Origin of the sequence: Pseudomonas sp. KK4 (genome assembly GCF_001984065.1) — a bacterium.
In the GTDB taxonomy this organism is placed as follows: Bacteria; Pseudomonadota; Gammaproteobacteria; order Pseudomonadales; family Pseudomonadaceae; genus Aquipseudomonas.
In genome coordinates this window covers 1-42,864 of sequence record NZ_LYVP01000047.1, presented here as the reverse complement: position 1 = coordinate 42,864, position 42,864 = coordinate 1, and the positions used below count along the sequence as shown (strand labels likewise).

At 60.4% G+C, this 42,864-nt stretch carries 43 protein-coding genes, 4 tRNA genes and 1 pseudogene; 31 read left to right on the top strand and 17 right to left on the bottom strand.

What is annotated here, in order from left to right; translation table 11 throughout:
- Positions 1 to 51: 51 nt before the first annotated feature.
- Together B0W55_RS16970 and B0W55_RS16965 are read right to left on the bottom strand one after the other, a co-directional pair.
- Positions 52 to 393, bottom strand: a complete 342-nt coding sequence (locus B0W55_RS16970) for a zinc ribbon domain-containing protein YjdM (RefSeq protein ID WP_077047083.1) — start codon at positions 391 to 393, stop codon at positions 52 to 54.
- Between the two features lie 187 nt (positions 394 to 580).
- Positions 581 to 1,549 carry a polyprenyl synthetase family protein gene (locus B0W55_RS16965; protein WP_077047082.1) on the bottom strand — a complete coding sequence of 323 codons (969 nt, stop codon included), beginning with the start codon at positions 1,547 to 1,549 and terminating at the stop codon, positions 581 to 583.
- A gap of 240 nt (positions 1,550 to 1,789) precedes the next feature.
- Between B0W55_RS16965 and rplU the strand changes: the two genes are divergently transcribed.
- The 5 genes from rplU to B0W55_RS16940 all read left to right on the top strand — a co-directional run bounded on the left by rplU (position 1,790) and on the right by B0W55_RS16940 (position 5,546).
- Positions 1,790 to 2,104 carry a 50S ribosomal protein L21 gene (rplU, locus tag B0W55_RS16960; RefSeq protein WP_007950961.1) on the top strand — a complete coding sequence of 105 codons (315 nt, stop codon included), beginning with the start codon at positions 1,790 to 1,792 and terminating at the stop codon, positions 2,102 to 2,104.
- A 35-nt stretch (positions 2,105 to 2,139) separates the two neighbouring features.
- On the top strand, positions 2,140 to 2,397 hold the full coding sequence (gene rpmA / locus B0W55_RS16955; RefSeq protein ID WP_003281574.1) for a 50S ribosomal protein L27: 258 nt from the start codon (positions 2,140 to 2,142) through the stop codon (positions 2,395 to 2,397).
- Between the two features lie 194 nt (positions 2,398 to 2,591).
- Positions 2,592 to 3,815, top strand: coding sequence for an Obg family GTPase CgtA (gene cgtA, locus B0W55_RS16950; RefSeq protein WP_077047081.1), 1,224 nt, complete (start codon positions 2,592 to 2,594; stop codon positions 3,813 to 3,815).
- Positions 3,816 to 3,953: 138 nt separating this feature from the next.
- Complete coding sequence (proB, locus tag B0W55_RS16945; protein WP_077047080.1) at positions 3,954 to 5,072, top strand: glutamate 5-kinase; 1,119 nt, start codon at positions 3,954 to 3,956, stop codon at positions 5,070 to 5,072.
- 12 nt (positions 5,073 to 5,084) lie between these two features.
- Positions 5,085 to 5,546: a CreA family protein gene (locus B0W55_RS16940; protein ID WP_077047079.1), complete on the top strand. Its 462-nt coding sequence runs from the start codon at positions 5,085 to 5,087 to the stop codon at positions 5,544 to 5,546.
- A 151-nt stretch (positions 5,547 to 5,697) separates the two neighbouring features.
- Here the strand turns inward: B0W55_RS16940 and rpsT are convergent, their stop codons facing one another.
- Complete coding sequence (gene rpsT, locus B0W55_RS16935) at positions 5,698 to 5,976, bottom strand: 30S ribosomal protein S20 (protein WP_007970922.1); 279 nt, start codon at positions 5,974 to 5,976, stop codon at positions 5,698 to 5,700.
- 252 nt (positions 5,977 to 6,228) lie between these two features.
- Between rpsT and murJ the strand changes: the two genes are divergently transcribed.
- From murJ to ispH, 6 genes are all read left to right on the top strand, one after another.
- Positions 6,229 to 7,767 (top strand): murein biosynthesis integral membrane protein MurJ, encoded by a 1,539-nt coding sequence (murJ, locus tag B0W55_RS16925; RefSeq protein ID WP_077047078.1) that lies wholly within the window; start codon positions 6,229 to 6,231, stop codon positions 7,765 to 7,767.
- 129 nt (positions 7,768 to 7,896) lie between these two features.
- Entirely contained in the window at positions 7,897 to 8,835 is a 939-nt protein-coding gene (gene ribF, locus B0W55_RS16920; RefSeq protein WP_077047077.1) for a bifunctional riboflavin kinase/FAD synthetase, read from the top strand.
- A 13-nt stretch (positions 8,836 to 8,848) separates the two neighbouring features.
- Positions 8,849 to 11,680, top strand: coding sequence for an isoleucine--tRNA ligase (gene ileS / locus B0W55_RS16915; RefSeq protein ID WP_077047076.1), 2,832 nt, complete (start codon positions 8,849 to 8,851; stop codon positions 11,678 to 11,680).
- Positions 11,673 to 12,185, top strand: a complete 513-nt coding sequence (gene lspA, locus B0W55_RS16910) for a signal peptidase II (protein WP_007996424.1) — start codon at positions 11,673 to 11,675, stop codon at positions 12,183 to 12,185. Before ileS ends, lspA begins: the two co-directional genes overlap by 8 nt.
- 7 nt (positions 12,186 to 12,192) lie before the next feature.
- Positions 12,193 to 12,630, top strand: coding sequence for an FKBP-type peptidyl-prolyl cis-trans isomerase (gene fkpB, locus B0W55_RS16905; protein WP_175645516.1), 438 nt, complete (start codon positions 12,193 to 12,195; stop codon positions 12,628 to 12,630).
- Between the two features lie 136 nt (positions 12,631 to 12,766).
- On the top strand, positions 12,767 to 13,714 hold the full coding sequence (gene ispH, locus B0W55_RS16900) for a 4-hydroxy-3-methylbut-2-enyl diphosphate reductase (protein WP_077047074.1): 948 nt from the start codon (positions 12,767 to 12,769) through the stop codon (positions 13,712 to 13,714).
- Here the strand turns inward: ispH and B0W55_RS16895 are convergent.
- On the bottom strand, positions 13,691 to 14,239 hold the full coding sequence (locus B0W55_RS16895; protein ID WP_139340929.1) for a GspH/FimT family protein: 549 nt from the start codon (positions 14,237 to 14,239) through the stop codon (positions 13,691 to 13,693). The two genes, ispH and B0W55_RS16895, sit on opposite strands and share 24 nt — an antisense overlap.
- Before the next feature lie 130 nt (positions 14,240 to 14,369).
- Between B0W55_RS16895 and B0W55_RS16890 the strand changes: the two genes are divergently transcribed.
- From B0W55_RS16890 to thiO, 7 genes are read left to right on the top strand one after another with little or no spacing between them, the layout of a single operon-like run.
- Positions 14,370 to 14,840, top strand: coding sequence for a GspH/FimT family pseudopilin (locus tag B0W55_RS16890; protein WP_077047073.1), 471 nt, complete (start codon positions 14,370 to 14,372; stop codon positions 14,838 to 14,840).
- The gene (pilV, locus tag B0W55_RS16885) at positions 14,837 to 15,286 is read left to right on the top strand and encodes a type IV pilus modification protein PilV (RefSeq protein WP_077047072.1); all 450 of its coding nucleotides are present in this window, start codon (positions 14,837 to 14,839) and stop codon (positions 15,284 to 15,286) included. Before B0W55_RS16890 ends, pilV begins: the two co-directional genes overlap by 4 nt.
- Entirely contained in the window at positions 15,283 to 15,996 is a 714-nt protein-coding gene (locus B0W55_RS16880; protein WP_077047071.1) for a PilW family protein, read from the top strand. The genes pilV and B0W55_RS16880 overlap by 4 nt, the downstream gene beginning before the upstream one ends.
- A gap of 11 nt (positions 15,997 to 16,007) precedes the next feature.
- Positions 16,008 to 16,487: a PilX N-terminal domain-containing pilus assembly protein gene (locus B0W55_RS16875; protein ID WP_077047070.1), complete on the top strand. Its 480-nt coding sequence runs from the start codon at positions 16,008 to 16,010 to the stop codon at positions 16,485 to 16,487.
- The gene (locus B0W55_RS16870; RefSeq protein ID WP_077047069.1) at positions 16,474 to 19,548 is read left to right on the top strand and encodes a pilus assembly protein; all 3,075 of its coding nucleotides are present in this window, start codon (positions 16,474 to 16,476) and stop codon (positions 19,546 to 19,548) included. Before B0W55_RS16875 ends, B0W55_RS16870 begins: the two co-directional genes overlap by 14 nt.
- A 14-nt stretch (positions 19,549 to 19,562) precedes the next feature.
- Complete coding sequence (locus B0W55_RS16865) at positions 19,563 to 19,964, top strand: type IV pilin protein (RefSeq protein ID WP_077047068.1); 402 nt, start codon at positions 19,563 to 19,565, stop codon at positions 19,962 to 19,964.
- Positions 19,965 to 20,019: 55 nt separating this feature from the next.
- Entirely contained in the window at positions 20,020 to 21,120 is a 1,101-nt protein-coding gene (gene thiO / locus B0W55_RS16860; protein WP_077047067.1) for a glycine oxidase ThiO, read from the top strand.
- Between the two features lie 129 nt (positions 21,121 to 21,249).
- Here thiO and B0W55_RS16855 read toward each other — a convergent pair whose 3' ends face one another.
- The 4 genes from B0W55_RS16855 to B0W55_RS16840 form a co-directional block, all read right to left on the bottom strand.
- Entirely contained in the window at positions 21,250 to 22,587 is a 1,338-nt protein-coding gene (locus B0W55_RS16855; protein ID WP_077047066.1) for a sigma-54 dependent transcriptional regulator, read from the bottom strand.
- Positions 22,584 to 24,173, bottom strand: a complete 1,590-nt coding sequence (locus B0W55_RS16850; protein ID WP_077047065.1) for a PAS domain-containing sensor histidine kinase — start codon at positions 24,171 to 24,173, stop codon at positions 22,584 to 22,586. The genes B0W55_RS16855 and B0W55_RS16850 overlap by 4 nt, the downstream gene beginning before the upstream one ends.
- Positions 24,163 to 24,396 carry a PP0621 family protein gene (locus B0W55_RS16845; RefSeq protein ID WP_077047064.1) on the bottom strand — a complete coding sequence of 78 codons (234 nt, stop codon included), beginning with the start codon at positions 24,394 to 24,396 and terminating at the stop codon, positions 24,163 to 24,165. The genes B0W55_RS16850 and B0W55_RS16845 overlap by 11 nt, the downstream gene beginning before the upstream one ends.
- A gap of 137 nt (positions 24,397 to 24,533) precedes the next feature.
- A complete protein-coding gene (locus tag B0W55_RS16840) occupies positions 24,534 to 25,556 on the bottom strand; it encodes an outer membrane protein assembly factor BamD (RefSeq protein WP_077047063.1) in 1,023 nt (340 codons plus the stop codon).
- A gap of 151 nt (positions 25,557 to 25,707) precedes the next feature.
- Here B0W55_RS16840 and rluD point away from each other — a divergent pair, with 151 nt between their 5' ends.
- The 9 genes and pseudogenes from rluD to B0W55_RS31610 all read left to right on the top strand — a co-directional run bounded on the left by rluD (position 25,708) and on the right by B0W55_RS31610 (position 32,581).
- Positions 25,708 to 26,670, top strand: coding sequence for a 23S rRNA pseudouridine(1911/1915/1917) synthase RluD (gene rluD / locus B0W55_RS16835; RefSeq protein WP_077047062.1), 963 nt, complete (start codon positions 25,708 to 25,710; stop codon positions 26,668 to 26,670).
- Positions 26,667 to 27,392: a peptidoglycan editing factor PgeF gene (gene pgeF / locus B0W55_RS16830; protein WP_077047061.1), complete on the top strand. Its 726-nt coding sequence runs from the start codon at positions 26,667 to 26,669 to the stop codon at positions 27,390 to 27,392. Before rluD ends, pgeF begins: the two co-directional genes overlap by 4 nt.
- Positions 27,393 to 27,522: 130 nt before the next feature.
- Positions 27,523 to 30,087, top strand: a complete 2,565-nt coding sequence (gene clpB, locus B0W55_RS16825; protein ID WP_077047060.1) for an ATP-dependent chaperone ClpB — start codon at positions 27,523 to 27,525, stop codon at positions 30,085 to 30,087.
- 309 nt (positions 30,088 to 30,396) lie between these two features.
- A tRNA-Asn gene (locus B0W55_RS16820) sits at positions 30,397 to 30,472 on the top strand.
- Positions 30,473 to 30,481: 9 nt separating this feature from the next.
- A tRNA-Pro gene (locus tag B0W55_RS16815) sits at positions 30,482 to 30,558 on the top strand.
- Positions 30,559 to 30,563: 5 nt separating this feature from the next.
- Positions 30,564 to 30,639, top strand: a tRNA-Lys gene (locus B0W55_RS16810).
- Between the two features lie 95 nt (positions 30,640 to 30,734).
- A tRNA-Pro gene (locus B0W55_RS16805) sits at positions 30,735 to 30,811 on the top strand.
- A 144-nt stretch (positions 30,812 to 30,955) separates the two neighbouring features.
- A pseudogene (locus tag B0W55_RS31615) lies at positions 30,956 to 31,726 on the top strand (MCP four helix bundle domain-containing protein); the annotation flags it as partial.
- Entirely contained in the window at positions 31,718 to 32,581 is an 864-nt protein-coding gene (locus tag B0W55_RS31610; protein ID WP_371807275.1) for a methyl-accepting chemotaxis protein, read from the top strand. The pseudogene B0W55_RS31615 and the gene B0W55_RS31610, both read left to right, overlap by 9 nt.
- 133 nt (positions 32,582 to 32,714) lie before the next feature.
- Here the strand turns inward: B0W55_RS31610 and B0W55_RS16795 are convergent, their stop codons facing one another.
- Genes B0W55_RS16795 through B0W55_RS16780 form a run of 4 tightly spaced genes read right to left on the bottom strand, consistent with a single transcriptional unit; the run spans position 32,715 to position 35,449 of the window.
- Positions 32,715 to 34,013, bottom strand: a complete 1,299-nt coding sequence (locus B0W55_RS16795) for an NAD(P)/FAD-dependent oxidoreductase (RefSeq protein ID WP_077047058.1) — start codon at positions 34,011 to 34,013, stop codon at positions 32,715 to 32,717.
- 60 nt (positions 34,014 to 34,073) lie between these two features.
- On the bottom strand, positions 34,074 to 34,247 hold the full coding sequence (locus tag B0W55_RS16790) for a DUF3094 family protein (RefSeq protein WP_007996394.1): 174 nt from the start codon (positions 34,245 to 34,247) through the stop codon (positions 34,074 to 34,076).
- Between the two features lie 51 nt (positions 34,248 to 34,298).
- On the bottom strand, positions 34,299 to 34,826 hold the full coding sequence (locus B0W55_RS16785; RefSeq protein ID WP_077047057.1) for an MOSC domain-containing protein: 528 nt from the start codon (positions 34,824 to 34,826) through the stop codon (positions 34,299 to 34,301).
- A complete protein-coding gene (locus B0W55_RS16780; protein WP_077047056.1) occupies positions 34,823 to 35,449 on the bottom strand; it encodes a DUF1780 domain-containing protein in 627 nt (208 codons plus the stop codon). Before B0W55_RS16780 ends, B0W55_RS16785 begins: the two co-directional genes overlap by 4 nt.
- Positions 35,450 to 35,576: 127 nt before the next feature.
- On the opposite strand from B0W55_RS16780, the gene B0W55_RS16775 reads away from it, so the two are divergent.
- Together B0W55_RS16775 and B0W55_RS16770 are read left to right on the top strand one after the other, a co-directional pair.
- A complete protein-coding gene (locus tag B0W55_RS16775; RefSeq protein ID WP_077047055.1) occupies positions 35,577 to 36,044 on the top strand; it encodes an FAD/FMN-containing dehydrogenase in 468 nt (155 codons plus the stop codon).
- Positions 36,041 to 36,730: an energy-coupling factor ABC transporter permease gene (locus tag B0W55_RS16770; protein WP_077047054.1), complete on the top strand. Its 690-nt coding sequence runs from the start codon at positions 36,041 to 36,043 to the stop codon at positions 36,728 to 36,730. The genes B0W55_RS16775 and B0W55_RS16770 overlap by 4 nt, the downstream gene beginning before the upstream one ends.
- 24 nt (positions 36,731 to 36,754) lie before the next feature.
- Here the strand turns inward: B0W55_RS16770 and yacG are convergent, their stop codons facing one another.
- The 5 genes from yacG to pilB are packed head-to-tail and all read right to left on the bottom strand — an operon-like array spanning position 36,755 to position 41,363.
- Positions 36,755 to 36,955, bottom strand: a complete 201-nt coding sequence (gene yacG, locus B0W55_RS16765) for a DNA gyrase inhibitor YacG (protein ID WP_077047053.1) — start codon at positions 36,953 to 36,955, stop codon at positions 36,755 to 36,757.
- Positions 36,952 to 37,575 carry a dephospho-CoA kinase gene (coaE, locus tag B0W55_RS16760; protein ID WP_077047052.1) on the bottom strand — a complete coding sequence of 208 codons (624 nt, stop codon included), beginning with the start codon at positions 37,573 to 37,575 and terminating at the stop codon, positions 36,952 to 36,954. The genes yacG and coaE overlap by 4 nt, the downstream gene beginning before the upstream one ends.
- On the bottom strand, positions 37,572 to 38,444 hold the full coding sequence (locus tag B0W55_RS16755) for an A24 family peptidase (RefSeq protein ID WP_077047051.1): 873 nt from the start codon (positions 38,442 to 38,444) through the stop codon (positions 37,572 to 37,574). The genes coaE and B0W55_RS16755 overlap by 4 nt, the downstream gene beginning before the upstream one ends.
- Position 38,445: 1 nt before the next feature.
- Positions 38,446 to 39,663 (bottom strand): type II secretion system F family protein, encoded by a 1,218-nt coding sequence (locus B0W55_RS16750; protein ID WP_077047050.1) that lies wholly within the window; start codon positions 39,661 to 39,663, stop codon positions 38,446 to 38,448.
- Between the two features lie 2 nt (positions 39,664 to 39,665).
- A complete protein-coding gene (gene pilB, locus B0W55_RS16745; protein WP_077047049.1) occupies positions 39,666 to 41,363 on the bottom strand; it encodes a type IV-A pilus assembly ATPase PilB in 1,698 nt (565 codons plus the stop codon).
- A gap of 227 nt (positions 41,364 to 41,590) precedes the next feature.
- Between pilB and B0W55_RS16740 the strand changes: the two genes are divergently transcribed.
- Together B0W55_RS16740 and B0W55_RS16735 are read left to right on the top strand one after the other, a co-directional pair.
- Positions 41,591 to 41,992, top strand: coding sequence for a pilin (locus B0W55_RS16740; protein WP_077047048.1), 402 nt, complete (start codon positions 41,591 to 41,593; stop codon positions 41,990 to 41,992).
- A gap of 311 nt (positions 41,993 to 42,303) precedes the next feature.
- The gene (locus B0W55_RS16735; protein WP_077047047.1) at positions 42,304 to 42,657 is read left to right on the top strand and encodes a BON domain-containing protein; all 354 of its coding nucleotides are present in this window, start codon (positions 42,304 to 42,306) and stop codon (positions 42,655 to 42,657) included.
- Positions 42,658 to 42,864 lie beyond the last annotated feature (207 nt).

The following is a 42,864-nucleotide window of genomic DNA, read 5'->3' as shown; positions in this document are numbered from 1 at the left end:
CGGGGAGGGGGAGCCATCCCGCGCCGAGGCGTGGGATGGAATACGGCAGGTTCAGACTTTTCTGACGAACTCGGACTTGAGCTTCATCGGGCCGATGCCGTCAATCTTGCAGTCGATGTCATGGTCGCCATCGCACAGGCGGATGTTCTTGACCTTGGTGCCGACCTTGACCACCAGGGAGGTGCCCTTGACCTTGAGATCCTTGATCACGGTGATGGTGTCGCCGTCCTGCAGCACATTGCCGACCGAATCCTTTTTCACCGCGTCATCGGACGCCGTTTCGGCTTCGCCGTTGGCGGACCATTCGTGGGCGCACTCGGGGCAGATCAGCTGGGCGCCGTCTTCATAGGTGTATTCGCAATTGCATTTCGGGCAGGGTGGCAACGTGCTCACTAAGGCTCCTTGGATTCAGGATCGCTAAAAAGCGCACATTGTATAGGGTTTTACGAAGGAGGGGGCGGGAGGCGCAACGCTGATGTGGGAGCGGGCTTGCTCGCGAAAGCGTCAGATCAGCCAACATCTTGTCGACGGTCAGTCCGCATTCGCGAGCAAGCCCGCTCCCAGAGGGGATTTTTCGATATCAGTGCGTGCGGGCGACCGCAAACTCGCTCAGTTCCACCAGGGCATCGCGGTATTCGCTGGCCGGCAGCGCTTCGAGGCACTGGATCGCGCGGGCTACGTAATCGCGGGCCAGTTGCGCGGTGTACTCCAGCGAGCCGGAGGCTTCCACGGCTTCGCGGATGCTTTCCAGGTCTTCGATGCCACCTTTCTGGATCGCCTTGCGCACCAGGGCAGCCTGCTCGGGCGTGCCTTCGCGCATGGTGTAGATCAGCGGCAGGGTCGGCTTGCCTTCGGCCAGATCGTCGCCGACGTTCTTGCCCAGGGTTTCGGCATCGCCCTTGTAATCCAGCAGGTCGTCGACCAGTTGGAACGCCACGCCCAGGTGGTCGCCGAAGGTGCGCAGGGCCTCGGCCTGTTCAGGCGTGGCTTCGCACAGGGCCGCGGCGCTGTGGGTGGAGGCTTCGAAGAGCATCGCGGTCTTGCCGCGGATGACTTCCATGTAGGTTTCTTCGGTGGTGCTGGCGTCGCGGACCTTCGACAGCTGCAGCACTTCGCCTTCGGCGATGATGCGCGTGGCCTGGGAGAGGATCTTCATCACCGGCATGGAGCCCAGTTCGACCATCATTTCGAAGGAGCGCGAGTACAGGAAGTCGCCCACCAGCACGCTGGGCGCATTGCCCCACATGGCGTTGGCGGTCGAGCGGCCACGACGCATGCCCGACATGTCGACCACGTCGTCGTGCAGCAGGGTCGCGGTGTGCAGAAATTCGATGGTTGCAGCCAGCAGGCGCAGGTCGTCGCCTTCGCGACCCAGTGCCTTGCCACACAGCAGTACCAATAAAGGACGAAGGCGTTTGCCGCCGGCCGAGGTGATGTAGTCGCCGATTTTCGATACCAGCGGCACTCGGGAAGTCAGCTGCTTCTTGATGATGCCGTCGACGGCGCTAAAATCGTCCGCGACCGCGCGGTAGAAAGCTTGGGGTTGCATCAGCGACAGTCGCTCCAGAAGGGTTGCGCGGCATGCTAGGACCCACGTCCGGGCCTGTCAAGGCGCGATGGACGGCCTATTGCAAGGCGCCCGTGCCTTGCGTACAATCGCGCACCCTGAACTTCCTGGGCAGCACCTGCCTTACGCAATTGCAAGCGGGCCTTCCAGCCCCATGCAGCCATGCCAGCCAATACCTCTTCTTATAAAGAGCTGGGTGAGCAGGATTATCGGAGAAATACCATGTCTTATGCAGTAATCGTTACTGGCGGCAAGCAGTACAAAGTCGCCCCGGGTGAATACCTGAAGATCGAAAAACTGGAAGTCGCTACCGGCGAATCCGTTACCTTTGATCGCGTTCTGTTGGTTGCCAATGGCGACGACGTGAATATCGGTGCTCCAGTTGTTGCCGGCGCTACCGTTGTGGCTGAAGTGATCTCCCAAGGTCGTCACGATAAAGTCCGCATCATCAAGTTCCGTCGCCGTAAGCACCACATGAAGCGTATGGGCCACCGCCAGTGGTACACCGAGATCAAAATCACCGGTATTCAGGCTTAATTTCAGCCTAATTCCTCACTAGGAGAATTGAACTCATGGCACACAAAAAAGCTGGTGGTAGTACCCGTAACGGTCGCGACTCAGAAGCCAAACGCCTTGGCGTGAAGATGTATGGCGGCCAGGCTATCAAAGCGGGCAACATCATCGTGCGTCAGCGCGGCACCCAATTCCACGCTGGCTACGGCGTTGGCATGGGTAAAGATCACACCCTCTTCGCTAAAGTCGAAGGCGTGATCAAGTTCGAAGTAAAAGGCGCCTTCGGTCGTCGTTACGTGAGCGTAGTCGCAGCTTAATTGCGCGATCGCTGGAAAAGCCCTGTCTCGCGACGGGGCTTTTTCGTTTGTGGGGTGAGTCTCTTGCAAAACTGTTTGTATGGGCTGTCGGCGCGCTGTATTGCGGTCGTTGATTGAGGTCGCTGCGCTCATTTTTGCAAGAGTCTTATGTCTAGGTTTTTTCGGCTCGTCCGTATGGCGAGAGGCGTTTTGTTATGAAGTTTGTTGATGAAGTATCGATCCGAGTAAAGGCTGGCGACGGCGGTAACGGATGCATGAGTTTCCGTCGCGAAAAATTCATCGAAAACGGTGGTCCGAACGGTGGTGACGGCGGTGATGGCGGCTCGGTCTACATGATCGCCGACGAAAACCTCAACACCCTGGTGGACTACCGTTACACCCGGCACTTCGATGCCGAGCGTGGCTCCAACGGCGGCAGCACCGACTGCACCGGCAAGAAAGGTGAGGATCTGGTGCTGCGCGTACCGGTCGGCACCACCGTGATCGACTCCGCAACCCAGGAAGTGATCGGCGACCTGACCAAGGCCGGGCAGAAACTGCTGGTGGCTCATGGCGGCTGGCACGGTCTGGGCAACACCCGTTTCAAATCCAGTACCAATCGTGCGCCACGCCAGACCACGCCGGGCAAGCCGGGCGAGCAGCGTGACCTCAAGCTGGAAATGAAAGTGCTGGCGGACGTCGGTCTGCTGGGTTTGCCGAACGCAGGCAAGAGCACCTTCATCCGTTCGGTGTCGGCCGCCAAGCCGAAAGTCGCCGATTACCCGTTCACCACCCTGGTGCCAAACCTGGGTGTGGTCAGCGTCGACCGCTGGAAAAGCTTCGTGGTCGCGGACATCCCGGGTCTGATCGAAGGGGCTTCCGATGGCGCAGGCCTAGGGATTCGCTTCCTCAAGCACTTGTCGCGTACCCGTCTGCTGCTGCACCTCGTCGACATGGCGCCACTGGATGACACCAGTGCTCCGGACGCTGCCGAAGTCATCGTCAATGAGCTGACCAAGTTCAGTCCGTCCCTGGCTGAGCGCGATCGCTGGTTGATCCTGAACAAGTGCGACCAGATCCTCGAAGAAGAGCACGATGCTCGCGTCAAGGAAATCGTCGATCGCCTGGAATGGACCGGCCCGGTGTACGTGATCTCGGCCATCGCCAAGCAGAACACCGAGCGTCTGTGCCACGACATCATGCGTTACCTGGAAGATCGCGCCGATCGCCTGGCCAACGACCCTGCCTACAAGGAAGAGCTGGCCGATCTCGATCAGCGCATCGAAGACGAAGCCCGTGCACAACTGCAGGCGCTGGACGATCAGCGTGCCCTGCGTCGCAGCGGCGTGAAGTCGGTCCACGACATCGGTGACGATGATTGGGACGAAGAAGATGTGGATGACGAGGACGGTCCGGAAATCATTTACGTGCGTGACTGATTCGTTGCGATAAACTTAAGCGCCGCTCAATCGAGCGGCGTTTTGGTATCTGGAAATCGATCGTTGGTCACGAATAACCACGAATAATGTCATGGGCAGCGCTGGGTCGCGCTGTTCCTCAAGCTAAGGTTGAAGATGATGCGGAGCAAGGTGACAGGTGCGCAGCGTTGGGTCGTGAAAATCGGCAGCGCTTTGCTGACGGCGGACGGCAAGGGTCTGGATCGCGCGGCAATGGGTGTCTGGGTTGAACAGATGGTGGCCTTGCATGAGGCAGGCGTCGAACTGGTGCTGGTGTCCTCCGGTGCGGTGGCGGCCGGTATGAGTCGTCTGGGCTGGACCTCGCGACCCAGTGCGATGCACGAGCTCCAGGCGGCCGCTGCAATTGGTCAGATGGGGTTGGTGCAGGCTTGGGAATCGAGCTTTGCCGAGCATGGCCGGCACACGGCGCAGATTCTGCTCACCCACGATGACCTGTCCGATCGCAAGCGCTACCTGAACGCCCGCAGCACTTTGCGCGCCTTGGTCGAATTGAAAGTGATTCCGGTGATCAACGAAAACGACACGGTGGTCACCGACGAAATCCGTTTCGGCGACAACGACACTCTGGCGGCGCTGGTGGCCAACCTGGTCGAGGCGGATTTGCTGGTGATCCTGACGGATCGCGACGGCATGTTCGACGCTGACCCGCGCAACAATCCCGATGCTCAGCTGATTTACGAAGCGCGGGCCGATGATCCGGCGCTGGATGCAGTGGCGGGTGGCACCGGTGGCGCATTGGGGCGCGGCGGCATGCAGACCAAGCTGCGCGCGGCACGGCTGGCGGCGCGGTCTGGGGCGCATACGATCATTGTCGGCGGGCGCCTGGAGCGAGTGCTGGATCGTCTGAAGGCGGGCGAGCGTATCGGTACGCTGCTGTCGCCTGAGCGCGGCATGCTGGCGGCGCGCAAGCAGTGGCTGGCGGGGCATCTGCAAACCCGCGGCACCCTGGTGCTGGATGCGGGGGCTGTGACGGCGTTGTCTCAGGGCAACAAGAGTTTGCTGCCGGTGGGTGTGAAGCTGGTCCAGGGCAGTTTCCGCCGTGGCGAGATGGTGGTGTGCGTAGCGCCGGACGGTCGGGAAATTGCCCGTGGCCTGGCTAACTACAGTGCACTGGAGGCGCAAAAAATCATCGGTCAGTCCTCTGATGCGATTGTCGGTCTATTGGGTTACATGGCTGAGCCGGAACTGGTTCACCGCGATAACCTGATCCTGGTCTGAAGGAATACCTGAATGCGTGTGGCAAAAGGATTGTTGGGCCTGCTGATGGCGCTGCCACTGCTGGCTTCGGCCGAGGAGATCGGTCAGGTGTCGACGGTGTTCAAGTTTGTCGGGCCGAACGACCGGATCGTGGTCGAGGCGTTCGATGATCCGAAAGTCGACGGAGTGACCTGCTACCTGTCGCGCGCCAAGACTGGTGGTGTAAAGGGTGGGTTGGGCCTGGCCGAAGATCGTGCCGAGGCTTCCATTGCCTGTCGCCAGGTCGGGCCGATCAACTTCAAGGGCGAGTTGAAAGATGGCGATGAGGTGTTCAAGGAGCGCACCTCGCTGGTGTTCAAAACCATGCAGGTGGTGCGTTTTCTCGACAAGAAGCGCAATACCCTGGTGTATCTGGTGTACAGCGATCGCCTGATCGAGGGCAGCCCGCAGAATGCGGTGACAGCGATCCCGATTTTGCCGTGGGCTCAGCATTAATCCGGAGATTGTCTTCGCGGGCAAGCCTCGCTCCTGCAGGGTATGAAATCGTAGGAACAAGGCTTGCCCGCGAAGGCGTCGGATCTGGTGCGCACAAATCACAGGCAATAAAAAACCGACCCTGAGGTCGGTTTTTTAATGAACGAGTCGCTTAGGCAGCAGCGGCAACGTTCAGGGCCTTTACGTGGCCATTCAGGCGGCTCTTATGGCGAGCAGCCTTGTTCTTGTGGATGATGCCTTTATCGGCCATACGGTCGATAACTGGCACAGCCAGAACGTAAGCAGCTTGTGCTTTGGCAGCGTCTTTTGCGTCGATGGCCTTAACTACGTTTTTGATGTAGGTACGGACCATGGAACGCAGGCTGGCGTTGTGGCTGCGACGCTTCTCAGCCTGTTTTGCACGTTTTTTGGCGGAAGGTGAGTTGGCCACCGTCGAGCTCCTCGAAAGACTTTTTAGGAAATAGCAAACAAAATAGGCCGCGAATCATGCCGATGAGTTGAAGTCTTGTCAAGGGCGCTTGAAACGTTCCGCTAAGTGGTAGGCGTGGTGCGACGGGATATTTCTTTCCGGCGTGTGACCTGTAAACTCGCGAGCTTTGGCTCTGTGCTGTTGCGGCGCGGAGTATCGCACAAGTAGGCGCTCAGTTCGCCTGCTGTTTATCGACAGGCACAAACTCTTTCAATGAATCTGCTCAAATCGTTGGCCGCCGTCAGCTCTATCACGATGCTTTCCCGGATTCTCGGGTTTGTTCGTGACACCCTCATTGCGCGCACTTTCGGCGCGGGAATGGCGACCGACGCCTTCTTCATCGCCTTCAAATTGCCCAATCTGCTGCGACGAATCTTCGCCGAGGGCGCTTTTTCCCAAGCGTTCGTGCCGATTCTTGCTGAATACAAAAGCCAGAAGGGCGAGGAGGCGACGCGCACCTTCATTGCCTATGTTTCGGGCCTGTTGACCCTGGTTCTGGCGCTGGTCACCGCGCTGGGCATGCTCGCCGCACCGTGGGTCATCTGGGTAACGGCACCGGGTTTCACTGATACCCCGGAAAAATTCGAGCTGACCTCCAGCCTGTTGCGGGTGACCTTTCCCTACATCCTGTTGATCTCCCTGTCTTCATTGGCTGGCGCAATCCTCAATACGTACAACCGTTTTTCCGTGCCGGCCTTCGTGCCGACCCTGTTGAACGTCAGCATGATTGTCTTCGCATTGTTCCTGACCCCGTACTTCGATCCGCCCGTGATGGCCCTGGGTTGGGCGGTACTGGCCGGTGGCCTGGCGCAGTTGCTCTATCAGCTGCCGCACTTGAAAAAGATCGGCATGCTGGTGCTGCCGCGGCTCAATCTGCGCGATTCCGGCGTCTGGCGAGTGATGAGGCAGATGCTGCCGGCGATTCTCGGGGTGTCGGTCAGCCAGATTTCGCTGATCATCAACACCATTTTCGCTTCGTTCCTGGTGGCCGGGTCGGTGTCCTGGATGTACTACGCCGATCGCTTGATGGAGCTGCCCTCCGGCGTGCTGGGCGTGGCGTTGGGCACGATTCTGCTGCCGACCCTGGCCAAGACTTACGCTAGCAAGGATCGCCAGGAGTATTCACGGATTCTCGACTGGGGCCTGCGCCTGTGCTTCGTGCTGGTGCTGCCGTGCTCGCTGGCATTGGGGATCCTGGCCGAGCCGCTGACCGTTTCGCTGTTCCAGTACGGTCAGTTCGACGCGCATGACGCGGCCATGACCCAGCGGGCGTTGATCGCCTATTCCGTCGGTTTGCTGGGCATTATTGTGATCAAGGTGCTGGCGCCGGGCTTTTATGCGCAACAAAACATCCGTACTCCGGTGAAAATCGCCATTTTCACGCTGGTGGTCACGCAGTTGTTCAACCTGTTGTTGATCGGCCCGCTGGCCCATGCCGGCCTGGCGCTCGCCATCAGTGCCGGCGCCTGCCTCAATGCGGGGTTGCTCTTCTATCAATTGCGCAAGCAGCAGATGTACCAGCCGCAGCCAGGTTGGGCCAAGTTCGGCTTCAAACTGGTGGTCGCGGTGGCGATCATGTCGGCGGTGCTGCTGGCCGGGATGCATTTCATGCCGGCCTGGGGCGAAGGGCAGATGCTCGAGCGCTTTCTGCGCCTGGGGGTGCTGGTGGTTGCGGGTGTGGTGGCCTATTTCGGCATGTTAATGTTGATGGGCTTTCGCTTGCGCGACTTCAATCGCAAGGCGCTGGGTTGAGGATAAATCCTTGATAAGCAGGGGCGGGCCGGCATTTTTGTCGGCTCGTTTACTTTGGGTAGCGGTGTTGCCTGTCGTCGGCCGCCGGGTGTGGTTATAATCGACCACTTTATGAGCAAGAAGCGCGTTATGCAGCTGGTTCGAGGCCTCCACAATCTGCGCCCCCAGCATCGGGGCTGCGTCGCCACTATTGGCAACTTTGACGGTGTACACCGTGGCCACCAGGCTATCCTGGCGCGGCTGCGTGAGCGTGCGATCGAGTTGGGCGTACCCAGCTGCGTGGTGATTTTCGAGCCGCAGCCGCGGGAATTCTTCGCCCCCGATACGGCGCCGGCGCGCCTGGCCCGTCTGCGGGACAAACTGCAGCTGCTGGCCGCCGAAGGTGTCGACCGGGTCCTGTGCCTGGCGTTCAACCAGCGCCTGAGCAAGCTCAGCGCCAGCGAATTCGTCGATACCATCCTGGTGGACGGTCTCGGCGTACAGCACCTGGAAGTCGGTGATGACTTCCGCTTCGGCTGTGACCGGGTAGGGGATTTCGATTTCCTGCAACAGGCCGGTGCCATGCAGGGCTTCACCGTCGAGGCCGCTCAGACTGTCGAACTGGACGGCATCCGGGTCAGCAGCACCCAGGTGCGCAATGCGCTGGCCGCCGCTGATTTTGCCCTCGCCGAACGCTTGCTTGGCCGCCCGTACCGCATCGCCGGTCGCGTGTTGCACGGCCAGAAACTGGCGCGGCAACTGGGTACGCCCACCGCCAACATTCAACTCAAGCGACGTCGCGTACCGTTCACCGGGGTTTACCTGGTCAACGTCGAGATCGACGGCAAGATCTGGCCCGGCGTCGCCAATATCGGCGTACGGCCCACGGTCCAGGGGGATGGCAAGGCCCACCTCGAAGTACATCTTTTGGATTTTGCCGGCGATCTGTACGACCGGCGTTTAACGGTGGTTTTCCACCACAAGCTGCGTGAAGAGCAGCGTTTCGCCTCTCTGGAGGCGCTGAAAACGGCGATCAACGCGGATGTCGCCGCCGCCCGTGCACTAGCCGCACCTAGCGCCCATCGCTAATGAAGAGCCTTAAATGACCGACTATAAAGCCACGCTAAACCTTCCGGACACCGCCTTCCCAATGAAGGCCGGCCTGCCACAGCGCGAACCGCAGATTCTGCAGCGCTGGGACAGTATTGGCCTGTACGGAAAGTTGCGCGAGATTGGCAAGGATCGTCCGAAGTTCGTCCTGCACGACGGCCCTCCGTACGCCAACGGCACGATCCACATCGGTCACGCACTGAACAAGATTCTCAAGGACATGATCATCCGCTCGAAGACCCTGTCGGGCTTCGACGCGCCTTATGTTCCGGGCTGGGACTGCCATGGCCTGCCGATCGAACACAAGGTCGAAGTGACCCACGGCAAGAACCTGGGCGCGGACAAGACCCGCGAACTGTGCCGTGCCTACGCCACCGAGCAGATCGAAGGGCAGAAATCCGAATTCATCCGTCTGGGCGTGTTGGGCGATTTTGCCAACCCCTACAAGACCATGGACTTCAAGAACGAGGCCGGTGAAATCCGTGCCCTGGCCGAAATCGTCAAGGGCGGTTTCGTGTTCAAGGGCTTGAAGCCGGTGAACTGGTGCTTCGACTGCGGTTCGGCCCTGGCTGAAGCGGAAGTCGAGTACGAGAACAAGAAGTCCTCGACCATCGACGTCGCTTTCCCGATTGCCGATGAAGCCAAACTGGCTGCCGCCTTCGGTCTGCCGTCGCTGGCCAAGCCTGCTTCGATCGTGATCTGGACCACCACACCGTGGACCATCCCGGCCAACCAGGCGCTCAACGTTCACCCGGAATTCAACTACGCCCTGGTCGATGTCGGCGACAAGCTGCTGGTGCTGGCCGAAGAGCTGGTCGAGGCGTGCCTGGCCCGTTACAGCCTGCAAGGTTCGGTCATTGCGACCACCGCCGGTAAAGAACTGGAACTGATCAACTTCCGTCACCCGTTCTACGACCGCCTGTCGCCGGTGTACCTGGCCGATTACGTCGAACTGGGCGCCGGCACCGGCGTGGTTCACTCCGCCCCGGCCTACGGCGTGGACGACTTCGTGACCTGCAAGAAGTACGGCATGGTCAACGACGACATCCTCAACCCGGTGCAAAGCAACGGCGTGTACGTGCCATCGCTGGAATTCTTCGGCGGCCAGTTCATCTGGAAAGCCAACCCGGCCATCGTCGACAAACTGACCGAAGTCGGTGCGCTGCTGCACACCACCGTCATCGAACACAGCTACATGCACTGCTGGCGCCACAAGACTCCGCTGATCTACCGCGCCACCGCGCAGTGGTTCATCGGCATGGACAAGCAGCCGACCACCGGCGACACCCTGCGCCAGCGTTCGCTCAAAGCCATTGAAGAAACCAAGTTCGTCCCGGCCTGGGGCCAGGCGCGCCTGCATTCGATGATCGCCAACCGTCCGGACTGGTGCATCTCCCGCCAGCGCAACTGGGGCGTGCCGATCCCGTTCTTCCTGAACAAGGAAAGCGGCGAGTTGCACCCACGCACCGTCGAGCTGTTGGAAGAAGTCGCCAAACGCGTCGAAGGCGAGGGCATCGAAGCCTGGTTCAAGCTGGACGCCGCCGAACTGCTGGGCGATGAAGCGCCGCAGTACGACAAGATCAGCGACACCCTGGACGTCTGGTTCGACTCCGGTACCACCCACTGGCACGTCCTGCGCGGTTCGCACCCGATGGGCCACGAGACCGGACCGCGCGCCGACCTGTACCTGGAAGGTTCGGACCAACACCGCGGCTGGTTCCATTCGTCGCTGCTGACCGGTTGCGCCATCGACAACCACGCGCCGTACCGCGAGCTGCTGACCCACGGTTTCACCGTCGATGAGTCTGGCCGCAAGATGTCCAAGTCGCTGGGTAACGTCATTGCGCCGCAAAAGGTCAACGACACCCTGGGTGCCGACATCATGCGCCTATGGGTCGCCTCCACCGACTATTCCGGTGAAATGGCGGTCTCCGAGCAGATCCTGCAGCGCAGCGCGGACGCCTACCGGCGTATCCGTAACACCGCGCGCTTCCTGCTTTCCAACCTGACCGGCTTCAACCCGGCCACCGACCTGTTGCCGGCCGAAGAAATGCTGGCACTGGACCGTTGGGCCGTGGACCGTACCCTGCTGCTGCAACGCGAGCTGCAAGAGCATTACGGCGAGTACCGCTTCTGGAACGTCTACTCCAAGATCCACAACTTCTGCGTGCAGGAGCTGGGTGGTTTCTACCTGGACATCATCAAGGACCGCCAGTACACCACCGGCGCCGACAGCAAGGCCCGTCGTTCGTGCCAGACCGCGCTGTTCCACATCTCTGAAGCGCTGGTGCGCTGGATCGCGCCGATCCTGGCGTTCACCGCCGACGAGCTGTGGCAGTACCTGCCGGGCGAGCGCAACGAATCGGTGATGCTCAACACCTGGTACGAAGGCCTGACCGAGTTGCCGGAAGGCTTCGAGCTGGGGCGCGCCTACTGGGATCGCATCATGGAAGTGAAAGTGGCGGTCAACAAAGAGATGGAAATCCAGCGCGCGGCCAAGGCCGTGGGCGGCAACCTGCAAGCCGAAGTCACGCTGTTCGCCGAAGACGCGCTGAGCACCGACCTGGCCAAGCTGAGCAACGAACTGCGTTTTGTGCTGATCACATCCACCGCCAGCGTTGCGCCATTCATCAAGGCACCGCAAGACGCGGTCGTCACCGAAGTCAGCGGCCTGAAGCTGAAGATCGTCAAATCGGCCTTCGCCAAGTGCGCCCGTTGCTGGCACTGCCGTGAAGACGTCGGCGTGAACCCGGAGCATCCGGAAATCTGCGGTCGTTGCGTGGACAACATCAGCGGCGCCGGCGAGGTTCGTCACTATGCCTAATGCCGTTGGCCGTTTCGGACGGCTGAGCTGGCTTTGGTTGAGTTTGCTGGTCCTGGTCATCGACCAGGCCAGCAAGTTCTACTTCGAAGGCAAGCTCCAGATGTACCAGCAGATCGTGATCATCCCCGATTACTTCAGCTGGACCCTGGCCTATAACACCGGTGCGGCCTTCAGCTTCCTGGCCGACAGCTCCGGCTGGCAGCGCTGGCTGTTCGCCCTGATCGCCGTGGTGGTCAGTGCGGTGCTGGTGGTCTGGCTCAAGCGCCTGGGCCGTAACGAAACCTGGCTGGCCGTTGCCTTGGCACTGGTGCTGGGCGGCGCGCTGGGCAACCTCTATGACCGCATTGCCCTGGGCCATGTGATCGACTTCATTCTGGTGCACTGGCAGAACCGCTGGTACTTCCCTGCGTTCAACTTCGCCGACAGTGCAATCACTGTAGGCGCCGTGATGCTGGCACTGGATATGTTCAAAAGTAAAAAGACCGGAGAAGCCGTTCATGACTGAACAGGTATTGGCTGAACAACGTATTGGCCAGAACACGGAAGTCACCTTGCATTTCGCATTGCGCCTGGAGAACGGCGACACGGTGGACAGCACCTTCGACAAAGCCCCGGCGACCTTCAAGGTCGGTGACGGCAACCTCCTGCCAGGTTTCGAAGCGGCGCTGTTCGGTTTCAAGGCAGGGGACAAGCGTACCCTGAGCATCGAGCCGGAAAACGCGTTCGGTCAGCCCAACCCGCAAAACGTACAGATCATCCCGCGCTCGCAGTTCCAGGACATGGACCTGTCGCCGGGTTTGCTGGTGATCTTCAACGATGCGGCCAATACTGAGTTGCCGGGTGTGGTCAAAGAATTCGATGACGCGCAAGTGACCATCGACTTCAACCACCCGCTGGCTGGCAAGACATTGATCTTTGACGTGGAAATCATTTCCGTCAAAGCGCTGTAAAAATGTGGGAGCGGGCTTGCTCGCGAATGCGTTATCAACTGCGACTTCACTGTTGACGGATACACCGCCTTCGCGAGCAAGCCCGCTCCCACACATGGTTCTTCATTGTTTTCGCGCGCAAGACACGAGGCACAGCATGCAAATCAAACTCGCCAACCCCCGTGGCTTTTGCGCCGGTGTGGACCGGGCGATCGAAATCGTCAACCGCGCCCTGGAAGTCTTCGGGCCGCCGATCTATGTGCGCCACGAAGTGGTCCACAACAAATTCGTCGTCGAAGACCTGCGCAACCGTGGCGCGATCTTCGTCGAAGAGCTGGATCAGGTGCCGGACGATGTGATCGTCATCTTCAGTGCCCACGGCGTTTCCCAGGCAGTGCGCACCGAGGCCGCCGGCCGTGGCCTGAAAGTGTTCGATGCCACCTGCCCGCTGGTGACCAAGGTGCACATCGAAGTGGCGCGCTACAGCCGCGACGGTCGTGAATGCATCCTTATCGGCCACGCCGGTCACCCGGAAGTCGAAGGCACCATGGGCCAGTACGATGCCAGCAACGGCGGGGCGATCTATCTGGTCGAAGACGAGAAAGATGTCGCCGAACTGCAGGTGAACAACCCGGACAGACTGGCGTTCGTGACCCAGACCACCTTGTCCATGGACGATACCAGCCGCGTGATCGATGCCCTGCGTACGCGCTTCCCGGCCATCGGCGGTCCGCGCAAGGACGACATCTGCTACGCCACGCAAAACCGTCAGGACGCGGTCAAGCAACTGGCCGACGAGTGCGACGTGGTGCTGGTGGTCGGTAGCCCGAACAGTTCCAACTCCAATCGCCTGCGTGAATTGGCCGAGCGCATGGCCACCCCGGCGTACCTGATTGACGGTGCCGAAGACCTGCAGAAGAGCTGGTTCGACGGTGTCGAGCGTATCGGCATCACCGCGGGCGCTTCCGCCCCGGAAGTGCTGGTGCGTGGCGTGATCCAGCAATTGCAGGCCTGGGGCGCTACCGGCGCCGACGAATTGGCCGGTCGCGAAGAGAACATCACGTTCTCCATGCCCAAAGAGCTACGCGTCCGTTCCCTGCTCTGAGTCTTCGCCACCGATACACAGGGTCTGCTCAGTTCTTTTGCTGCGCAGGCTGACGTTACCGGTGCGGGCCAGTACCACTTGGTATTGGCTCTGCGGCTCTCGGGCCGAGCAAAAGTGTATTGTCCCCGCCTGAAAAGCCCCGCTCGGCAGCAATGGCTCCCCCAGACTGCTGAACCTCACAAAACTCCTGACCGGTCGATTGCCCACAACTGGCACTCGGGCGCTTCCCTGGCGTTCGATCAACAGCGGATTGCTGCTGTCTTCATGGCCCCTGCCATTGATATCCACGATCATCCGCCAACCTTGGCTCCAATCATCATTGATCGCGTGGACGAGCACCGTCTGATTGCGCAATATTGCCTCACTGCGCGCAGTACGCATCCCACTGACCAGTGACCTCGCCGCCTCCACGCGATAATTGGACTCCACCACCGCCGCAAACGCCGGACTGACCAAATGCAGAACAATCACGGCAATCGTCAGTCCCATGAGTAGTTCGATCAGGCTGAAACCTCGTTGATGCATGGCCTCTCCCTCCCTGGAGTGTGATGGCCCGTGCAATCCCTGCACGAGTAATGGCGAAACAATCTCGCCTCGGCGCTCGAATGTTCTAGCGTGTAAGGGCAGGTATAGCGGACGGCAACGGAGGGCATCGATGGATCATCGTACAAAAGGTTTCACGCTGATCGAGCTGCTGGTCGCCATCGCCGTTTTCCTGGTGTTGATTACCCTGGCGGTGCCGGCGTTCACCCGCTCCACCCAAGTGACCCAGGCCGACACCGAGATCGGTGACCTGCAGCGGGGCCTGAACTACGCCCGCCTCGAGGCGATCGACAGGGGGGTGACCACGCGGGTGCGGCCGACGGCGGGGGGCAGTGTCTGGACCGGGGAGTTGTCGGTGTATGACAGTACCGGCACCCCGGCCAATGTGTTGCGTGTTGTGCCGGCAATGAGCAGTGGTGCGACTCTGACGCTACCCTCAGGTGTAACCGCCATCGATTTCAACAACCTTGGCGGGCTGTCGTCATCGACGGCGGTGGTGATCAGCTATGTGCTGGGCACGCAAAGCAGGACGCTGAATGTGTGTTTGAACGGACGAATTCTATTGGGTGGAAGTTGCGGATGAGGCCATGGAGTAAAAGTGCACAGGACGGCATGACACTGATTGAAGTCCTGGTGGCATTGTTGATTCTCGGCATCGGGCTGTTGGGGGCGGCGGCGTTTCAACTCAACGCGCTCAAATACACCGACAGTGCACGCATGACCAGTCAGGCCAGTTTCGTCGCCTACGACATGATGGACCGCATTCGTGCAAACGCCGCCGCCGATTACACCGTGACACCACCGACCTCGGGCAACCTCAACGTCGCACGGGACCAGGACCTCTACGATTTCACCAACAACATCATCAGTTTCGGTGGCCCCACGGCCACCGGCAGCATCACCCTCAATCAGCGCGTGTATACCATCACCATCACTTGGGATGACTCCCGTGCCGCCAACAGCGCCAATACCCGTCGCAGCTTCGTGCTGACCAGTCGCGCCGCTGTCGACCCGGTAGCGACACCATGAACCGCCGCCAAAGAGGCTTCGGCCTGATCGAACTGCTGATTGCCCTGACCCTGAGCCTGATCGTGGTCCTGGGGGTGGTGCAGGTGTTCATCGCCGCGAAAAACACCTTCGTCAGCCAGAACAGCGCGGCAGCCATGCAAGAGGATGCGCGTTTTGTCTTGAGCAAGATGATCCAGGAAATCCGCATGGTCGGGATGTTCGGTTGCCTGGGGACGATCACCGATGCCAGCGCGGGGGGCAGCTTCAATGCCAGCCAGGTGACGCCTATCAGTTGGGATAACGCCAACCTCAAGTTGACCCTGGTGACGGCGGACATCGGCAATGGTGGCGGTACGCCGACCTGGACGGTGGTCTCCGATTGTCGAAACACGGCGACGGCCTATTCGAACCTGCAGGCGCCGGCGGCTGGCCAGATTGCGTTTCCGATTCGGCGAATCATCTACAGCCTGAAGAACGGCCAACTGACAATGGGTGTCGGCACCGGTACACCAGCCCAAGCGGTGCTGGTGGACAACGTCAGTGCCTTCAACGTGAGCTTCGGCCTGGCCAGTTCCGCCACCGATACCGCCGCTTCCACCTACAGCACCAATCCAACGGACCCTGCGCGGATTCGCAGCGTGCGGCTGAGTCTGACCCTCCTCGATCCGAACAACCGGGTGGGCAATCAAACCTTCAACGTGGTTGCCGCCTTGCGCAACCGCCTGCCATGAGGGGAGGGCCGATGATTGTTTCTTCGATAAGGGCGGGCTCCCAGCGCGGCATGGCGCTGCTGGTCACCCTGGTGTTCCTGCTGCTGCTGACCCTGATCGGGATTTCATCGATGCAGAACGCCACCCTGCAGGAAAAAATGGCCGGTAGCGTGAGCTCGCGCAATCAGTCGTTCCAGGTCGCGGAAGCGGCGCTGCGGGTGGGTGAAAGCGCGGTGCAACTCGACACCTTTACGTTGGCGGTGTGCAGCGGCACGACGCAATGCGCGCCACCGGCCGAGTCCTCCACGGTCAAGGCAGCGGGGCTCAATGCCACCTCGGGGGTGACCTGGGTTGCCACCGGCAATGGTTTTTACGGTGTGCAAAACATCGGAGCCTCCGTGACGGCGGTCAACGTGCCAAGCAATACCTCGGCAACGCTGTACCGGGTGACCGCGGTCGGCATCGCCGGCACTTCGCGCAGTGTGGTGGAGAGTATCTATGCGAAGTACTGAACGCATCTGGCGGCTGCTGTGCGGCTTGGTGCTGGGGCTGTATCTGTCGGCACCGGCCTATGCCTTCACGCCATCGGACTCGCCCTTGTTGAGCGCCGCGGCGGTTGCGCCGAACGTGATGCTGGTGATCGACGATTCCGGCAGCATGAATAACATCATCTGGGCGCCGGGCTTCGACCCCACGGTCAACCGGGCGCAGATCGCTATCTGCAGCTCCAACTCCCTGTGCATCAGCGGCCAGAACCTGGACATGAGCGATACCAACATCGCCCTGTCGAGCCTGAACCGCGGCGGTTGCTCGACCAGCGGCAACTGGTACGGGTTCTATCGCGGGTTCCTCGGGTTGACCCCGGTTTGCCTGAGGCTGCCCGACCCGGTGGGCAATGAAAATACCCGTTACACCGCCAACTACCTGGCCTACCTGCTGGGCCTGGCCAACGGTTCCAATCGCGACTTCACCACCGGGGCCAATGCGATCCCCAATGATTACCGCATCAGCGTGGCGCAGGACGTATCCACCAACCTCGTCACCAGCAATCGCAGCTTGCGTATCGGCCTGGCCACGTTCAACCCGGCCACCAGCAGCAACCCGGGCAATGGTGGCTTCATCGCCCGGTCGGTCAGCGATCTGTCGGTCGATGCCAACTACAACGCCCTGATCAATTCCATCAACGGCTTGAGTGCCGTGGCCAACACGCCGTTGGCGGAAACCTATTACGAAGTGACCCGCTACATGCGCGGCATGGCGCCGTACTACAACTCGACGCCCGCCACCTACACCAGCCCGATCCAGTATCGCTGCCAGAAAAACTACGGCGTGGTGATCACCGATGGCTTGCCCACCTATGACCGGACCTTCCCCACCAATGACCCGCTCGGCGGCAGCCGCCTGCCGAACTGGGACGGCAACAGCGCCAACGACGGCGACAACCTCAATGGGGACACGGAAGGCGACACGCTGTACCTGGATGACATCGCCAAGTTCGCCTTCGACATCGACATGCGCTCCACCGGCACGGACCTGGCGAACAAAAGCTGGAACGCCACGGATTTTCCCAAGCAGAACATGAACACCTACACCGTGGGGTTTACCGCGGCCAACCAGATGCTGTCCGATGCCGCCAGTTACGGGCAGGGCAAGTATTACCAGGCCACCGACAGCGCCGGGCTCAATGCCGCGCTGTCCTCGGCCTTGAGTGAAATCACCTCCAAGGCCGGTTCCGGCGGCAGTGGTGTCACCAGCGGCACGATTCTCGCCAGTGGCACCAGTTATTTCCAGACCAGCTATGACCCCAAGGACTGGCGCGGCACCATCAAGGCCTTTGGTTTCACCGCCAGTGGCGCGGTCAATACCGCGTCCGTGCTGTGGACCACTGACACGGCGATTGTGCCCAGTGCCACCGCGCCGACCTACCAATCCTGGAACAATCAGACCAACACGCCAGTCACCCTGGCTTACGCCAACTTGTCCACAGCCCAGCAGACCGTTCTGAACCAGGGATTGCCCACCGGCATCACCGGTGCCGATCTGGTGGAATGGAGCAAAGGTACCAACAAGAGTGGCCTCAAGGTACGCAGCGTGCTGCTGGGGGACATCGTCAATTCACCCCTGGTGTTGGCGTCACCTTCGGATCAAACAGCGTCCGACCTGTCGGGTGACACTTCGTACAGCACCTATCTGGCGACCAAGGCCAGCAATATGAATTCCAGCCTGGTGGTCAATGCCAACGATGGTTTTGTCAGCGTGATCAACTCAGCAAATGGCGCCCGGCGCTACGCCTACATGCCCTCCAGCGTGTTGCCATCGTTGCGCTATATCGCCGATCCCGCCTACATCAACGGCGTCAGTCATAAATTTCTGGTGGACGGGCAGGTGGGAGTGTTCGACGCCCAACTCAACAGTGCCTGGAAAACCCTCGCGCTCGGCGGGACGGGCGCTGGTGGGCGAACCTTCTATGCCCTGCAGCTGTTCGATGCCTCGGCAGGAAACGTGACCCGGGCGTTGTGGGAAATCAGCGCGCCGGCCACCGCCAGTACCGCCAACGCCTTCAATGACCTGGGTTATGCCTACGCCCGCCCGGAGGTGGCACGCCTGGCCGACGGTCGATGGGCGGCGTTCATTTCCAACGGGTACGGCAGTAACTCCGGGGTGGCGGCGCTGTACGTGGTGGACATACGCGACGGTTCGCTGATCAGGAAAATCGTCATCGACAGCACCGAGACCACTAATGGCTTGTCTTCGGTCAAGCTCAGGGTCAACTCGCAGAATGTGGTGCAGGCTGCATACGGCGGGGACTTGAAAGGGCGGCTATGGAAATTTGATTTGAGCAGCACCAGCACCGATAGCTGGGGCGTGGCTTTTGCCGGCAAGCCGTTGTTTACCACTGCTGGCGGCGCCACTCAGCCGATTACCGCGCAACCATTGCTGGCGGACAATTCGCTGGGAGGCAAAGTGATATTTTTCGGCACCGGCAAATTCAACGAAACGGCGGACAAGACCAACAAGGATCTGCAAGCGTTCTATGCAGTGTGGGACGCCGAGGGCGGTTCCGGACAGATCCCCCTGTCCAGTTTGCAGCCCCAGTCCGTGACCGGGGTGTTCTCCGGCGCCACAGGGCAATTCATCACCACCAGCCAGAACGAGGTGACGTACCCGGCGGAAAAAGGCTGGTACCTTCCGCTGGTGTACAACAACGCATTGACCGGCGAGCGGGTGATCAATCAGGCCAGCCTGGTGCTCGGGCGGATCGTGTTTACCACCGCCAGTGTGGATACCACCGACCCCTGCGCGAGCTTCGGCACCGGCAAACTGGTCGAACTGGATGCGTTCAGCGGTAAGATGCTCAATTACGCGGTACTCGACACCAACAACGATGGGGTGGTCGACAGCACCGACACGATCTCCAGCGGCGTGGTCTTTACCGGGGGCATTCCGACCCTCAATGCCATCGTCAATGGCGCGGCGCGCAAAATCGTGAACGATTCCAGTGGCGGCATTACCACACTGGTGGAAAAATCCGGCGGCGGCAGCCGTCGCATCATGTGGCGACAAATTCAGTAAGCGAGAGTTGAGGCATGCACAGATCCAACCGCGGTTTTACCCTGATCGAAATCATGATCGTGATTGCGATCATCGGGATTGTCATGACCATCGCTGCGCCGAGCTTCACCGAATACCTGAAGAAAGGCCGTCGTACCGAAGTGGCCGGCCTGCTCTCGGAACAGGCGCAGTTGCTCGAGCGTTTCTATTCGCAGAAAAATCTCTACACCGGTGTCGCGGGCCTCAGCGCAGGCAACGACTACTACAGCATCGTCCCGACGCTTACTGACCAGACTTTCCTGTTGACGGCGGTGCGCAAGGCCGGCACGAGCATGGCCACTGACAAGTGCGGCGATTTCACCATTACCAATACCGGCGTGCGTGGCATGGTCAATGCCACCGCGGGTCTGACCACAAAGGATTGCTGGGGTCGTTGAATTTCTTCGGGCGCCTTTTGCGCCCCCACTGTCTATTTATCGGTTGGATCAAAACATGATCAGGCAACAGCAAGTGGTGATCGTCGGTGGCGGGGTAATCGGCCTGCTGACGGCGTTCAATCTCGCATCCGAAGTACAGAGCGTCGTGCTGCTGGACCGTTCCGCTGTCGGTCAGGAGTCGTCCTGGGCGGGGGGCGGCATTGTTTCGCCGCTTTACCCCTGGCGTTACAACCCGGCGGTCACGGCGTTGGCCCATTGGTCCCAGGATTTTTATCCACAACTGGGCGAGCGTCTGTTTGCCGTCACCGGTGTGGATCCCGAAGTGCACACCACCGGCCTGTATTGGCTGGATCTGGATGACGAAGCCGAGGCGCTGGCTTGGGCTGCGCGGGAGAATCGCCCACTGCAGGCTGTGGATATCTCGGCGGCCCACGATGCGGTGCCGGTGCTGGGCGGTGGTTTTTCCCGGGCGATCTACATGGCCGACGTGGCCAACGTGCGCAATCCGCGACTGGTGAAATCCCTCAAGGCTGCACTCCAGGCGCTGCCGAACGTGACGATTCATGAGCAGTGCGAGGTCAGCGGGTTTATTCACGAAGGCGAAAAAGTAGTCGGTGTGCAGACGCCCACTGGCGCGATCCATGGCGATCAGGTGGTGCTGACGGCCGGCGCCTGGAGTGGCGATTTGCTCAAGAGCCTGGGCCTGGAATTGCCGGTGGAACCGGTGAAAGGGCAGATGATTCTGTACAAGTGCGCGGCGGATTTTCTGCCGAGCATGGTGCTGGCCAAGGGGCGCTATGCGATTCCCCGGCGCGACGGGCACATCCTGATTGGCAGTACCCTGGAGCACGAAGGTTACGACAAGACGCCCACCGATTCGGCGCTGGAAAGCCTCAAGGCGTCGGCGGTGGAGTTGATCCCGGCCCTGGCGGATGCCGAAGTGGTGGGGCATTGGGCGGGATTGAGACCGGGTTCGCCAGAGGGCATTCCCTATATTGGCCGGGTGCCGGGGTTTGAGGGCTTGTGGCTCAACTGCGGGCACTTCCGCAACGGGCTGGTGCTGGCGCCGGCGTCCTGTCAGTTGTTTGCCGATGTGATGTTGGGGCGGCAACCGATCATTGATCCGACGCCGTATGCGCCGACCGGGCGGCTTTGATTTCGAGATTTTTGGCGCCGGTCAGATGGCCTTCGCGAGCAAGCCCGCTCCCACACGGGGTTTGTGTTGTTTTCCCTCTTGGGTCGACACAGTTCCAATGTAGGAGCGGGCTTGCTCGCGAAGTGGCCCTCAATCCAGCCCCAATTTCTTGAGCCTGTAACGCATCGACCGAAATGAAAGATTCAATCGCTGAGCCGCCGCCGTGCGGTTCCAGCGGGTCTCTTCCAGCGCCTGCAGAATCAACTGACGCTCGACGTTCTCCAGATACGCTTCCAGGTTGTCGATCTGCGTAAGGTCCGGCAGGCCGGCCTCGGCGGCGCAGTTGCCTTCGGCCAGACGCAGGTCGCTGGCTTCGATCTGATTGTTCTCGCACAACGTGTGAGCCCGCTCGAGCATGTTCTCCAGTTCCCGCACATTGCCCGGGAAGCGGTAGCTTTTAAGCGCATCGAGGGCCTGCGGGTGCAGTTTTGCCGCAGCCTGGCCTGTGTCTGAAGCCAGGCGCTTGAGCACATGGCTGGCCAAGGTTTCGATATCGTCACGACGTTCGCGCAACGGCGGCACCCGCAGCTCGATCACGTTCAGGCGATAGTACAAATCCTGGCGGAAACGCTCGGCGCTGATTTCAGCGGCGAGGTCTTTGTGGGTGGCGCAAAGAATGCGCACATCGACCACTTCTTCCTGTTGCCCGCCGACGCTGCGTACGGCTTTCTCCTGGATCGCTCGCAGCAGTTTGACCTGCATCGGCAACGGCAGGTCAGCCACTTCGTCGAGAAACAGCGTGCCGCCATGGGCCGCCTGGAATAGCCCGGGCTTGTCTTCGATGGCGCCGCTGAAGCTGCCTTTGCGATGGCCGAAAAACTCGCTTTCCATCAGCTCCGACGGAATGGCGCCGCAGTTGACGGGCACGAAGGGTTGGTTGGCCCGAGGCCCTCGGTCATGGATCAGTCGGGCGACCAGTTCCTTGCCGCTGCCGGACTCGCCGCTGATGTACACCGGCGCCTGGCTGCGTGCCAGTTTGTCGATCTGCTTGCGCAGGTTGCGCATGGGCAATGAATCGCCCAGCAGGCGGCGATCGATGGCAATGCCTGGGGCGGGCAGCAGCAAGGCGCTGGTGACCAGTTCTCGCAGCCGCGTGAGGTCCACCGGTTTGCTCAGGAAGTCGAAGGCGCCGGCCTTGAGCGCGTTGATCGCGGTGTCCACATTGCCATAGGCGGTGATCATGGCCACCGGCACTTGCGGATAGCGTTGTTGAATATGTTGGACGAGCTCCAGACCCGTGCCGTCCGGCAGGCGCATGTCGGTCAGACACAGATCGAACGCCTCGCGCTTGAGGAGGGCCAGGGCCTCGGCCGCATTGCGGGCGCTGTAGGTGTCGAGTTTCATCCGTCCCAGGGTGATTTCCAGGAGTTCGCGGATATCGGGTTCGTCGTCGACGATCAGAACTTTTTGCCGTGGGCTGGTATTCAACTTTGTTTCCGTCCGTGAGCAAAGGTGATGCGAAAGCAGCCGCCGCCTTGGCGTGGTTTGAAGTCTAGGCGGGCCTGGTTGCTTTCGCACAGCTCACGGGACAGATAAAGCCCCAGGCCAGTGCCTTGATGACTGGTGGTGAAGAACGGCTCGAACAGCTGCGCCTGATGGTCCGGGGCCACGCCGGGGCCGTCGTCGAGGATTTCCAGAATCGGTAATTGGCTCTCTGGATCGACAAACAGCTCGAGCCAGACCTGCGCGCAGTCGTGGTTTTGCGCGCTGTGGCGCCAGGCATTGCGGATCAGGTTGTCGAGGATCTGCTGCAACTGGTTCGGGTCCATCAGGGTGGTGAAGTTTCCGTTATGGAGGTGCAGATGAACCTGCTGGCGCTCGTTGGCGCCCTCGCGAATTTCAGTGACGAACTGTTGCAGCCACGGCTTCAGGTCCAGCCGTTGCGCGATGGTTTGCTGGCGCCGGGACAGTTGCAGGACGTTTTCGATAACCCGATTCATTCGCTGAGAGTGATCCTGGATGATCTGCGTCAGACGTTGATCGGCGCCGCTCAGTTCCTCGGATTCTCGTAATAACTGCGCGGCATGACTGATGGCGCCCAGCGGGTTGCGGATTTCATGGGCGATACCCGCTGTCAGGCGCCCCAGGGCGGCGAGTTTCAGTTGCTGCGCCTGTTGGGCGATTTGCGCCAGGTCCTCGAGAAAAACCAGGGTCTGGTGGTGGGGGCTGGGGTCCAGTGCGATGAAGCTCGGTTGCAGTTCCACTCCGCTGTCAGTGACTTTGAGGCTTTGCGGGCGCAGCGTCGGGTTGCTCATCCACAGGTTCAGGCGATCCACCAGGTCGGGCAGATGATCGTCGATCAAGCTGCCCTGAAGGCGAGCGCTACCGAGCAATGACAGGGCGCTGTGGTTGGCCAATTGCACGCGTCGCTGTTCGTCGAGCACCAGGATGCCGGTGCGCATGCGTTGCAGGATCAGGGCGTTGAGCGCCTCCAGGCCGACGACTTCACTGGCTTTCTGCTCGGCCAGGGTTTCACTGACTTCCAGGCGCCGGATCAGGCCTTGCACCAGCAACGCCGCGGCGAAACACAGGGCGCCCAGGGTTCCGACCTGCAAGTAATCATTGGGGCTGGGAGGGTGGCTCAGGCTCAGCAGAAAACTCGAACCGACGATGCCGAGTGCACCGATCGCGGCTATCAGCAGGCCGATGCGTCTTCGCAGCAAAGTGTTGCCAATGGCCACCGAGACAATCAGCAAATTGCCGATTGCACTGCCCACGCCGCCGCCGGCATAAAAAAGGCCGCACAGCAGCAGGACATCAAGCAGCACCAGGCTGAACAGCTGCGCCGGGTGCCGGGTGTTCTCGAAGAACACCACCAACAGGATATTGAGCACCAGATACAACCAACTGCCACTGCGCAGCAGGTCGTCGTTGGCCGAGGTCAGCAACTGGTTGTCCAGGTTGCTGGAGATCAGCAGCACCAGAATGATGCCGACGCTTAAACGATAGAGGTGATAAAGGCGCAGCAGTCGCTGAGCCTGTTTGCCGCCGTGTCCGTGCGTCTCAGCGATCACTGGAACCGGGGCCTTGCTCCAGATGGGCCTGGCTGCAATACCATTGTTGTTGAAGGCTGATGGCGCGATCACGGGGCAGATGCACGCCGCAATGGGCACAGCGGACCATCGGCGCCGCTTCCAGCTCGGCGGATGATGTGGGGACGCCTGCCTGGCCCTTGTACTTGCGCCAGAACCACACGGCGGCGGCGATCACTGCGATCCAGAAGAGTAAACGAAGCATGATGAGCTGCTTTTTGGCTGATGAACCGGCAGTTTAGCCAAGGACATGACAGGCGCACAGCGCAATTGCGCGTGGCAAAAAACGCGCAATGAAAAAGGGAGGCCCCAGAGCCTCCCTTTTTCTTACCGCCGGTGGTGTCAGTCGAACACGCCGAAGGTCATGTAGCTGAACCAAGAGCGGTCTTCGTTGTTGCCCTCGGCTTCATGGTTCTCTTCTTCGATCACGTCACCGTCTGCATTTTTAGGCTTGAGCTCGTTCGGGATCGCATCCTTGGCATCCTGGAACTGCTTCTGCACGTCCTGGTTGGCGCGGGTTTCTCCCGGCGGCAGCGGTGGACGGGATTCGATCAGACCGAGAGTGGCCTTGCTCAACCACGAACGGTTGTCGGCTTCGGCGACCGATGGCACGAACTGACCGTCCACCAGGCTTGGGTGGTTCGGGTAGTTGAGCTTCAGGGTTTCCAGGCTGGTGGCCGCCAGCTCGTCCAGGTGCAGGCGCTGGTAGGCCTCGGTCATCACCGCCAGGCCATCACCGACCGAGGGGGTTTCCTGGAAGTTTTCCACCACGTAGCGACCACGGTTCGCCGCAGCGACATAGGCCTGACGGGTCAGGTAGTAGTCGGCCACGTGAATCTCGTAGGCGGCCAACAGGTTGCGCAGGTAGATCATGCGCTGCTTGGCGTCCGGCGCGTAGCGGCTGTTCGGGAAGCGGCTGGTCAGCTGGGCGAACTCGTTGTAGGAGTCGCGAGCGGCGCCCGGGTCACGCTTGGTCATGTCCAGCGGCAGGAAGCGCGACAGCAGGCCGACGTCCTGGTCGAAGGAGGTCAGGCCCTTGAGGTAGTAGGCGTAATCGACGTTCGGATGCTGTGGGTGCAGGCGAATGAAGCGCTCGGCAGCAGCCTTGGCAGCCTCAGGCTCAGCGTTCTTGTAGTTGGCGTAGATGAGTTCCAGTTGCGCCTGATCGGCATAGCGGCCGAACGGATAGCGCGATTCCAGAGCCTTCAGCTTGGCGGTGGCGCTGGTGTAGCTGTTGTTGTCCAGGTCGGTCTGAGCCTGTTGGTACAACTCGACTTCACTCAGGTTTTCGTCTACGACTTCCTTCGATGAGCAAGCAGCGGTCAATGCGAGGATGGCGATCAGCAGCAGGTGTTTCACTTGCATGGCGGCTTGCGTCCCTATGACGGCCGCTGTCTTGGGCGTGGCCGTCCTGTTATGATGAGCGCCCCGTTGAATAGCCTCGGGGCAAAAGACGCCGTATTTAACCACAAGCGCGCAGCCGAAACCAAAGGCTGTGCCGACGCCTAGTCTGAGCATGTCCGATAAAATTGAACTTCGCGCAGAGGTGCCGTCCGAATTGGGCGGCCAACGCCTCGATCAAGTCGCCGCACAATTATTCGCTGAGCACTCGCGCTCGCGCCTTTCCGCCTGGATCAAAGACGGCCGCCTGACTGTGGATGGGGCAGTTATCCGCCCGCGAGACATCGTTCACGGCGGCGCCATTCTTGAACTCACTGCCGAGCAGGAAGCTCAGGGCGAATGGATCGCCCAGGACATCGAGCTGGACATCGTCTATGAAGACGACGACATCCTGGTGATCAACAAGCCTGCGGGCCTGGTGGTGCACCCGGCCGCCGGTCACGCCGATGGCACCCTGCTCAACGCCTTGCTGCACCACGTGCCGGACATCGTCAACGTGCCCCGCGCCGGTATTGTGCATCGTCTGGACAAGGACACCACCGGTCTGATGGTGGTGGCCAAGACCATTCAGGCGCAGACGCAACTGGTTACACAGCTGCAGAGCCGTAGCGTCAGCCGCATCTATGAGTGCATCGTGATTGGCGTGGTGACTGCCGGCGGCAAGATCAATGCGCCGATCGGTCGCCACGGCCAGCAGCGCCAGCGCATGGCGGTGATGGAAGGTGGCAAGCAGGCCGTCAGCCATTACCGCGTGCTGGAGCGCTTCCGCTCCCACACTCACGTGCGGGTCAAGCTGGAAACCGGTCGTACCCACCAGATTCGCGTGCACATGGCGCACATCAATTTCCCGTTGGTCGGCGACCCGGCCTACGGCGGTCGTTTCCGTATTCCGCCGGCGGCCAACCCGACCATGGTCGAATCGTTGAAAAACTTCCCGCGCCAGGCCCTGCATGCGCGGTTCCTGGAACTGGATCACCCGACCACCGGTAAACGCATGAGCTGGGAATCGCCGCTGCCGGAAGATTTCGTCTGGTTGCTCACACTGCTCAAGCAAGACCGCGAGGCGTTTGTCGGATGAGTGACTGGCTGATTCCAGACTGGCCCGCGCCGGCCGGGGTCAAAGCCTGTGTCACCACCCGTGCGGGCGGCGTCAGCCTGGCGCCGTTTGACAGCCTCAATCTGGGCGATCACGTCGACGACAGCCCTGAGGCTGTCGCCGAAAACCGCCGTCGTCTTACCGATCACTTTTCCATCCAGCCGGCCTGGTTAAAGCAGGTTCACGGCATTGTCGTGGCCCATGCCGACCCCGCTCAGGTGGTCGCTGCCGACGCCAGCTGGACGTCGACACCCGGTATCGCCTGCGCGGCAATGACAGCCGATTGCCTGCCAGCGTTGTTCTGTGACCGTGCCGGTACCCGTGTCGCAGCGGCCCATGCCGGGTGGCGCGGGCTGGCAGGGGGCGTGCTGGAAGCGACGCTCGATACGCTGGATGTGGCACCCCGGGACGTACTGGTCTGGCTCGGCCCGGCCATCGGCCCGCAAGCCTTTGAAGTCGGCCCCGAAGTGCGCGAGACCTTTGTCGAGCAATTGCCTGAGGCCGCCAAAGCCTTCGTGCCCGGTGCAAATGCGGGCAAATTCATGGCTGATATCTATGCGCTGGCGCGTTTGCGCCTGGCCGCTCGTGGCGTCACTGCCGTGTACGGTGGCGGTTTCTGCACTGTGAACGATCCCCGCTTCTTCTCCTACCGCCGTGCGTCTCGCACTGGCCGATTTGCCTCCCTTATCTGGCTCGACCGCTAGACTTGTCTGATCTGCATCAACGTCACGACGCTTGAAACTCCCAGAATCGACCACATCTATTGTGCTATCTGGCAGGTTTCTTCATTCAGGATGTTTTATAGGTCCGGCCTGCTCAAAAGGAAGGTGACCCATGCGTATAGACCGTTTAACCAGCAAGTTGCAGTTAGCCTTGTCCGACGCCCAATCCCTGGCCGTCGGTCATGACCATCCGGCCATCGAGCCGGCGCATCTGATGCAGGCTCTGCTCGAGCAGCAGGGTGGTTCGATCAAGCCTCTGCTGATGCAGGTGGGCTTTGACGTCAACAGCCTGCGTAAAGAGCTGACCAAAGAGCTCGATCAACTACCGAAAATCCAGAACCCGACCGGCGACGTCAACATGTCGCAGGATCTGGCGCGTCTGCTCAACCAGGCCGATCGTCTGGCCCAGCAGAAGGGCGACCAGTTCATCTCCAGCGAGTTGGTACTGCTCGCTGCCATGGACGAGAACAGCAAGCTCGGCAAGCTGTTGCTCGGGCAGGGCGTGAGCAAGAAGGCCCTGGAAAACGCCATCAACAACCTGCGCGGTGGTGAGGCGGTCAACGACGCCAACCACGAAGAAGCGCGCCAGGCCCTGGATAAATACACCGTCGACCTGACCAAGCGTGCCGAGGACGGCAAGCTCGACCCGGTGATCGGTCGTGACGACGAAATTCGCCGGACCATCCAGGTGCTGCAACGCCGTACCAAGAACAACCCGGTACTGATCGGTGAGCCCGGGGTCGGTAAAACCGCGATCGCCGAAGGTTTGGCCCAGCGCATCATCAACGGTGAAGTGCCGGACGGCCTGAAAGGCAAGCGCCTGCTGTCCCTGGACATGGGGGCATTGATTGCCGGTGCCAAATACCGTGGCGAGTTCGAAGAGCGGCTCAAAGCCTTGCTCAACGAGCTGTCGAAGCAGGAAGGGCAGATCATTCTGTTCATCGACGAATTGCACACCATGGTCGGTGCCGGCAAGGGCGAAGGCTCGATGGATGCGGGCAACATGCTCAAGCCTGCCCTGGCGCGGGGTGAGTTGCATTGCGTCGGCGCGACCACGCTCAACGAGTACCGCCAATATATAGAGAAGGATGCGGCCCTCGAACGGCGTTTCCAGAAAGTGTTGGTGGACGAGCCGAGCGAAGAAGACACCATCGCGATTCTGCGTGGCCTGAAAGAGCGCTATGAGGTTCACCACAAAGTGGCCATCACCGACGGTGCCATCATCGCCGCGGCCAAGCTCAGCCATCGCTACATCACGGATCGCCAGTTGCCGGACAAGGCCATCGACCTGATCGACGAAGCGGCCAGCCGCATCCGTATGGAAATCGACTCCAAGCCGGAAGTGCTGGATCGCCTGGAGCGTCGCCTCATTCAACTGAAGGTCGAGTCCCAGGCACTGAAGAAAGAAAGCGACGAAGCGGCGATCAAACGCCTGGAAAAACTCCAGGATGAAATCGTTCGTCTCGAGCGTGAATACTCGGACCTCGAAGAAATCTGGAACTCGGAAAAAGCCGAGGTGCAGGGTTCGGCGCAGATCCAGCAGAAGATCGAACAGTCCCGTCAGGAACTGGAAAGTGCTCGCCGCAAGGGCGACCTCAACCGCATGGCCGAATTGCAGTACGGGGTGATCCCGGACCTGGAGCGCAGCCTGCAGATGGTCGACCAGCATGGCAAAAGCGAGAACCAGTTGCTGCGCAGCAAGGTGACTGAAGAAGAGATCGCCGAAGTCGTGTCGAAGTGGACCGGTATTCCGGTGTCGAAGATGCTCGAAGGCGAGCGCGATAAACTGATGAAGATGGAAAGCCTGTTGCACCAGCGTGTAATCGGCCAGGATGAAGCGGTGGTGGCGGTTTCCAACGCGGTACGGCGTTCCCGTGCCGGGTTGTCCGACCCGAACCGTCCGAGCGGTTCGTTCATGTTCCTCGGCCCGACCGGTGTCGGTAAAACCGAGCTGTGCAAGGCCTTGGCCGAGTTCCTCTTCGATACCGAAGAGGCCATGGTGCGCATCGACATGTCCGAGTTCATGGAGAAACACTCCGTGGCTCGCTTGATCGGTGCGCCACCAGGCTATGTGGGCTATGAAGAGGGCGGTTACCTGACCGAGGCGGTGCGTCGCAAGCCTTACTCGGTGATCCTGCTGGATGAGGTCGAGAAGGCGCATCCGGATGTGTTCAACATTCTGCTGCAAGTGCTCGAAGATGGCCGCCTGACCGACAGCCATGGCCGCACGGTGGATTTCAAGAACACCGTGATTGTCATGACGTCCAACCTGGGGTCGGTGCAGATCCAGGAACTGGTGGGTGATCGTGAGGCCCAGCGTGCGGCGGTGATGGACGCGATTTCCTCGCACTTCCGCCCGGAATTCATCAACCGGGTGGACGAAGTGGTGATCTTCGAGCCATTGGCGCGGGATCAGATCGCGGGTATTACCGAGATCCAGTTGAGCCGTCTGCGCAGTCGCCTGACCGAGCGCGAACTGAAGCTGGAGTTGAGCCCCGAAGCCATGGACAAGCTGATCGCGGTCGGATACGACCCGGTGTATGGCGCGCGGCCGCTCAAACGAGCGATCCAGCGCTGGATCGAGAACCCGTTGGCGCAGTTGATCCTTTCCGGCCGTTTCATGCCGGGGGACACGGCCATAGGCACAGTGGAGAACGACGAAATCGTTTTCAGCTGAGCCCAGGCGGCAGCACAAAAAAGGAGGCCTTGCATTGCGAGGCCTTTTTTTCGCCAGGCTGTTGAACTTAAAGGAAAAGGCTTGTAAAGTGCGCCCCGCAGTCAGTCACCCGCCAGGGTTTCTGCTCCCCAAGCAGAGATCTGAAATAAGTTGCAAATCATTAACTTGAAAGCGATTTAGGGGGTTGACAGAGGTGCTTAAGATTGTAGAATAGCGCGCCTCAGACACACGAACGCAGCGATGCGAACGGGTCGAAGAGAACGCAGTAAAGCTTCACCGTTGTAAAAGTTGTAACTTGAAATATGCAGTTCCGTGATAGCTCAGTCGGTAGAGCAAATGACTGTTAATCATTGGGTCCCAGGTTCGAGTCCTGGTCACGGAGCCAATTTCAAACCGGGGTATAGCGCAGTCCGGTAGCGCGCCTGCTTTGGGAGCAGGATGTCAGGAGTTCGAATCCCCTTACCCCGACCATATTTGGGTCGTTAGCTCAGTTGGTAGAGCAGTTGGCTTTTAACCAATTGGTCGTAGGTTCGAATCCCACACGACCCACCATTTTTGAAACCAGTTAACGCTGGGATCGAATCTTAAGATCAGACGCCAAAAGCTCTGTTCGCAGAAGGCGCCTTTCAAAGGTGCCTTTTTTTTACCGGGGTATAGCGCAGTCCGGTAGCGCGCCTGCTTTGGGAGCAGGATGTCAGGAGTTCGAATCCCCTTACCCCGACCATATTAAAAATCCTCGTATCGAAAGGTACGGGGATTTTTTTTGCCTGCGAAAAGGCAAATCGCTTCAAGTCATCATACAACTTGCCGATAACGAGCAGTCGGGATTCAACCCTCACTCAAGCCCATAAAAACAAAGGCGCTCGTTATGTTTCTTCGTCAGTTGAATATTGCCCCCCGTGCCGCGTTGGGGTTTGCCTTGATCGCAGTGTTGGTGGCGTTGCTCGGGGTATTTGCCCTGGGGCAGATGTCCAGTATTCGCGAGAGCGAGGTGGCGGTGGAGAAACAGTGGCTGCCGAGCATTCGCGGCGGTGACGAGATCCGCGAAATCATGCTGCGCATTCGCACCATTTCCCTGCGCATGGCCCTGGACCAGGACCCGAATAACATCGCCCAATACCGCAGCCAGATGGATACACGGGACAAGGAGTTGAGCGAGAAGATCGCCGCCTACGACAAGCTCGTGACCTCGGCTGAGGGCAAGGCGTTGTATGACCAGTTCAAAAATACCTTCACGGCCTATCGCGCCGGCATTGCTCAGTCATTCGCCTTGGCCGAACAGGGGCGTCGCGACGAACTGACCAAACTGCTGCTGATCGACATGAAAACCGTGGTCGACGGCTCCGGCAAGCAGCTCACTGACCTCGCGGACCTGTTCACCCGACAAGTCGCCGCCGAGAGTGAGAAATCCAAGGATCACTACGAAACCTCGCGCACGATCGTCAGCCTGTTCATTGCCCTGGCGGCCCTGGCGACGGTCGCCCTGGCGCTGTTGCTGACCCGCAGCATCGTGCGCCCCCTGAGCGAAGCCGTGAGCGCAGCCGAGCACGTGGCGCAGGGCGATCTGACCCGTCCGATAGAAACCCAGGGCAATGACGAAGTCAGCCGATTGCTCAAGGCATTGGCGACGATGCAGCAAACACTGCGCGAAACCCTGCAGGGCATCAGCGGTTCCGCTACGCAGTTGGCGACCGCCGCTGATGAGTTGAACGCCGTTACCCTCGACAGCACTCAAGGCCTGCAACAGCAGAACAACGAAATCGAACAGGCAGCCACGGCGGTCAATGAAATGACCAGCGCTGTGGAAGAGGTCGCGCGCAACGCTGTATCCACCTCCGATGCCACTCGCCAGTCCAGTGAGTCGGCGCATCTGGGACAAGAGCGGGTCAGCGAGACGGCCAGTGCCATCAGTTCACTGGCCCAAGACGTGCAAAGCACCGCAGAGCTGGTGCGTTCTCTGGCCAGTCAGTCCCAGGACATCGGCAAGGTCCTTGATGTGATTCGTGCCATCGCTGAACAAACCAACCTGCTGGCGCTCAACGCGGCCATCGAGGCGGCGCGGGCGGGGGAGAGCGGTCGAGGTTTTGCGGTGGTGGCCGATGAAGTGCGTGCCCTGGCCCATCGCACCCAGCAGTCGACCCAGGAAATCGAGCAAATGGTGCAGGGTATGCGCGACGGTTCGAGCCATGCCCTGGAGGCGATGAATGCGAGCGCTTCCCGTGCCGCCAGCACGCTGGTCCTGGCCGAGCGCGCAGGTGAGGCGCTGCAGACCATCACCGCGTCGGTGCATGAAATCCACGAGCGCAACCTGGTGATTGCCAGCGCGGCCGAAGAGCAGGCGCAAGTGGCGCGGGAGGTTGATCGCAACCTGGTGAATATTCGTGATTTGTCGGTGCGTTCCGCGGCAGGCGCCGATCAGACCAGCGCTTCGAGCCATGAACTGTCGCAGCTGGCGAATGCGCTGCAGGGGATGGTGCGGCGGTTTCGGGTGTAAAAAGCCCCACTTCCCGCAAGAGCAGGGCTTTTGAAAGTGGGAGCCGGCTTGCTCGCCAAAGCGATGTATCAGTCAACATTTGTACCGACTGACACACCGCCTTCGCGAGCAGGCCCGCGCCCACCATTGAGCATCAGTGCAGCTTGAGGCGCGGCTCGGTCCCGCGCCCGATCTTGCTGCCCAGCATCAGCATGGCCGTGCGGAAAGGTCCGTACAGCGCCATCTGGTGCATGCGGTACAGCGACACATAGAACATCCGCGCCAGCCAGCCTTCCAGCATCACGCTGCCGGTGAGGTTGCCCATCAAGTTACCCACAGCGGAAAAACGCGACAGCGAGATCAGCGAGCCGTAGTCGGTGTACTTGTACTCCGGCAACGGCTTGCCTTCGATCCGCAGTTTCAGCGATTTGGCCAGCAACGACGCCTGTTGATGCGCCGCCTGGGCGCGCGGTGGCACATTGCGGTCGGTACCCGGTTGCGGGCAGGCGGCACAATCGCCGAAGGCGAAGATGTTCTCATCGCGGGTGGTTTGCAGGGTGGGCAGCACCTGCAGCTGGTTGATGCGGTTGGTTTCCAGGCCATCGATGTCCTTGAGGAAACCCGGTGCGCGAATCCCAGCCGCCCAGACTTTCAGGCTTGCGTTGATCACTTTGCCATCGGCGGTGATCAAGGCGTCGGCCGTCACTTCGCTGACCGCGGCGTTGGTCATCACGTTGACCCCGAGTTTCTCCAGGGTTTTATGCACAGGCCCGCCGATGCGCTCTGGCAGCGCTGGCAGTACCCGTGGGCCGGCTTCGATCAGGGTGATGTGCATGTTTTCCGGTTTGATCCGGTCCAGGCCATAGGCCGCCAGTTCATGGGCAGCGTTATGCAGCTCCGCGGCCAACTCGACCCCGGTGGCCCCGGCGCCGACGATGGCCACGCTGATTTGCTCGACCTTGTCGGTCTGCCCGGCATGGGCGCGCAAGTAGTGGTTGAGCAATTGCTGGTGGAAGCGTTCGGCCTGTTTACGGGTGTCGAGGAACAGGCAGTGCTGCGCCGCGCCCTGGGTGCCGAAATCGTTGGTCGTGCTGCCCACCGAGATCACCAGCGAGTCGTAAGCCACTTCCCGCGCGGGCACCAGTTCCAGGCCAGCTTCGTCATAGGTCGCCGCCAGCTGGATTTTTTTCTGTGCCCGATCGAGCCCGCTCATGCGCCCCAGCTGGAACTCGAAGTGGTTCCATTTTGCCTGGGCGACATAGTTGAGTTCGTCTTCGGAGGAGTTCAGCGACCCGGCCGCCACTTCGTGCAACAGCGGTTTCCAGATGTGGGTCAGGTTCGCGTCGACCAGCATCACACTGGCCGTGCCGCGCTTGCCCAGAGTCTTACCCAGACGGGTAGCCAACTCCAGACCGCCGGCGCCGCCGCCGACAATGACAATACGATGGGACATGGGGATAACTCGCAAGGCTAAAGGAAATCGGTGCGGTTACCCGAGCGAGCGCGATGCAGCTCATAGCGTCAGGTAACTGATCAGTCGGCTCAGCAGGCCCAGACCGATGGTCACTGCCAATACCAGCACCAGGAGCATCCACGGCCGGAAAGGCCGGCGCTCGACTCGGTGTTGGGACAATTGCAGGTACTCTTCGACATGCTTCTGGTCGTCGGGGTTCAGGCGGCTGGTCATAAAGGCCTCGTCAGGTAGACGTTGCTGAATGTGTAGAAGCTACAGGCTGATTTAACGAACGCTGAACGGAGCATAGCCGGTGTCCGGGATGGGCTCGACGCTCACCGTGTCGTCCAGGCGAATGATGCCACTTTGTAACACTCGGGCGGTGATTCCGCCATGCCCGCGCACCGCCTGAAAGGTCCCGGGGCCGAGGTTGTTTTGCAGGCGCGCGCAGGGCTGGCACCAGCCTGTCGTTTCGAAAATCGCCTGGCCGATGCGAAAGCGCCGGCCCTTGAGGCTGAACAGGTTGATGCCACTGATAACGAGATTGCGCCGCAGATCTTCAGGCCTGACGGGCTGATCGTCGGGTCGTCCCATCAGCGAACTGATCACCGGCAGATGTTCCCACTGGATCAGCGTCACCTGCCGCGCATTGCGCACACCTGGCCGGGCGCGATCACCGGTCAGCCCGGCTTCAAGCCGTGCCTCCACGGCGTCCAGTTCAATCATCGGAACATGGGGCGCAGGACGTACACCGATCCAGCGTACACGACCGATTTGCGGCACTTCGGCTATCAGTTCCTGCAATGGGCTCACAGGCTGATCCCGACGTCGAACACGATGCTGCGCCCCAGGTTGCTGCGCAGGAAATCCGGCGCATCGGGGTGGGCGAACAGCACCCGGGCGAACGTGGGCCCGACCAGCGACAGCGAACGCCAGCCCTGGCGCAGGTATTCGGTGGGCGGCGGAAAATGGCTGTTGAGGTCCAGCACTTCGCGTTTGAGGCTGGCGAAGGCGATGATGTCCAGTTCCCCCAGATCCATGCCACGTTCCTTGTAGTTATGCGCTTTTTTGCGCAAGGTCGGCGCCAGACGCATCAGGAACTCGTTGGCCGGAATGCGCCGGGGCTTGGCTTCGCGCCGTACCAGTTGGCTCAAGGAAAACGCACTGCGCCGGCGTTGCAGCTCGTCGCGCCATTCATCGTTGAGCCGGCGGCCTTCGTCGAGCACGAAGAACACCTCGAAACTGGCGTCGCGAAACAACACGTCCGGCGGCTCCCCGGCCGGGGCGAACTCGTCGGCGCGGTAAGGAATGTTCAAGCCTTGCAGCAGGCGCTGGCAGACCCAACGCTCACGCTCCCATTTGCGGGCATTGGACAGGAAGGCGTTGGCTTGCTCGGCCGCGATGGTCAGCAGGCGTAAGTAATCTGAATCATCCATAGGCCCAAGCTTAGCGTTCAAATGCGACAAGCAGAAAGCGAAAGCGGTCAACAGATCACTGGGCAGCCGAAAAGGGCGGTGTAGACTGATGGCCACTACCTGGGCGCAATGGGAAAAGGAGTTGAATGTGAAATACCGGTCGGTACTGCTGCTTTGTCTTCTACCGCTTTGGGCCCATGCGCTGGAGGTCGGTGATCGACTGACGCCGTGGACCCTGCTGGATCAGTTCGATCAGGCGTATACCCTCGACAACCGCACCCAGACGTTGCTGGTGGCACGCAGCATGGATGCCGCCAAACTGGTGGACGCCGCGTTGCAGGGCCGGCCCAAGGGCTATCTGGAGGCTCGACACACGGTTTTCGTTGCGGACATCCAGCGCATGCCCCGGCTGGTCGCCAAAATGTTCGCCGTTCCGACCATGCGCGGGTATGACTACCGGGTGATGCTCGATCGCGAGGGGCGCGTCGCACCCCGCTACCCCGGCGCCGAGGATAAAGTGCTGTGGTTGCAGCTCAAGGACGGGCAACTGGTCGATCGGCACGAATACGCCACGGCAGCCCAACTGCGCGAGGCGCTGGAGTCGTCTGGGCCATGATCGGCGTCGAGCTGCTGTCATCCCAGAGTCTGACAGTCGGCTGGCTGATCTACGCGCCGATACTGGTCTGGGCGATCTGCCGCTCGCCCTGGGTCGAATTGTTCACTGACAGCCGCCGCCAGCATCTGGTGCTCGGCACGGTGCTCGCGCTGTTTTTGCTGTGGCTGGTGCGGCGGGATTTCGATACCGGCGTGTCCTATCACTTCATCGGCATGACCGCAGTGACCTTGTTGCTCGACTGGCCGCTGGCAATCGTCGGTGGGCTGGTGGCGCAAATCGGCCTGGTGCTGCTGGGGCGTCAGGACATGCTGGCCATGGGAGTCAACGGCGCGCTGTTCATTCTGCTGCCGGTGCTGGTCACCGAATGCTGCGCGATCGCGGTGGAGCGCGCGCAGCCGCGAAACCTCTTTGTGTATATCTTCGTGTCCGGCTTCTTTGCCGCAGCCCTGGCAGCCTTGCTGTGCCTGGTGCTGGCGCTCACGCTGCTGTGGTACGACGAGATTTTCGCCCTGCCGTACTGGCTGGAGGATTTCATCGGCTATCTGTGGCTGATCATTTTTCCCGAAGCGTTCATCAATGGCATGGTGGTCAGCGCGCTGGTGGTGTTTTGCCCGGAATGGCTGGAAACCTTCAACCGTACCCGCTATCTCTCGGCGCCCTGGAAGGACGACGACCCCAAGCCCTGACTCAGCTTGAAATCGTCGCGCAAATCAGTGACGCGGGTCGAAATCGCCGCTGAACAACTCGTCCTCGGCATCCGGGGCCACGGGAATCTTGTGTTCTTCCGAGGCCCACGCACCCAGGTCGATCAGTTTGCATCGATCGGAACAGAACGGCCGGAACTTGCTCTGCGGGCTCCATTCCACAGGGGCGCCGCAGGTCGGGCATTCTACGGTGGGGATCTGGCTCATGACTGGCCTCCAGGTAAAGAAAGATAAAAGTGATGCAGGCGTTCGACCTCGCGGTGCAGCCAGGCGAGGTCGCGGTCGTTGACCACCACGTCGTCGGCGTGGCTGACGCGATCCTGGCGGCTCGACTGGGCCTTGAGGATCGCCTGGACCTGCTGTTCGCTGGTCTGGTCACGCTGCAAGGTGCGTTCGATCTGCAGCTGTTCGGGGGCGTCGATTACCAGCACCCGCTGGGTCATGGCGTACTGACCGGACTCGATCAGCAGCGGTGACACCAGAATTGCATAGGGTGATTTTGCCTGCGCCAGGTGATGGGCGATTTCTTCGCCGATCAGCGGATGCAGCAGGGCTTCGAGCCAGCGGCGCTCCTCGGGCACTTCGAAGATCAGTTTGCGCAGGGCTGCGCGATCCAGTTGCCCGTCCGGCAGGAGCACGCCCGGGCCGAAATGTTCGGCGATGGCCGCCAGCGCCGGCCGCCCCGGCTCCACCACCCAGCGTGCGGCATGGTCGGCATCGACCACGTGCACGCCCAGGTCGATGAAATGCTGGGCCGCGGCGCTTTTGCCGCTGCCAATGCCGCCGGTGAGGCCGAGAATCCAGGGTTTTTGCGCAGGGGTATTCATGTCAAACCGACAAACTGCCAATAGAAGTCGGTTATTTGACCACCCCAGAGCAAGGCAATCCAGCCGGCAATTGCCAGATAGGGGCCGAAGGGGATCGGGGTCGAGTTTTTTGCCCGGCTCAGGCGCAGGTAAATCACGCCGATGACCACGCCGACCACGGATGAGAGCAGCACCGTCAGCGGCAACACCTGCCAGCCGCCCCAGGCCCCGAACATCGCCAGCAGCTTGAAGTCGCCGTGGCCCATGCCGTCCTTGCCGGTGATCAATTTGAACAGCCAGAACACCGACCACAGCACCAGATAGCCGGCAACGGCGCCCCATAACGCATCATGCAGCGGCACGAACAGGCCTAGACTGTTGACGATCAGCCCCAGCCACAGCAACGGCAGCACCAGCACATCCGGCAGCAACTGGTGCTCGGCGTCGATCTGGCTCATGGCCAACAGACCCCAGCTCAACAGCAGCGCCATGCACGCCTGCCAGCCGAAACCGAAATGCCAGGCCACGAAGGCCGACAACACACCGCAGGCCAACTCGGTCAGCGGGTAGCGTTTGCTGATGGGGGTGGAGCAGGCCGAGCAGCGCCCTCTCAGCAAGGCAAAACTGAGCAGCGGAATATTTTCCCAGGCGCGAATCCGGTGCTCGCAGCGTGGGCATTGCGAAGGAGGCAGCAGCAGGTTGTAGGTGGGCTGCGGCGTGTCGTCGGGCAGCCCGAGAATCTCATGGGCCTGCCCGCGCCATTCGCGCTCGAGCATTTTCGGCAGGCGCCAGACCAGCACGTTGAGAAAACTGCCGACCAGCAACCCCACCAGGCCTGCGATCACGACGAAGGCCAGCGGGTAGTGGACAAGGATTTCGTTCAAGGGCATCTCAGATTGTCGAGCCGAGTTGGAAGATGGGCAGGTACATGGCAACCACCAGGCCGCCGACGATAACACCCAAGACCACCATGATGAACGGCTCCATCAGGCTGGTGAGGCTGTCGACCATATTGTCCACCTCGTCCTCGTAGAAACCCGCGACCTTGTCGAGCATGTCGTCCAGCGCGCCGGACTCTTCACCAATGGCCGTCATCTGAATCGCCATGTTCGGAAAAATACCGGTCGCACGCATGGAGAAATTCAACTGCATGCCCGTCGACACGTCCTGCTTGATGCGCAGCACCGCACGCTTGAACACCACGTTACCGGTCGCGCCGGCCACGGACTCCAGGGCCTCGACCAGAGGCACGCCGGCGGCGAAGGTGGTGGACAACGTCCGGGCGTAGCGGGCCACGGCTGACTTGTACATCAGGGTGCCCACCAGCGGCAGTTTCAGCAGCCAGGCATCGGTTCGATCACGAAAAGCCTGGGAGGTCTTGAACGCATGGCGCACACCGAATATTGCCGCGATCAAGCCACCGAGCACCACCCACCACCAGTCCTGCATGAACTTCGACAGGCCGATGACCATGACGGTAAACGCGGGCAGCTCAGCACCAAAGCTTGCGAACACCGACTCGAATTGCGGCACCACCTTGACCAGAAGAATGCCGGTTACCACAGCGGCGACGCATATCACGGCCAGCGGGTAGGTCATGGCCTTCTTGATCTTGGCCTTGAGGCTTTCGCTCTTTTCCTTGTAGGTCGCTACCCGTTCCAGCAGGGTATCGAGGGCACCGGCCTGCTCGCCGGCATCCACCAGGTTGCAGTACAGCTCATCGAAATACTTGGGCTTTTTGCGCAGGGCCGCGGCAAAGCTGTTGCCGGCCGCCACTTCCTGTTTGACCTCGTCGACCAGGGCGCGCATGGCCGGGTTGTCGAAGCCTTCGCCAATGATGTCGAACGACTGCAGCAACGGCACGCCGGCCTTCATCATGGTTGCCATCTGCCGGGTGAACAGGGCGATGTCGTGGGCCTTGATGCGCTTGCCCATGTTGAACAGCGAGGTGCTTTTCTTGCGCACCTTGCCCGGGTTGATGCCTTGCTTGCGCAGTTGCGCCTTGATCAAGGCCGGGTTTTGCCCGCTGAGTTCTCCGGTGACTTTCGTACCTTTGCGGTCGGTGCCTTCCCAGGCGTAGACACTGATTTTTGCTGCTTTGACCGCCATGTTCAGTCCTTGGTGACCCGGTTGATTTCTTCAAGGCTGGTGATGCCTTGCATGGCCTTGATCAGGCCCGAGGTGCGCAGGTCGTTGAAACCGTCCCGGCGCATCTGCTCATCGATTTGCAACGCGTTGCCCTCGGCCATGATCAGCCGTTGCAGGTCCGGCGTGTTCTTCACCACTTCATAAATCCCCACGCGTCCTTTGTAGCCACCGTTGCAGTGCTCGCAACCCACCGGCCCGTAGAGGGTGAAGCTGCCGATGCGGTCCTCGGGGAAGCCTTCCCTGATCAGGGTTTCGCGGGGTATTTCCACGGGTGCCCGGCAATGACTGCACAGCTTGCGCGCCAGGCGCTGGGCGATGATCAGGCTGACCGACGTGGCGATGTTGAAGCCCTGGATGCCCATGTTGTGCAGACGGTCCAGGGTTTGCGCGGCGCTGTTGGTGTGCAGGGTCGACAGCACCAGGTGCCCGGTCTGAGCAGCCTTGATGGCGATCTCGGCGGTTTCCAGGTCGCGGATCTCGCCGACCATGATCACGTCCGGGTCCTGACGCAGGAATGACCGCAGCGCCTGGGCGAAGTCCATGCCCTGTTTGGGATTGACGTTGACCTGGTTGATGCCTTCCATGTTGATCTCCACCGGGTCTTCGGCGGTGGAAATGTTGATGTCCACGGTATTGAGAATGTTCAGCCCGGTGTAGAGCGACACGGTCTTGCCCGAGCCCGTGGGGCCGGTGACCAGGATCATCCCCTGCGGCTGCTTCAGCGCGTCCATGTACAGCGCCTGCTGTTCGGGCTCGTAGCCCAGGGCGTCGATGCCCATTTGCGCGCTGGACGGATCGAGGATCCGGATCACCACTTTTTCGCCCCACAGGGTCGGCAGGGTGTTGACCCGGAAGTCGATGGACTTGCTCTTGGACAGGCGCATCTTGATCCGCCCGTCCTGGGGCTTGCGCCGCTCGGAGATGTCGAGACTGGCCATGACCTTCAACCGTGCAGCGATGCGCCCGGCCAACTGGATCGGCGGCCGGGCGACTTCGCGCAGCATGCCGTCGGTGCGCATGCGCACCCGATAGATTTTCTCGTAGGGCTCGAAATGCAGGTCCGAGGAGTCGCTGCGGATGGCGTCGAGCAGCATCTTGTGAACGAAGCGCACCACCGGCGCGTCATCGGCGTCCTGGCCGACGATGGCGTCCTGGCGGTCGTCGGTCGATTCGATATCCACAGTGTTGAGGTCGACATCGGCCATGTCCTCAAGGCCCGTGGCGTGGCTGTCGAAGAACTTCTCGATGGCGTCGTTGAGCTTGTCTTCTTCGACCAGGATCGCTTCGGTGCTCAGGCCGGTGCTGAATTGAATGTCATTGATAGCCTGGTGATTGCTCGGGTCGGAAATCCCCACGAACAATTTGTTGCCGCGACGCCACAGCGGCAGGGCGTGATGCTGGCGCACCAGTTTTTCGCTGACCAGCCCTTTGGGTTGGGTTTCCTTGTCGAGGCTGTTGAGGTCCATCAGGGCCATGCCGAAATGCTCGGACGCGATCTCGGCGACCTGGCGACTTTTCACCAATTTGTTCTGTACCAGATAGCTGACGAGCGAGAGGCGGTTGCGTTGGGCCTGTTGCGTCGCCTGTTGCGCGCTTTTGTCAGTGAGCAGCTCGGCCAGGACCAATTGCTTGGCCAGACCGCTGAGGGCGATGTCATTCATTGGAGTTCCGGGTCAAGACCGTTGGATGACTTATAGCCTAGTCAAGCGATGGAACCAAACCTGCGACCGTGAGGTGACAAAAAGTGTCAGATAGTGCGGTTTCTGGGGGCCTTTAAGCGCGCCAGCGCGCCGCCGCCCTCCCGATAACCGGGCTTGCAGGGCTTGGCATGGGCTGTGCTGCAACAGATTCAGATCATGAGATTCCGACTCATGCACGGAGGCTGTCTATGAAGAATCAACAAGGTTTTACCCTGATCGAGTTGCTGATCGTGGTGGCGATCATCGGGATTTTGGCGACGTTTGCGATACCGGCTTACTCGAAGTATCAGGCACGGGCCAAGGTGACGGCGGGTGTGGCGGAGCTGTCGGCGTTGAAGGTCAACTTTGAGGATGCGGTGAACTCCGGTACGGCGGCTCCGGCTGTCACTGTATTTGCTCCGGGTGGCGATACGCAGAACTGCGCGATTACCGCTGCTACCGGCACAACGACCGGGATGGTGTGCACATTGAAAGGTGCGCCGTCGGTCATTTCCGGTGCGACTGTTACGCTGTCTCGAGACGCTACTAAAGGCTGGACCTGCTCTACAACCGTTGCCGCTGATTACGCGCCAAAAGGCTGCGGCGGTTAATAATCCGTTACTTTCCTATGAAAATGCCCCGCCTTTTTCGAAAGCCGGGGCATTTTTCGTTCTGCGTATACGTAAAAGAGAAAACTTCCCACAATTCATGGCTTTAGGCCTTCTCGAAAAACGGCAACTTGCATGTAGAGAAATCGCAAGTCATGCAAATTGCATGAATCCGGAAAATCGGGTTTTACATAACTGGTTGATTTATAAGGTTTTAATGTCTTTCTCAAACTTGGCACACCGTTCGCAATATACCCAGTAACCCTGCTGACAAGACACCCAGCAGATTTTCCAGAAAAACAGGAGTTACTCGTATGAAGAAGTTCGCTATCGCTGCCGCTACTGCTACCGCACTGACCCTGACCATGGCCAATGCCGCGTTTGCACAGACTCAAGCCACTCAGGCTCCTATGACCCTGGCAGCCGGTGAAATGACCAAGGCCAAGGAAGCTACTTCCGATACCTGGATTACAACCAAAGTCAAAAGTGATCTGGTCACCGAGAAAGGCATTCCTGGCACCGACATCAAGGTAGAAACCAACAAAGGCGTCGTGTCCCTGTCGTCCACCGTTGCAGTGACCGATGCTCAAAAAGCCACCGCTGTGGCCATCACCAAGAAAATCAAAGGCGTTAAAGCGGTCTCCGCTGACGGCCTGAAAGCCGAGTAAGGCAAGGCTTCTCGCCTGGACTGGGAGAAGGCGCGACGGACGGGCCGAGCAATACGGCCGTCGCCTCTTTGGAGTTCATGCGAACGGCCATAAGGATGTGGCCATTACAGGCCCCGGCATTCGTGTCGGGGCCTGTTCTATTGTGGGCAATGTAAAAACAATTGTGGGAGCGGGCTTGCTCGCGAAGGCGGTGTATCGGTCAACATC

Coding starts and splice junctions, on each gene's coding strand:
- B0W55_RS16965 (WP_077047082.1), bottom strand. CDS start 1,549: ATGCAACCCCAAGCTTTCTACCGCGCGGTCGCGGACGATTTTAGCGCC.
- rplU (WP_007950961.1), top strand. CDS start 1,790: ATGTCTTATGCAGTAATCGTTACTGGCGGCAAGCAGTACAAAGTCGCC.
- rpmA (WP_003281574.1), top strand. CDS start 2,140: ATGGCACACAAAAAAGCTGGTGGTAGTACCCGTAACGGTCGCGACTCA.
- cgtA (WP_077047081.1), top strand. CDS start 2,592: ATGAAGTTTGTTGATGAAGTATCGATCCGAGTAAAGGCTGGCGACGGC.
- proB (WP_077047080.1), top strand. CDS start 3,954: ATGCGGAGCAAGGTGACAGGTGCGCAGCGTTGGGTCGTGAAAATCGGC.
- B0W55_RS16940 (WP_077047079.1), top strand. CDS start 5,085: ATGCGTGTGGCAAAAGGATTGTTGGGCCTGCTGATGGCGCTGCCACTG.
- murJ (WP_077047078.1), top strand. CDS start 6,229: ATGAATCTGCTCAAATCGTTGGCCGCCGTCAGCTCTATCACGATGCTT.
- ribF (WP_077047077.1), top strand. CDS start 7,897: ATGCAGCTGGTTCGAGGCCTCCACAATCTGCGCCCCCAGCATCGGGGC.
- ileS (WP_077047076.1), top strand. CDS start 8,849: ATGACCGACTATAAAGCCACGCTAAACCTTCCGGACACCGCCTTCCCA.
- lspA (WP_007996424.1), top strand. CDS start 11,673: ATGCCTAATGCCGTTGGCCGTTTCGGACGGCTGAGCTGGCTTTGGTTG.
- ispH (WP_077047074.1), top strand. CDS start 12,767: ATGCAAATCAAACTCGCCAACCCCCGTGGCTTTTGCGCCGGTGTGGAC.
- B0W55_RS16895 (WP_139340929.1), bottom strand. CDS start 14,239: ATGCATCAACGAGGTTTCAGCCTGATCGAACTACTCATGGGACTGACG.
- B0W55_RS16890 (WP_077047073.1), top strand. CDS start 14,370: ATGGATCATCGTACAAAAGGTTTCACGCTGATCGAGCTGCTGGTCGCC.
- pilV (WP_077047072.1), top strand. CDS start 14,837: ATGAGGCCATGGAGTAAAAGTGCACAGGACGGCATGACACTGATTGAA.
- B0W55_RS16880 (WP_077047071.1), top strand. CDS start 15,283: ATGAACCGCCGCCAAAGAGGCTTCGGCCTGATCGAACTGCTGATTGCC.
- B0W55_RS16875 (WP_077047070.1), top strand. CDS start 16,008: ATGATTGTTTCTTCGATAAGGGCGGGCTCCCAGCGCGGCATGGCGCTG.
- B0W55_RS16870 (WP_077047069.1), top strand. CDS start 16,474: ATGCGAAGTACTGAACGCATCTGGCGGCTGCTGTGCGGCTTGGTGCTG.
- B0W55_RS16865 (WP_077047068.1), top strand. CDS start 19,563: ATGCACAGATCCAACCGCGGTTTTACCCTGATCGAAATCATGATCGTG.
- thiO (WP_077047067.1), top strand. CDS start 20,020: ATGATCAGGCAACAGCAAGTGGTGATCGTCGGTGGCGGGGTAATCGGC.
- B0W55_RS16845 (WP_077047064.1), bottom strand. CDS start 24,396: ATGCTTCGTTTACTCTTCTGGATCGCAGTGATCGCCGCCGCCGTGTGG.
- B0W55_RS16840 (WP_077047063.1), bottom strand. CDS start 25,556: ATGCAAGTGAAACACCTGCTGCTGATCGCCATCCTCGCATTGACCGCT.
- rluD (WP_077047062.1), top strand. CDS start 25,708: ATGTCCGATAAAATTGAACTTCGCGCAGAGGTGCCGTCCGAATTGGGC.
- pgeF (WP_077047061.1), top strand. CDS start 26,667: ATGAGTGACTGGCTGATTCCAGACTGGCCCGCGCCGGCCGGGGTCAAA.
- clpB (WP_077047060.1), top strand. CDS start 27,523: ATGCGTATAGACCGTTTAACCAGCAAGTTGCAGTTAGCCTTGTCCGAC.
- B0W55_RS31610 (WP_371807275.1), top strand. CDS start 31,718: ATGCAGCAAACACTGCGCGAAACCCTGCAGGGCATCAGCGGTTCCGCT.
- B0W55_RS16795 (WP_077047058.1), bottom strand. CDS start 34,013: ATGTCCCATCGTATTGTCATTGTCGGCGGCGGCGCCGGCGGTCTGGAG.
- B0W55_RS16790 (WP_007996394.1), bottom strand. CDS start 34,247: ATGACCAGCCGCCTGAACCCCGACGACCAGAAGCATGTCGAAGAGTAC.
- B0W55_RS16780 (WP_077047056.1), bottom strand. CDS start 35,449: ATGGATGATTCAGATTACTTACGCCTGCTGACCATCGCGGCCGAGCAA.
- B0W55_RS16770 (WP_077047054.1), top strand. CDS start 36,041: ATGATCGGCGTCGAGCTGCTGTCATCCCAGAGTCTGACAGTCGGCTGG.
- yacG (WP_077047053.1), bottom strand. CDS start 36,955: ATGAGCCAGATCCCCACCGTAGAATGCCCGACCTGCGGCGCCCCTGTG.
- coaE (WP_077047052.1), bottom strand. CDS start 37,575: ATGAATACCCCTGCGCAAAAACCCTGGATTCTCGGCCTCACCGGCGGC.
- B0W55_RS16755 (WP_077047051.1), bottom strand. CDS start 38,444: ATGCCCTTGAACGAAATCCTTGTCCACTACCCGCTGGCCTTCGTCGTG.
- B0W55_RS16750 (WP_077047050.1), bottom strand. CDS start 39,663: ATGGCGGTCAAAGCAGCAAAAATCAGTGTCTACGCCTGGGAAGGCACC.
- pilB (WP_077047049.1), bottom strand. CDS start 41,363: ATGAATGACATCGCCCTCAGCGGTCTGGCCAAGCAATTGGTCCTGGCC.
- B0W55_RS16740 (WP_077047048.1), top strand. CDS start 41,591: ATGAAGAATCAACAAGGTTTTACCCTGATCGAGTTGCTGATCGTGGTG.
- B0W55_RS16735 (WP_077047047.1), top strand. CDS start 42,304: ATGAAGAAGTTCGCTATCGCTGCCGCTACTGCTACCGCACTGACCCTG.